Genomic DNA, 55366 nt, shown 5'->3' with positions numbered 1-55366 from the left:
AAGAGCGGAGCGTCTCGTTGTTGCCGAAGCGCCTAACGAGGAAGGCGTATTCTACCGAAAGCGCCGTGATTGTCAAGGCCGAAGCCGGCGAGACAATGCTTGGCAACGCTTTCAATCGCGGCGTTGCCCGAGGCCTTTCGAGATGCGGCGCATTCTACCGAAATCGGCGTTACTGTCAAGCGAGAAAGCCACCCGAAGGCTTGAATTTCTCAAGCATGTCAGCCACTTGCGCCACCCCTTCACCGCCGGCCACGAAGCCCGTCGCCGGCAGCGGATGCGTACTTTACGGATCCGCCGACGCGAACGCAAGGGGTTTTTACACCGATGAAACCTATCGCTCGTCTCTACCCTAACGTCACCCGCGCGTAACGCTTCTTACCCGCCTGGATAACATAGCTTTGTCCGGTGGCAAGCATATGATCACGTGCCACAACGTCGCCATCGACCTTGACGCGACCATTGCCCAGCATGTCCTTGGCCTGGGCACTGTTGTTGACCAAGCCCGAGCGGTTGAGTACTGCAGCAACCGGAGCCTGCTCGCCTTCGAAGACCACCTCAACCTCCGGCAAGTCCTCCGGAAGCTCACCTTCCGCCAGTTGGTTGCCCGCCGACTTGTGCGCATTGGCGGCCGCTTCATCACCGTGATAACGCCCGATCAATTCGCGCGCCAGCTCCATCTTGATATCACGCGGATTGGCCCCGGACTCGATCGACTGACGAATCACTTCGATGTCTTCATTGGACTTGAGCGACAGCAGTTCGAAGTAACGCCACATCAGGCTATCGGGCATCGACACCAGCTTGTTGAACATCACTCCCGGCGTATCGTCGACGCCCACATAGTTGCCCAGCGACTTGGACATCTTCTGGACACCGTCAAGCCCTTCCAGCAGTGGCATGGTCATGACCACCTGCGACGCTTGACCGAAATGCTTCTGGATCTCGCGCCCCATCAGCAGGTTGAACTTCTGATCGGTGCCGCCCAACTCGATATCGGCTTCAAGCGCCACCGAGTCGTAGCCCTGCACCAGGGGGTACAGGAACTCGTGAATCGAAATCGACTGGTTGGCCGTATAACGCTTCTCGAAATCGTCACGCTCCAGCATGCGTGCCACGGTAGACTGCGCTGCCAACTCAATCATGTCAGCCGCGGAAAGCTGGCTCATCCACTCGGCGTTGAAGCGCACTTCCGTGAGTGCCGGATCGAGGATCTGGAACACCTGCTCTTTATAGGTCTCCGCATTGGTCTTGACCTCTTCCTCGGTCAGCGGCTTGCGGGTCACGCTCTTCCCAGTGGGGTCACCGATACGCCCCGTAAAGTCGCCGATCAGGAAGACGACCTGGTGGCCGAGCTCCTGAAACTGACGCATCTTGGTCAACAACACGCTATGCCCCAGATGAAGGTCCGGTGCGGTAGGATCAAACCCCGCCTTGATACGCAGCTTACGCCCGGATTCGAGCTTTTTTACCAACTCGTCTTCCAGCAGGATTTCATGGGTGCCACGCTTGAGCAGCGCCAGCGCATCGGCAACGTCGGTCATCGTATCCTTTCTCCGCAAATGGGGTGGCTTGGGCAATAATGGGGGGATGTTAGCATGACTCATCGACGCGGTTGAGCGCCCCGACACATGGAGAGGAACATGCCCCTTTATATCGGCCTGATGTCCGGCACCAGCCTGGACAGCATCGACGCCGCCCTGGTGCATTGCGGCGACGACCGCCCCGAGTGGCTAGGTGCTACTGGAGTGACCTTTCCCGCCGCGCTGCGCGAGGATTTGCTGGCCTTATGTCTCGCCCGCGAGACCTCTTTCAGCGAACTGGCCCGACTCGAAACCGCGTTCTGCGAGTACCAAGCCGAGGCAGTCAACCGCCTGCTCACGGAGACCGGCACCTCGCCTGACGACATCGCTGCCATCGGCAGCCACGGGCAAACCATCGAACACGCCCCCGAGGGGGTTCCGCCGCACACCTACCAGCTCGACAACCCCAGCCTACTTGCTGAGCTGACCGGCTGCGCAGTGGTCGGCGATTTTAGGCGCCGCGACATGGCCGCCGGCGGACAAGCCGCGCCGCTCGCGCCGGCCTTTCATGCCGCGCTATTCACCTCTGCCGAGCATACGCGCTTGATCCTAAACCTCGGAGGCATCGCCAACCTCACGCATCTTCCTCCGAGCGGCGACTCTGCCCCTGTACTCGGTTTCGACACCGGCCCCGCCAACATGCTGATGGACGCCTGGTGTCAGCGCCATCTGGGCCACGCCTACGACGCCGATGGTGCTTGGGCCGCCAGCGGCCACGTCGACGCGGCCTTGCTCTCACGCCTTCTCGATGACCCTTACTTCCGGCGCCCCCCGCCCAAGAGCACTGGACGCGAGCATTTTCATCTCGACTGGCTGACAACTCATCTCACGGGTGACGAGGCGCCCCGAGACGTCCAGGCGACGCTCGCTGAGCTGACCGCCGCCAGCATTGCCATGGCCATCACCCAAGACAGCGAACGTTTGGATACGTGTTACGATGCGCTCATTCCCTGCGGGGGCGGCGCCCACAACGTAGACCTGCTGGCGCGCCTACGTCGGCACGTGCCGGATATTCCGCTGACGCCCTGTGAGCGTTTCGGCTGGTCAACGGACTGGCTGGAAGCCGGCGCCTTCGCCTGGCTTGCTCATCAGCGCCTCGCAGGGCGCTCCGGCAACCTTCCCGAGGTTACCGGGGCGCGTGCCCCCCGTGTGTTGGGCGGTCTCTATGCGCCATGAAGGCTCACTCATCGTCGCCTTGAAGGGTGAGGCGCTCGGCGGCATCGCTCGCCCGCGCAAGTTGCGAACTATCGGCATCGCCATAATCGATACACAACCGCAGGTCGTTGGCCGAGTCGGCATGCACCAATGCCATCTTTTCGCTGATGCGCCCTTGCCGATAGAGCGCATATAGCGCCTGATCGAAGGTCTGCATACCCTGATCGTGAGAGCGTTGCATGATCTCCTTGAGGTCGTGAATCGCCCCCTTGCGGATCAGATCGCTGACCAACGGCGAACGCAGCATCACCTCGACCGCCGCGCAGCGCCCCTCGCCATCTTCGCGCGGCAGCAGACGCTGGGCGACGATGGCCTGTAAATTGAGCGACAGATCCATCCATACCTGTTCGTGGCGCTCGCTCGGGAAGAAATGTTGTATCCGTTCCAGCGCCTGATTGGCGTTGTTGGCATGCAGCGTCGCCAGGCACAGATGACCGGTCTCGGCGAACGTCAACGCCTGCTCCATGATCTCGCGCGAGCGCACCTCGCCGATCATGATTACATCGGGCGCCTGACGCAGTGCATTCTTGAGCGCCACCTCGAAGGACTCGGTATCGATGCCCACCTCGCGCTGATTGATGATCGCCCGGCCATGGGGATGAATGTACTCGATGGGATCTTCAATACTGATGACATGTCCGCCGGTCGTCTGATTGCGGTGCTGAATCATCGACGCCAGCGTGGTCGACTTGCCGCTACCCGTGCCACCGACGATGAACACTAGACCGCGTTTGCGATTGACCAACTCGCTCAAGACATCCGGCAACGCCAGGCTCGCCAGATCGGGAATGTCGTAGGCGATTCGGCGCACGACCATCGCCATCTGGCTGCGCTGGTAGAAGGCACTGACGCGAAAACGCCCCTTGCCCGACAGACTGAGTGCAAAATTGGCCTCGCGTTCAGCCTCGAAACGTTCTCCCACGCCCTGCGGCAGCGCCGCCGAGACCAACTCACGCACCTGTGACACCGACATCGCCTGTGCGCCCAGCGTGACCAGCTCGCCATTGATCTTGAGACTCGGCGGCGCCCCGGTGGACACCAGCAGGTCGGAGGCTTGCTTGTCGAGCATGATGTCCAGCAGTTGCGTCAGCCACTCGTATGGCGTCATCTCGCGCTCTCCTTCGCGACTGTCGATCATGCCCAGCTTACACGCCCAGTACGCGTCCATCCTTCGCCTTGGCCTGTGCCTCGGCGCGCGAGACGACACCCTGCGCCACCAGGCGCGAAAGCGCCGCATCCAGCGTCTGCATACCCAGGCTGCCACCAGTCTGGATCGAGGAATACATCTGCGCCAGTTTGTTCTCGCGAATCAGGTTACGCACCGCCGCGCTGGCCACCAGGATCTCGTGCGCCGCCATACGCCCGCCGCCTTCACGCTTGAGCAATACCTGAGAAATGACCCCCTGCAGCGACTCGGACAACATCGAACGCACCATGCTTTTCTCGTCGCCCGGGAACACATCGATGATGCGGTCCACGGTCTTGGCTGCCGACGTGGTGTGCAGGGTGCCGAATACCAGATGGCCGGTTTCGGCAGCGGTCAGCGCCAGGCGGATGGTTTCCAGGTCGCGTAGCTCACCGACCAGAATCACGTCGGGGTCCTCGCGCAGTGCCGAGCGCAACGCCGTAGCGAAGCTGCGCGTATCGCGATGCAACTCGCGCTGATTGACGAGACTGCGCTTGCTGCGATGCACGAACTCCACCGGGTCTTCGATGGTCAGCACATGCTGATAATAGTTTTCGTTGACGTAGTCGATCATCGCCGCCAAGGTCGTGCTCTTGCCCGACCCGGTCGGCCCCGTCACCAGCACCAGCCCACGCGGCAGCGAGGCCAGGCGTCGAAATACATCTCCCAGGTCCAGGTCATCGAGGGTCAGCACCTCGCTGGGAATGGTGCGAAAGACGGCGCCCGCGCCGCGCCCTTGATGGAAGACGTTGACGCGAAAGCGCGCCACGCCCGGCACCTCGAACGAGAAATCATGCTCGAGCGTCTCTTCGTAGTCGCGGCGCTGCTGATCGTTCATGATCGCGTAGATCAACTTGTGAACGTCACGATCCTCGATCGGCGGCACGTTGAGCCGGCGGATGTCGCCGTCGACGCGAATCATTGGCGGCAAACCGGCAGACAGATGCAGATCGGACGCCTTCTGTTTTGCCGAGAACGCCAGCAATTCGATAATATCCATGCATTTCTCTCGCTCGCGGACAGGGTTTCTCAGTATGCCAGATGTCACCATCGCCGAATCCCTCGAACGCGCTCGCCAGCGTTTGACCCGCGCCCTGGCGAGCGCGGGGCGTGACGGCGAGGACGCCTGCCTGTTGGCCGTGAGCAAGACGCAACCCACAGCCAGCGTGCGCCAGGCCTTCGCTGCGGGGCAACGCGCATTCGGCGAGAACTATCTTCAGGAAGCGCTCGACAAGCAGGCCTCGCTGGACGATCTCGAGGGTATCGTCTGGCATTTCATCGGTCCTTTGCAATCCAACAAGACCCGCGCGGTGGCCGAGCACTTCCAATGGGTGCATACCATCGACCGCGCACGCATCGCCACACGCCTCGACGCACAACGCCCGACGGCGCTGGAACCGCTGAATGTTTGCCTGCAGGTCAACGTCAGCGGCGAAACCAGCAAATCCGGCGTGGTGCCCGAGGCCTTGCCAGCACTGGCCGACGCCGTGGTGGCACTGCCACGCCTGCGACTACGCGGCTTGATGACACTGCCCGCACCGAGCGACGACCCGGCAGCCCAACGGCGACCCTTCGCCGAGCTGCGCGCCTTGCTCGAAACACTCCGCCAGCGACATCCCCAGGCGCCCCTGGATACACTCTCGATGGGCATGAGCGGCGATCTCGAGTCCGCCACCCTCGAAGGCGCCACCCTGGTCCGTCTGGGCACGGCCATTTTCGGGCAGCGCGCGCCGCGCGCCTGATCGTCTTGTCTCAACGCCACTGTTTCGCCGCGACACTACAGGAGACCCCATGACAAGCCACGTCACATTCATCGGCGCCGGGAACATGGCCAGCGCCATTTTCGGCGGCATGATCGAAGGCGGCCATCCCGCCGAAGCCATCACCGCCACCGCGCGCAGCACCCAGACACTCGACGCGCTCGCGTCGCGCTATGGCGTCCACACCACCTCCGACAATAACGCGGCCGTCGAACAAGCGGATGTCGTGGTCCTGGCCGTCAAGCCGCAGGTCATGCGTGAGGTCTGCAACGAATTGCGCGATAGCGTGCAGCGCCAACGCCCGCTAATCGTCTCCGTGGCCGCCGGTTTGAGTGCCGAGACGCTGGAGAATTGGCTCGGCGGCGAGCTCGCCATGATCCGCTGCATGCCCAATACCCCCAGCCTGGTCGGCCAGGGTGCCTCGGGGCTTTACGCTAACGCCCGCGTCAGCGAGGAGCAGAGGCAACTGACCACCTCGCTGCTGGAAGCCGTAGGGCTCGTGGAGTGGGTCGCCGACGAGACGCTTCTCGAGGCCGTCACGGCCGTGTCGGGTAGCGGACCGGCGTATTTCTTCTTGATCATGGAAGCACTCGAGGACGCCGGCAAGAAGCTCGGTTTGCCCGCCGACAGTGCCCGCCGTCTGGCCCTGCAAACCGCTTACGGCGCCGCCAGCATGGCCCGCGGAAGCGAATTCGAGCCAGCTGAGTTGCGCCGCCGCGTGACCTCGCCCAACGGCACCACCGAACGCGCCATCAATAGCTTCGAGGACGACGGCCTGCGTATGCTGTTCGAAAACGCCACGCAAGCTTGCGCGACACGCGCCCGTGAGCTGGCCGACGAACTGAGCCGCGACTGAATCCCCCTTCACCCATTCGACACGGAGGAGCCCCATGGGCAGCCAAATAGGAAGCGCCGGCTTGATGCTGGTCAACACACTAATCAATGTGTATCTGTTCGTCTTGATGCTGCGCTTTCTGCTGCAGTTTTCGCGCGCCGACTACTACAACCCCGTCAGCCAGGCGGTGATCAAGGCCACGCGTCCAGTGGTCGCGCCGTTACAACGCATTTTCTGCCCGCGTGGACGTTTCGATCCCGCCTCGCTGGTCGCGGGCTTGCTGATCAAGGCCATCACCATCTTCGTACTGCTCAAGCTTGCCGGCATCGGCATGCCGCCGATTCAGGGCGTGCTGGTGGCATCACTGGCCGGGGTATTGAGCGCCATTCTCGACATCTACTTCTTTGCCCTGATCATAATGATCATTCTCAGTTGGGTCGCGCCACAGGCCAGCCATCCCGGCGCCATTCTCGTCCACCAAGTGGTCGAACCGATTATGGCCCCAGTGCGCAAGGTCATCCCCCCGCTGGGCATGATCGACTTGTCGCCCATCGTGGTGTTCATCGCCATCAATCTGGTCGATAGCCTCGTCGTCGGCGCCCTCGCCCGTGCGGCGGGATTGCCTGGCATGCTGGTAGGCTTCTGAACATTCACGACCCTGGCGCCGTCGCGCGCCCCACGCTGGACACGGAAACCGATACACACGATGCCCGATACGCTACCTCCCGACTCGGTCGGTCTGGTTACGCCGCAAACGGCGCACTTCGATACCCCGCTGGCACTGGCCGGCGGCAAGACGCTGTCCGACTATACTCTGATCTACGAGACGTATGGCACGCTCAACGCCGAACGCAATAACGCGGTGCTGATCTGCCATGCGCTTTCCGGCCATCACCACGCCGCCGGCTTCCATGATATGGAAGATCGCAAGCCCGGCTGGTGGGACGCGTATATCGGTCCCGGCAAGGCAATCGACACCGAGCGCTTCTTCGTCGTGTCGATCAACAACCTCGGCGGCTGCCACGGCAGTACTGGCCCTGCATCGACCAACCCCGAGACCCAGCGCGCCTGGGGACCCGAATTCCCGGTCCTGACGGTGGCCGACTGGGTGCATAGCCAGGCACGCCTGGCGGACCGGCTGGGCATCGAACGCTTCGCCGCCGTGGTCGGCGGCAGCCTCGGCGGCATGCAGGTGTTGCAATGGACGATGGCATACCCCGAGCGCATCGCCAACGCCGTGGTCATCGCCGCCACGCCACGCCTCTCGGCGCAGAACATCGCCTTCAACGAGGTCGCCCGCCAGGCAATTCGTTCGGATCCCGACTTCCATGACGGTTGGTATGAGGAGCACGGTACGGTGCCCAAACGCGGACTCAGGCTGGCCCGCATGATCGGCCATATTACCTATCTGTCCGAACACTCGATGGGGGCCAAGTTCGGCCGCGATCTGCGTACCGATCAGCTCAACTTCGGCTATGACGTGGAGTTCCAGGTCGAATCGTACCTGCGCCATCAGGGGGATACGTTTTCCACCAGCTTCGATGCCAATACGTATTTGCTGATGACCAAGGCGCTGGATTACTTCGACCCGGCCGCCCTGCACGGCGGCGATCTGGCGGCGGCGCTGGCACCGGCGCAATGCCCGTTCCTGGTGGTCAGCTTCACCACCGACTGGCGCTTCGCACCGCCGCGTTCACGGGAGCTGGTCGACGCCCTGATGCGCGCCGACAAGACCGTCAGCTACGCCAGCATCGACTCGCCGCATGGCCACGATGCATTTTTGCTGCCGCACCCGCGTTACGAGGCAGTGTTCGGCGGATTCATGCGTCGCGCTGCCCGCGACCTGCAGCTCGAGGAGACGACCTGATGCGCGCCGATCTCAAATTGATCCACGACTGGGTCCCGCAAGGCGCACGCGTGCTCGACCTGGGCTGCGGCGACGGCGCACTGCTGGCCGCCCTGGCGCGTGACAAGCAGGTCGTCGGCTATGGGCTGGAGATCGACCCCGACGGCATCACCGCCTGCATCGAACGTGGTGTCAGCGTCATCGAGCATGACATCGATGACGGCCTGAGCAACGTCGAGAATGACGCCTATGACCTGGTAATCATGACGCAAGCACTTCAGGCTCTGCAGCGCCCGGACCGCACCCTCGACGAAATGCTGCGCGTAGGCCGGGAATGCATCATCGCCTTCCCCAACTTCGCCTACTGGCGCCACCGCCTGTATCTCGGCTTTCAGGGCCGTATGCCGGTGTCCAAGTCGCTCCCCCATGCTTGGTACGACACACCCAACATCCACCTATCGACGTTTCGCGACTTCGGCCAGCTATGCCGTGACAAGGGCCTGACCATCGTCGATCAACGCGTCGGCAACGGCGACCACGAGCCGCATTGGAGCTCGCGGCTGTGGCCCAACCTGTGCGGGGAGACGGCAATCTTCCGCGTCACCCGCGCCTCACGCTGACTCAGACGCTCGGCGGCTGCCGCTCGAGATCCACCGGCAGCCGCCGGGTCAATATCGCCTGGCAAGGTACGCCGGCCGTGTCATGGATGACGCTGACGCCATACGCCAGCACCTCAACTCCCTGGGCGGCGACGCGACGCAGCGTTTCGGCATAGACAGGGTCGAGGTGCCCGGCCGGTGCCACAGTGTCGATCCCGGTATGTGCCACGCAAAACAGCAGTACCGCGCGCTCGCCCATCGCGACCCGCGCCGCCAGGCTCTCCAGATGCCGCCGACCACGTTCGCTGACCGAGTCGGGGAAATAGCCATGGCCGTCGTCTTCACGCAGCGTCACCTGCTTGACCTCGACATGGATCGTTTGCCGTGCCTCGGCGAGGCGAAAATCGAGCCGTGCGCCTTCGACCTTCGCCTCCCGCTTGAGCGTTGTATACCCCGCCAGCTCGGCGATACGCCCAGTGCTCAGGGCTTCCTCGACCCACGCGTTGGCGCGCCCGGTGTGCACCGAGACCAAGGCCGGTGCCGCGCCGGGCATGGGCAGCTCGATCCATTCCCAGGTCCAGGCCAGCTTACGCGCGGGGTTACGACTCGGCGAGAGCCAGACGCGACACCCGGGGACGTTGACGCCTCGCATGGAGCCAGTATTAGGGCAATGCGCGATCACCTCCTCGCCCGACGCCAATCGCACATCGGCCAGAAAGCGCTTGTAACGACGCACCAGAATACCGGGCGTCAGTTGCGTGTATTCCACATCTTCCCCTCTTGGGTCGCTAACGCATCACCGCGTGGGACAAAAAATCACATTTTCATAAGAGCGGCCGCGTGGCGGCGTAACGCGCGCGCTCCAGCGTCTTGACCGAGATCCGAATGCGTCATTTTATCGCCTAGGGTGGTTGCAAAGCCTGCACTTTTCCGCTAAATAAGCAGGGCTTCGGGCGGGCGCCCAAGCCCTACCCTGGCCAGGCATCGGCCCAAGTCACTTGCGTAATGAGGCAGTCCCATGCCAGTAGCGGAAATCAAATCGGAAGCGCCGAAAAAATTCACCCCGTACGAGCCGGCGCCGGGTGAAGAATACATGAACGAGCAGCAGCTCGCGCACTTCCGCCAAATCCTGCTCATCTGGAAACAGGAGCTCATGGAAGAGGTGGATCGCACGGTGCGCCACCTGCAGGAAGAGGCCAACAACTTCGCCGATCCGGCCGACCGGGCCACCCAGGAAGAAGGCTTCAACCTGGAGTTGCGCACCCGTGACCGTGAGCGCAAGCTGCTCAAGAAAATCAACGAGACCATCGAAAATATCGATGAGGACGACTATGGCTTCTGTGAAGCCTGCGGCGTCGAGATCGGCATTCGCCGCCTCGAGGCTCGCCCCACCGCCACGCTCTGCGTCGACTGCAAGACGCTGGCGGAGCTCAAGGAAAAGCAACTCGGCGGCTGATACCGTCCCTGAACACTCTATCGACGGGCACCTTCGGGTGCCCGTTTGTCATTGCGCAGGTCACGCCAGTCATGTCGTATATCGGTCGTTTCGCACCGACACCTTCGGGGCCCCTCCATCTGGGCTCCCTGATCACGGCCCTGGCGAGCTTTCTCGACGCACGCCACGCCCAGGGGCGTTGGCTCGTGCGTATCGAGGATATCGATCCGCCACGCTGCCCTGCAGGCACCGCCGATACCATTGTCCAACAGTTGGAGGCCTTCGGCCTGACCTGGGATGGCAGCGTGCACTACCAGAGCGAGCGTCACGCGCACTACCAGGCAGCGCTCGAGCGTCTCGTTGAGCGGGGGTTTGCCTACCCGTGCAGCTGTTCGCGCAAGGAATGGCGCGAGTATGCCACCTATCCCGGCTGGTGCCGGCACGGACCGCTGAGTCCCGAGCGCCCCCTGGCCTGGCGACTACGAAGCGATCTTGGCCTGCGCCCCGTCGAATGGGAAGACCGGCGCCTGGGTCATCAACGCTTCGACCCCGCCGAGTTGGGCGACGTGGTCCTCAAGCGCAAGGATGACCTCTGGGCCTATCAGCTCGCGGTGATCGTCGATGACGCCGATCAAGGCGTGTCCGACGTGGTGCGCGGCGCCGACCTGCTCGACAACACTCCCTGGCAGCGTCAATTGCAGGATGCATTGGCATTCCCGGTACCGCGCTATTTGCACCTTCCTCTGGTGCTCGGTGACAACGGCCAGAAGCTCTCCAAGCAGAATCTTGCCCCAGCGCTGCCGACCAATGAAGCCGGAATACGCCACACCCTGCACCACGCCTTGCAGCGACTCGGTCAGCAACCGCCACGCGAAATGGCACACGCCTGCGTAGCCGATCAGCTCGACGCAGCAATCACGGCCTGGCGTCCCGAACACCTGCGTCACATGACAGCGAATGAGCACTGAAAGCCCGCCCCCGCACGTGCATCCGATGCCTCGACAGTGCTCTTGTCATGCCATGGTCGCACACCCCTTGGCTTGATTCGCCCAGCCGGCAGGCGTCAGGATACAGGCCAACTGATCGTCGCATGAGCCGGCGCTCGACCACTCCCCATGCATTCACGCGACCATGAGGCCCATGAGCCGAATCCTGATCGTCGAAAACGAAGACACGCCGCGCCAGACCCTGAAGGATCTGCTCGAGCGTCAGGCGTACCGCGTCGCGACTGCCGCATCGCTCGACGCGGCCCAGGCGCTGGCGCCGCAGACCTTCGACCTGGTGATCTGCGATCTGCGCTTGGCAGGAGAAGATGGCACGCAGATGCTCGCGCTGAGCGCCCCGACACCGATATTGGTCATGACCGACCACGCCAGCCTGCGCAAGGCCGTGGTCGCGCTCAAGGAAGGCGCCGTCGATTGTGTCGCCAGACCCGTCGATGACGATGACGTCCTGGCGACCGTGTCACGCGTGCTGTCACACCCGGCGCCCAAGGAAACCGCCGCCCCTAGCGGCGTTCCCCGTGGCATGATCGGCGAGTGCGTCGCCATTCAGCGTGTCTACGAACGTATCCGCAAGACGGCACCCGCCGACGTCACCGTGCTCGTACAGGGGGAGACGGGCACCGGAAAGGAACTGGTCGCGCGCGCTCTGCATCGCCAGAGCCGCCGCGCCAAGGCACCGCTGATCTGCGTCAACTGCGCCGCGATTCCCGAAACCCTGATCGAATCCGAACTCTTCGGCCACGAAAAGGGCGCCTTCACAGGCGCCAACAGCGCACGCACCGGCCTGGTCGAGGCCGCCGATGGCGGCACGCTCTTCCTCGACGAGATCGGCGAGTTGCCTCTGGACGCTCAGGCCCGCCTGTTACGGGTGCTTCAGGAAGGCGAGATCCGGCGTATCGGCTCGGTGGAGACGCGTTACGTCGATGTGCGCCTGATCGCGGCGACGCACCGTGACTTGCACTCGCTGTCGCGCAGCGGCGAATTCAGGCTCGATCTCTACTATCGACTCAATGTTATGCAGATCGAGCTGCCACCGCTTCGCGAACGCGATGACGATATTCTCTCCATTGCCCAGGTTCTGCTCGAACGTGCTTGTACCCGTCATGCACGACCGGGATTGCGCTTATCGCGTGCCGCACGCCGCGACATCCTCGGTTACGCCTGGCCTGGCAATGTGCGCGAGCTGGAAAACGCTCTGGAGCGCGGCGTCATTCTCGCCGAGGGCCACCTTATCCACCCCGACGACCTCGGCCTCCCAATGGAACGAAGACAGGAGCCGGTCTCTGCATCTCCCGAACCCTCCGCCGCCCCCGAGGAGGAGGACGTGCTCGACGACGACCTTTCCCTGGAAGACTATTTCCAGCATTTCGTGCTCGAGCATCAGACGCAGATGAGTGAAACCGAGCTTGCCCAGAAGCTGGGCATCAGCCGCAAGTGCCTGTGGGAGCGTCGCCAGCGCCTGGGAATTCCACGCAAGAAGAACGCCCGCCGTCTAGGGTGAGATCGCTTAATGCCGACGCCGAGCGCCTTTTGCCCCTGTCGCGACTATGGTCTAAGCGCATTTCTCGGCCTTTTTAGAGACCCTATACGCCATTGAGACGAGGCCAATGCACCAGTTGTTACCATCCCACACAAGAGATGCCCCGTTATGCGGCAATTTCGGTAACACCAAGCTTCTTCAGAACGCAGGGAACTTTCATAAAAAACTATAAAACACTGATTAAAAAGAAGAAAACAAATGGTGGCACGACCACTGCAATATATAGATCAAGAAAAACAACAGCCGGACGCCCGTGGCGCACGAACAACGACAATAACGTACGTCCCAGGTGCTCAGCCCGACATCGGTAATAACAAACACAACAACGTCGAGCTTGAACATCGCAAGCGAATCGCCAACAACAACAAACGAGACGCAATGCGAGTCGACCGCCAACAACAACAAGAGGGTCGATATCCGGAACCGAACCAGGACGCGACGCTTCATGCGAGGCCCAACAAGAACAATGCCCTCGCCCGAAGCATCCCGACAACAACAACAAAACGTCGGGAGAAACGATGTCGTCGTGGTTGGATTATTGTTTTGAATACGAGGTGGTCACCACGCGGGAAGAGTCACAACAACAATAATACTGCTTGCCTGCCCGACCTCATTGGTGACTGTGGTGCGTATTCAAGGCGATGCGCCATCACGAAGAAGAAACAGCAGCAAGGACGCTGCACAGCATACTTAGGGGAGGCCCACCGGGTCTCCCCTTTCTAATGATGCATTCCCACCTACTTCTTGCCCTGGCTCGTTCTCGATTCCCATCACGCCACATCCTTTGCAAGCCAAGGAGTGTCGGCTTACACTAGCAACTTCGCTCTCCGCAAGTCGTTAACGACGCATGTTCAAAGGATTTACCCGCTTTCTCCAACGCCCCGGTGAACGTTTGAAGACCCTGTTTGGCGCCCAACAGCCTTCCGGCCACTCCACACCCACATTGCGCGTCATCCCGCGTGATCAGCACGACGTATCGCGGCGCCTGTTCAGCGAAAGTGCCCTCAAGGTGCTGTATCGTCTGCACAATGCCGACCATGAAGCCTACCTGGTAGGTGGCTGTGTGCGTGACTCACTACTCGGTAAAGTCCCCAAAGACTTCGACATCGCCACCGATGCCACGCCGGAAGAAATACGTACGCTGTTTCGCAACTCACGCATCATCGGGCGCCGATTCCGTATCGTCCATGTGCGCTTCGGCCGCGAGGTCATTGAAGTCACAACCTTCCGTGGTCGGCCCGGCGACGATCAAGACACCGCGCATTCCCAGCAATCCGACGACGGCTTGCTGCTGCGTGACAACGTCTGGGGCACCATCGAGGAAGACGCGCTACGCCGCGACTTCACGGTCAATGCGCTTTACTACAACATCGCCGACTTCTCGATTCACGATTGGGCCGACGGTGTGAACGATCTCGAAGCCCGCACCCTGCGCTTGATCGGCGACCCCGAGGTGCGCTATCGCGAGGATCCGGTGCGCATGCTGCGTGCCGTGCGCTTCGCTGCCAAACTGGACTTCGATATCGAGCCGAGCACCGAGACACCGATTCTCGAATTGGCCCCCTTGCTGTTGCAGATCCCTCCGGCACGCTTGTTCGAGGAGGTCCTCAAGCTCTTCCTGTCCGGACAAGCACTGCGTACCTTCGAATTGCTCCGCGAGTATGGCCTGTTCGCCATGCTGCTCCCGGAGGCCGAGGAGGCCATCGCGGAACGCACGTGGGCAAAGCCGCTGATCGAACAGGCCCTGATCAACACCGATCGGCGCATCCAGGAAGAACGCCCCGTCACGCCGGCGTTTCTGTACGGTGCCATGCTGTGGCCCGGCATGCGGCTACGCGCCGAGCGTCTCGAGAGTGACGGCATGCCGCCGATCCCCGCGCAACAGACCGCCTCGCAGCAAAGCATCTCGCGGCAACTGCAGCACACTTCGATCCCCAAGCGTTTCAGCATGCCGATGCGGGAAATCTGGGACCTTCAGCAACGCTTGCCCAAGCGTCATGGCAAACGCGCCTTTCAGACTCTGGAGCATACCCGTTTCCGCGCCGCCTATGATTTCCTCCTGCTGCGAGAGAGCGCCGGTGAGATCGACCCCGGGCTCGGTGCTTGGTGGACAGCCTTCCAGGAAGGCGACGACCACGAGCAAGCACGCCTGATCGCCAAGACCAGTGGTTCTCCGGCCGGCACGTCCGACCGCCCCAAGCGGCGTCGTCGTCGGCGCCGGCGCACCCCATCCTCCGAGCAAGGCAATGACGGACGCCAGGAGTGATCGCGTAGCGGCCTATATCGGCCTGGGCAGCAATCTGGACAGGCCGCGCGAGCATGTCTCGCGCGCGCTGAACGAATTCGATGCCCTGCCGCTGACCCACTTGGCGGGGCATTCTTCCCTATATGCCTCAGCGCCGGTGGGCCCCCAGGATCAACCCGACTTCATCAATGCCGTTGCCTGCGTATTCACACGACTCTCGCCGCTGGCCTTGCTCGATCAACTGCAGGCACTCGAGCAACGCCACCGCCGGGTGCGCCAACGCCATTGGGGACCGCGCACGCTGGATCTCGACCTCTTGCTTTACGCCAATCTCGAATGGCAAACGCCGCGCCTGACGCTCCCTCATCCGGCTATGTACGAGCGGGCCTTCGTACTCGTCCCGCTGGCGGAACTCGCGCCACAGGTAACGATTTCAGGCAAGACCAGCGCTACCCTGGCGAAGTACCACGATGATGCGGACTTGCACCGCCTTCTTCCCTAAAAGTCGAGTTGCAGCCGATGTGTTACCGATCCACACTCTCGGCACCCCGAGGTAACGTTTGCGGTAACACTTCTCCCAGGCCCGAGCGGGCCGCCACAGCATGGAATGTCTCATGAAAACCGTCACCTTGAGCCACCTCAATGCCTTCAAGCGTGCCAGCGAACCGTTCAGTTGCCTGACGGCCTACGATGCCTCGTTCGCGCAGCATGCGGGCGACGCCGGTATCGATGTGCTGCTGGTGGGCGATTCACTGGGCATGGTGCTGCAGGGTCATGCCAGCACGCTTCCCGTGACGCTCGACGACATCCTTTATCACACACGCTGCGTGGCACGCGGCAAGCAGCGCAGCCTGTTGATGGTCGACCTGCCCTTCATGAGCAACGCCGACACGCGCCAGCTGCTGCACGATGCCGGCGCCCTGATGCGAGCCGGCGCCGAGCTCGTCAAGATCGAAGGTGCGGGCTGGATGCATGACGATGTGCGCGCACTCACGCGGCGAGGCGTGCCGGTATGCGCGCATCTGGGCCTGACGCCCCAGAGCGTGCATCAGTTCGGCGGCTATAAGGTGCAAGGCCGAGAACAGGACGATGCCCAGCGCATCGTCGACGATGCCCGGTTGCTGGTCGACGCCGGTGCGTCGGTGATCCTGCTCGAATGCGTACCCGCCGCGCTGGGACGCGCCGTGCGCGATGCAGTGGAGGTCCCGGTGATCGGGATCGGTGCAGGCCCCGACGTAGATGGCCAGATTCTAGTGATGCATGACATCCTCGGCGTAACGCATGGGCAGCCGCCGCATTTCGCCAAGAACTTCCTGACCGGCCACGACAGCATTCAGGCCGCATTCGCGGCCTACCACGACGCCGTCAAGACACGCCAGTTTCCCGCCGAGGAGCATTGTTTTTGATGTTGACGCTGCACGACATCGCCGAATTGCGTGCCCATTTGAATCCCCAACGCCGCGACGGCCAGCGCATTGCCCTGGTGCCAACCATGGGCAATCTGCACGCCGGGCATTTGGCCCTGGTCGATGCCGCGCGCCGTGACGCCGACGTGGTAGTCGCCACCATCTTCGTCAACCCTCTACAGTTCGGCGCCGGCGAGGACTTCGAGCGCTATCCGCGAACCCTCGAGGCCGATACTCAGGCACTGGCGAGCCACGGCTGCGATATCGTCTTCGCCCCCAGTGCCGAGACGCTCTATCCCCAGGGCCGCGATCATCACACCCAGGTCAGTGTGCCCCAAGTGTCGGAAGGACTGTGCGGCGCCAACCGGCCCGGGCATTTCACCGGTGTGGCCACGGTCGTCAGCCTGCTCTTTCATCTCGTGCAGCCCGATCTTGCCTACTTCGGGCGCAAGGATTACCAGCAGTTGACGGTGATCCGCAAGATGGTCGCTGACCTGCATTTCCCGATCGATATCGTCGGCGTGCCCACCCAGCGCGGCGAAGACGACCTGGCGCTCTCCTCACGCAACGCGTATCTGAGTACTACGGAGCGTCAGCGCGCCCCGGCACTACATCGCATCCTGTGCCAGGTACGTGACGCCCTACAAGGCGGCAAACCTCCGGCGTCGGCACTGCGCGAAGGCTTGGCGAGCCTCGCCGCGGAGGGCTTCAAACCCGATTATCTGGAGCTGCGTCGCACTCAGGATCTGGGGCCTGTCGCGCTGGATACCCGCGAGGCGATCCTGCTCGTCGCCGCGCACCTCGGCACCACCCGCTTGATCGACAATCTAACGGTCGACTTACCGCGCTGAGTACCAGCACGAGACCACTACGAGGTTCCCACGATGTACACCATCATGCTCAAGGCCAAACTCCACATGGCTCGTGTTACGCACGCGGTGCTCGACTACGAGGGCTCCTGCGCGATCGATGGCGAATTGCTCGATCTCGCCGGTATTCGCGAAAACGAGCAGATTCAGATCTACGACGTGGAAAACGGCAACCGCTTCACGACCTACGCGATTCGCGGTGAAGCCGGCTCGCGCCTCATTTCCATCAATGGAGCCGCCGCGCATCAGGCCCAGGTCGGCGACCGCATCATCATCTGCAGCTACGCTCATTACGCGGAACACGAGCTCGACGCCCACCAGCCCGCGCTCGTCTACCTGCAGGAAGGCAATCGCATCAGCCATACCAGTCACGCCATCCCCGTGCAGTTCGCCTGATCTCCATCACATTACGCCGGTATACCCGCTCATATCGGCGATCTACGCCCATTACCCGATTGTCGCGCAACACCGTACTCACCTATTCTGAGTGTATCGTCCCTCTACGCTGATCAGGAGACTCTCATGGAAGATGTGGTGATCGTAGCCGCGAGGCGCACCGCCATCGGCAGCTTTGGCGGCGCCCTCGCCAGCCTCCCCGCGGCCCAGCTTGGCGCCACGGTCATCGCGGATTTGCTCGCGCATACCGGCGTGGCGCCCGAACAGGTCGACGAGGTTCTTTTGGGTCAGGTGCTGGCCGCCGGATGCGGCCAGAACCCCGCTCGCCAATCAGCCATAAACGCGGGGCTGCCTTCCGCCGTACCGGCGATGACCCTCAATAAGGTCTGCGGCTCGGGCCTCAAGGCACTGCATCTGGCCACGCAGGCCATCCGCTGTGGCGACGCCGAGGTGATCATTGCCGGTGGCCAGGAGAACATGTCGCTATCCCCGCACGTGCTGCCGAACTCGCGCACCGGCCAACGCATGGGCGACTGGACGGCGGTGGACACGATGCTCCGCGACGGCCTATGGGATGCCTTCAACGATATGCACATGGGCAATACCGCCGAGAATCTTGCCGCCAGATACGCCATCACCCGCGAAGACATGGACGCCTTTGCCGCCGCATCCCAACAAAAGGCGGCCGCGGCCATCGAGGAAGGTCGTTTCGCCGGACAGATCGTGCCGGTCGAGATCCCCCAGCGCAAAGGCGACCCACTCCACGTCACGACCGACGAAGGGCCTCGCGCGGGCGTGACCGCCGAACAACTCGCCGGCATGCGCCCAGCCTTCAAGCGCGATGGGTCCGTCACCGCCGGCAACGCCTCCTCACTCAACGACGGCGCCGCCGTGACCATGCTCTGCTCGGCACAGAAAGCGAAAGCCCTGGGGCTGGAACCCCTCGCGGTGATCAAGGCCTACGCCAATGCCGGGGTCGACCCCGCGATCATGGGCATCGGCCCGGCCCCCGCTACGCGGCGGTGTCTGGAACGAGCCGGCTGGTCACTCGACGAATTGGACGTGATCGAAGCCAACGAAGCCTTTGCCGCCCAGGCGCTCGCCGTCAACAAGGAGCTCGGCTGGGACTCGGCCAAGATCAATGTCAATGGCGGTGCCATCGCACTGGGGCACCCCATCGGCGCCTCCGGCTGCCGCATCCTGGTGACGCTGCTGCATGAGATGATCGCCGGCAACGCCAAGAAAGGGCTGGCGACGCTGTGCATCGGCGGAGGACAAGGCGTGGCGCTGGCCATCGAACGCCCGTGAAACGCTAACAAAAACGCTGTTTTGTAACTCTACGTCAAACCGGTGAACTTTTCGATTATCCTGCCTGCCCAATCGTTTACGACGCCCAAGCGGCGTCGTATTCGTCTTGGCTTCAACAGGAAATGTCATCGGTATGTTGATTTCGGTGCAGGCATTACGTGCGTTTGCGGCATGGGTGATCGTCTTCCACCACTTCGTGCAGGTCTTTTTCGATTTCGAGACCAATAATGCCTTCGAGCACCTCCTCGCCACCCGAGGTCAAATGGGTGTGGATATCTTTTTCATCATCAGTGGCTTCGTCATCTATGCCGCCACCGCGCGCCGCGCACCTTCCAGCGGGGAGTTTCTCCTACAGCGAGCAGCGCGCATCGTGCCCGCTTACTGGCTTTATACCGCCATCACGGCAGGCATCGTCTACCTTTCGCAGGATGTCATGCCAGACTACGGGCTGGACCTCAAAAGCCTGGCGATGTCGCTTTTATTCCTGCCTACCGAGAATCCTGCCGGCTATGGGTACTATCCAACATTACCCGTGGGGTGGACACTCAACTTCGAAATGCTGTTCTACCTGGTGTTTGCAGGCTCCCTGCTGGTCAATAAATACCTACGCCTGTGGCTACTAGCCCTGGTGCTTATCGCGATCAGTGCCTGGCTTGCAAAGCGCCCACTATTGAGCGACTTCTACCATGATCCGATCATCTACAATTTCCTGCTCGGACTAGGAGTCGGCATCGTCTACCGCCGCGGCTGGCTTCCCCAAGGGCGATGGGTTCCGGCCGCTATCGCCTTGGCGGCATTCACACTGCTCATGCAGTTCGACGACCCCCAAGGCATGACGCGCTTCCTGGCCTGGGGATTGCCCAGCACGGTGCTGCTTTGCGCGTTCATCGCCATGGAGCCACTGTTCGCTGGCAACCGAGTGATCAAGGCACTGGGGGATTGGTCCTATTCGACCTACCTGCTTCATGTGATCGTGCTGTGGACGGCGCAATACACCTTGCGCGAACACGTCGGCCTCCCTCCCTACGCGACCCTGGCCATCTGCTTGCCGCTCATCGCCGTGTTTTCGTGGGCCAGTTTCGAATTCATAGAAAAGCGACTTTCACGCCACTTGCGCCAGTGGATACCCAAGCGCCGCTCGCCTCCTGCCACAAACGCCTATTCAGTTTGAGACACCGCTAACGTAAAAAGCCCCGTACACCTTGGCGTACGGGGCTGCATTAGCCGCGAGAAGCGGGCCGTTTATTCAGTCTCAGCCGGCGCCGCCTCGAAGGCCGCTTTCTCTTCCGCAGTGATTTCCTTGATGGAAAGCTTCACGCGGTTGCGATTATCGATGTCGAGCACCTTGACGATGACCTCCTGGTCCTCGCTGAGGTAGTCGCGCACGTCGTTGACGCGCTCAGGGACGATCTGCGAGATATGCACTAGGCCGTCGGTGCCCGGCATGAAGGTGACGAAGGCGCCGAAGTCGGTGATACGCGCGACCTTGCCCTGATAGAGCTTGCCGATCTCGGGCTCGGCGGTGATCGCCAGCACGGTATCGATCGCCGCCTTGGCGGCCTTCTTGTCCTCGGCATAGATGCGCGCGGTGCCGTCATCGTCGAGGTCGATGGAGGCGCCGGTATCATCGCAAATCTTGCGAATAGTCGCGCCGCCCTTGCCGATCACGTCACGAATCTTATCCGGAGAAATCTTGACCGTGGCCATCGACGGCGCATTATCGGACACTTCGCTACGACTCTGGCCGATGACGGTGCTCATCTGCTCCAGAATATGCAGACGCGCCTCATGCGCTTGCTGCAAGGCGGTTTCCATGATCTCTTCGTTGATGCCCTCGATCTTGATGTCCATCTGCAGGGCCGTCACGCCGGCGGTGGAGCCCGCCACCTTAAAGTCCATATCGCCAAGGTGGTCCTCGTCACCGAGGATATCAGTCAACACCGCAAAGCCATCGTCATCCTTGACCAAGCCCATGGCTATACCCGCCACCGGGGCCTTGAGCGGGACGCCGGCGTCCATCAATGCCAGGGAAGAACCGCATACCGAGGCCATGGAGCTGGAGCCATTGGATTCAGTGATTTCAGACACCACGCGAATGGTGTAGGGGAAGTCTTCCTCGTTGGGCAGCACCGCCTGAACACCACGCCGTGCGAGACGACCGTGACCGATTTCGCGGCGCTTGGGCCCGCCCATGAAGCCGGCTTCGCCCACGCTGTAGGGTGGGAAGTTGTAATGCAGCAGGAAACGGTCCTTGCGCTCACCTTCCAGCGACTCGATCAATTGCGCATCTCGCAGCGTCCCAAGGGTCGCGACCACCATCGCCTGGGTCTCGCCTCGCGTGAATACTGCCGAGCCATGTGTCTTGGGTAGATTGCCGACCTCGATCGCCAGCGGACGCACGGTCTTGTGATCGCGACCATCGATACGCGGCTCACCCTTGATCACCCGTGAACGGACCACGCGTTTCTCAAGACCGGCAAAGCCATCCTTGACCTCGTCGGCATCGAACTGGCCTTGCTCTTCACCGGCCAGTTGCGCGATCGCCTCATCCTTCAGGACGGATAAGGCATCCTGACGCTCCATCTTGTCGGTAATACGATAGGCTTCACCGATCTTGGCCTCGAAACCGGCCGCGAGGGCCTCTTTGAGCGTCGTGTTCTCGGTGGCAGGTTGCCATTCCCAACGCGGCTTGCCGGCCTCGGCGGTCAGTTCGTCGATGGCGGCGATCGCGGTCTGCATTTCCTGATGGCCAAAAAGCACCGCACCGAGCATTTCATCCTCGAGAAGTTCGTTGGCCTCGGACTCGACCATGAGCACGGCCTTACCGGTACCGGCCACGACCATGTTCAACTCGGAGCTGCCCAGCTCTTCCACCGTCGGATTGAGGAAATAGCCATTGTCCTCGGTGAAGCCAACGCGCGCGGCCGCAATCGGACCATTGAAGGGAACGCCGGAGATGGCCAACGCCGCGGACGTGCCTAGCATCGCCGCGATGTCCGGATCATGGTTGCGGTCGGTGGAGAGCACCGTGCACACGACCTGCACCTCGTTCATGAACCCGTTGGGAAACAGCGGGCGGATCGGTCGATCGATCAAGCGCGAGGTGAGCGTTTCCTTCTCGGTAGGGCGGCCCTCACGCTTGAAGAAACCACCGGGAATCTTGCCCACGGCGTAGGTCTTTTCCTGGTAATGGACAGAAAGCGGGAAGAAAGGTTGCGCGGGGTTGGCGTCTTTCTTGGCCACCACGGTGCACAGCACCACGGTGTCGTCCATGGTCACCATCACGGCACCGGTAGCCTGGCGGGCAATGCGGCCCGTTTCCAGGGTCACGGTACTGCGACCGTACTGAAACGTTTTCTTGACCGGGTTCACGGCAATGTCCTTAACTTTTCATCTCATGTATGGGTCGTCTCGACTCGGCGACCATTTTAGGAGTTCACGCGCCACAGAGCCACTCATTACGACATGCGAGGCCTACGAAACGAAAACGGGCAGCCCCGGAGGACTGCCCATTTCAAACGACCACGCGTCGGCGCTAGAGTGAAAGACCTTCGCAACCCTGGCATGCAGATGCATTACCTTCATGGCATCCACACTACCCTGTCGCGAACGGAACTCCCCTTAGCGGCGCAGGCCGAGACGCTGGATCAACGACTGATAGCGCGCGATATCCTTGCGCTTCAGATAATCCAGCAACTTGCGACGCTGGTTGACCATGCGAATCAGGCCACGACGAGAGTGGTGATCCTGCTTGTTGCTCTTGAAGTGATCCTGCAAGCCATCAATGTTGGCGGATAGCAGGGCCACCTGTACTTCAGGGGAGCCGGTATCGCTTTCGCCACGACCGTATGCATCAACGATGGCGGCTTTCTGTTCAGCGGTCAGTGCCATTTCTCTCTCCAGTAAACAATATGCCTGAGCAATGAATGTCGGAGACCACGCATATTTGCAGTCTCCAGGTACTGCCCGCGAAATACGGGCACCATGTAAAAGGCCTGGCCTTCATGCACACAGAGGGTATTGGTGTGCCCCGGCGCACATGGCACGCGCCGGGCATCACGCCTCACTCGCAAACGGGCGAGGCGGTATTCCGTAAGCGTTGCGGCGTGACTTCCCCAGGTGTCGTAACGCTCACGAGCCCCAGGAAAGTGCCGTCGTGATATAGACGCGCCGTCTCGTCCGGAGTCAACGCCCCGGTTTCGACCCGCGCCCGCTGCCCATGCAGCAGCCGCCGCGACTCGATCGCTGCCACCTCAAGCGATGGCACATGGGGCAACATCGCATCGACAGGCAACAACCTCGCCTGACGCGAGGCCTCGTCCATTTGCTCGAGCGCTGCGAAGTCCTGCATGGCCTCGGCATCGAACGGTCCGCTATGCAGCCTACGCAGGGACATAATGTGCGCGCCGCATCCCAGCGTCCGGCCGATATCCTCGGCCAGGGTACGGATATAGGTACCTTTGCTGCAGCGGACCTCGAGTTCGAAGCCTTCGGCCTCGCACGACAGCAGGCGCATATCATAAACCCTCACGCGGCGCGCCGCACGCTCGACCTGCTTGCCTTCGCGAGCCAGCTCGTACAGAGGGCGCCCCTGGTGCTTGAGTGCCGAGTACATCGGCGGAACCTGCTCGATATCGCCGCGAAATTGTGCCAGTACAGCCTCGATATCGTGCTCGGCGAGGGCCGGCACCGTATGACATTCGATCACAGTACCTTCAGCATCACCGGTATCAGTGGTTTCACCTAGTCTGACACGCGTGCGGTACGTCTTGTCGGCATCGAGCAAGTAGGCGGAAAACTTGGTTGCCTCACCAAAGCAGATCGGCAGCAAGCCAGTCGCCATGGGGTCCAGTGTACCGGTATGGCCAGCCTTTTTCGCCTCGTACAGACGGCGTACCTGCTGCAAGGCATGGTTCGACGAGACATCCTGTGCCTTATCGAGCAACAGCACGCCATCCACCGGTATGCCACGACGTCGCGCCATCAACGTACCTCGTCTTCGTCTTCATCGTGACGGCGACGATCATCGGCCACCGCCTCGTCGATCAAGGATGACAGACGCTGGCCGCGCACAATGCTTTCATCGTAATGAAAGCGCAATTCCGGCACATGCCGGAGCTTGACGCGATTGGCGATCTGACTGCGCAGGAAACCCCGCGCATGACGCAGCACCTTGAGGTTTTCATCGATGCGCGTGGCATCGTTCTCACCCAACAGCGTGATGTAGATGTCAGCATAGCCCAGGTCACGACTGACCTTCACCGCACTCACAGTGACCATCCCCAGGCGAGGATCCTTGATCTCACGCTGGATGAGGACGGCCAACTCCTGCTGGAGCTGATCGGCCACACGATCGGTACGTTGGAATTCGCGCATCGTTATCTCCCGCGATTCGCCATTCGGATGGCGGACGACGCATCGTCCGCCTCACCTTACAGGCTACGCTCGACCTTGACCTGATCGAAGACCTCGATCTTGTCGCCGACCTGAACGTCGTTGTAGTTCTTGACGCCGATACCGCATTCCATACCACTGCGGACCTCGCCAAGGTCATCCTTGTAGCGACGCAAGGATTCCAGCTCACCTTCGTAGATGACAACGTTTTCGCGCAGCACGCGAATCCGCTTGTGACGATGCACGGTGCCTTCGACGACCATGCAGCCTGCGACAGCGCCGATCTTGGGCGCACGGAACACCTCGCGGACTTCGGCTACGCCGACGATCTCTTCTTTCCAATCCGGTGCCAGCATGCCACTCATGGCCTGCTTGACCTCGTCGATGAGGTTATAGATGACGCTGTAATAGCGCAGATCCAGGCCTTCCCGTTCGACGATTTCCCGCGCGGAGACATCGGCACGCACGTTGAAGCCGACCAGAATGGCATCACTGGCCACCGCCAGATTGGCATCTGTACCGGTGATACCGCCGACACCAGAGGACACGACTGCGACCTTGACCTCGTCGGTGGAGAGTTCTTCCAGAGCACCGCGAATCGCTTCCAGGGAACCTTGCACATCGACCTTGAGGACGATGTTGACCTTGGCCACCTCGTCCTGACCCATCTGGCTGAACATGTTCTCCAGCTTGGCCTTCTGCTGGCGAGCCAAGCGCACTTCGCGATACTTGCCTTGACGGAAGTTGGCGACTTCACGCGCCTTCTTCTCGTCGGCCACGACGATGAACTCATCACCGGCTTCGGGCGTCCCATCGAGGCCCTGGATCTCGACCGGCATGGCCGGGCGGACCTCTTCCACACGTGTGCCGGTTTCATTGACCAGCGCGCGAACGCGACCATAGTGCAAGCCAGCCAGGACGATATCGCCCCGCTTGAGTGTGCCGTTCTGTACCAGCACGGTCGCCACCGGACCACGGCCCTTGTCCAGTTGGGACTCGACGACGACGCCCTTGGCCGGTGCTTCCGGCACTGCCTTGAGCTCGAGCACTTCAGAGACCAGCAGTACCGCCTCGAGCAGTGCATCGATACCGTCACCGGTCTTGGCCGAGACGTGTACGAACTGCGTGTCGCCGCCCCATTCCTCGGAGATAACACCGTGCTGGGAAAGCTCATTGCGGATACGGTCGAAATCCGCACCTTCCTTATCGACCTTGTTGACCGCAACCACCATCGGTACGCCGGCCGCTTTGGAATGCTCGATCGCCTCGACGGTCTGCGGCATGACCCCATCGTCGGCCGCGACGACCAGGATGACCACGTCGGTCGCCTGGGCACCGCGTGCACGCATGGCGGTGAACGCCGCGTGGCCTGGAGTATCGAGGAAAGTCACCCCACCGTGATGCTCCTCGACGTGATAGGCACCAATATGCTGGGTGATGCCACCGGCCTCGCCGGTCGCGACTTTCGTGCGGCGAATGAAGTCGAGCAGCGAGGTCTTGCCATGATCGACGTGACCCATCACCGTGACAACTGGCGCACGCATAATTTCGTCGCCTTCATAGGAGATGGCCTCGAGCACTTCCGTCTCCAGCGCATCGTCCTTGACCAGCTTGGGCTTGTGGCCCATCTCTTCGACGACGATGGCCGCCGTGTCCTGGTCGATGGTCTGGTTGATGGTCACCGCCGCGCCCATGGTGAACATCGCCTTGATGACCTCATTGGCCTTGATCGACATCTTGTCGGCCAAATCGGCAACGCTGATCGACTCAGGAATGCCAACTTCGCGGACGATGGGCTGCGTCGGCTTCTGAAAGCCATGCTGATTATCGCGACCGCTACCGCTACCACCACGACGACCGCCACGACGTTCGGAGCGCTTGGCTTTCTTCGCATTGCCACGACGCCGCTCACGACGCTCGTCATCATCGTCACGACCGCCTTTACGGCCACGTTCGGACTCTTTCTTGTGAGGAGTCTGACCGCGCCGGTTCGGTGTCCGAGGCTCTTTCGGCGGCGCCTCGACGTAGGGCTCGCTTGCGGGCTCCGGCGTGGCGATGTCCTCGGGCACGGGGGCTTCCGGTGTGCTCGGCGCTTCGCTTTCAGCCGGTTTGGCCGCCTCGGCCGCCTGCGCTTCCTGCGCCGCTTTTTCTTCCGCCTCCACGCGCGCAGCCTCTTCGGCGGCGGCCTGTTCTGCCTTGGCGGTTTCGGCAGCCTGGGCAGCCTGAGCCTGCTTGGCATCGGCCATGTCACCCACCAGCTGACGCGGACCGGCTTCCTCGGCCGGTGCTTCTTCGGTCTGCTCCGGCTCGCGTTTTACGTAGGTACGCTTTTTTCGCACTTGTACGTCGATCGCCTTGCCACGACCATCGCCACTACGGATCCGACTCTTGGTATTACGCGTCAACGTCACACGGTTCTTCGTCGCGCCGCTATCCCCACCATGGCTACGCGTCAGGTGATCGAGAAGGCGCTGCTTGTCCTCCTCGGATACCGCATCGCTTTCGGCCTGATGGGGAAGCCCCGCTTCTTTCATCTGCTCCAGCAGACGGGACACGTCGCGTCCCACCTTGCTGGCAAAATCCTTAACGGTCATGTCTGACATTACGACCCTCCTGAGCCCGTGACCAGATTACTGTTCGCTCTCGAACCAAGGCGCACGAGCGGTCATTATCAGCGCCGCAGCGCGCTCTTCGTCCACATCGTCGATGTCCTTGAGATCATCGATGGACTGCTCGGCCAAATCCTCACGAGTGACGATCCCTCGGCTGGCGAGCGTGAATGCCAAGTGACGCTCCATGCCCTCCATTTCAAGGAGGTCGTCGTCAGGCTGCGCACCATCCAGCGCCTCTTCTGAGGCAATGGCCAGCGTCAGCAGTTCGTCCTTGGCTCGAGCGCGCAGCGTTTCGATCAGTGCTTCATCCAATCCCTCGATTGCGTGCAATTCCTCGAGCGGCACGTAGGCCAGCTCTTCGAGCGAGGTAAAGCCCTCCTCGACCAGCAGACGAGCCAGTTCCTCGTCGACTTCGAGGTGATTGATGAAGTACTCGATCAGGCTGTCGATTTCTTGCTCGCGCTTGCCTTCGGCCTCTTCTTCGGTCATCACGTTGAGCGTCCAGCCCGTCAGCTCGGAAGCCAGGCGAACGTTCTGGCCGCTGCGGCCGATGGCCTGCGCCAGGTTATCCTCGGCGACGGCGACATCCATGGAGTGGGCGTCTTCGTCGACAAGAATGGAACCGACTTCCGCAGGCGCCATGGCGTTGATCACCAATTGCGCCGGGTTGTCGTCCCAGGTGATGATGTCCACGCGCTCGTTACCCAGCTCATTGGACACCGCTTGCACACGCGAACCGCGCATGCCGACACACGCACCGACGGGGTCGATACGCTTGTCGTTGGTCTTCACCGCGATCTTGGCGCGTGCACCCGGATCACGCGACGCGCTCTTGATCTCGATCAATTGCTCCGCAATTTCAGGCACTTCGATCTTGAAGAGTTCGACAATCATCTCGGGGCGCGTACGCGTCAGAATCAACTGCGAGTTACGCGCCTCGGCATCGACCTTCCACAACAGGGAACGTACCCGCTCGTTCATGCGGTAACGCTCACCGGGGATCATTTCACTACGCGGGAGGAAAGCCTCAGCGCTCTCCCCCAAGTCAACCACCAGCCCTTCACGCGTGGTCTTCTTGACGATACCCGCCACCAGCTCACCTTCACGCTCGGCGTATTGGCGCACGACCTCAGACCGTTCGGCTTCGCGCACCTTCTGCACGATGACCTGCTTGGCAGTCTGGGCAGCGATACGCCCGAAAGCCACCGACTCGACCTGCTCTTCGACCACATCGCCGAGGGCCAGCGGCGGATCGCGACGCTCAGCCTCGGAGAACGGAATCTCGCTGTCCCGATTCTCGAATGCGTCATCGTCGACAACGGTCCAGCGGCGGAAGGTTTCATAATCGCCAGTCACACGGTCGATCTGGACGCGGGCGCTCACTTCCTGGCCGTCGAAACGCTTGCGCGATGCACTCGCCAGCGCCGACTCCACGGCCTCGAAGATCACTTCTCGCGGCACCCCCTTTTCGTTCGAGATCGCATCCACGACTAGCAGAATCTCTTTACTCATGCCTATGCCTCGTAGAAAAGCTGTCCTTAATTATCGAACTGAGGCACCACCCGCGCCTGCTCGATGCTTTCAATCGGAAAGCAATATTCTTGTCCGTCGAGTTGCAGCAGAATCTCGTCGCCCTCGACACCCGCCAATTGTCCCTGAAACTTGCGACGCCCTTCGAAAAGAGCACTCAACTTCACCTTGACATGGCTGCCCTTGAAACGCGCGAACTGATCGAGCGTAAACAGAGGACGATCCATTCCCGGCGATGAGACCTCCAAGCGATACTCTCCCGCAATGGGGTCTTCTACATCCAACACGCCACTGACTTGACGGCTGACTGACGCACAGTCATCAACGGTCACGCCCTCAGCGCTTTCGATATAGATCACCAAACGGGAATGCTTACCCTGGGAAAGGTAGTCGACCCCCCAGAGATCGAAGCCCATGGCCGTCACGACCGGCTCGATGAGCGTATTCAGTGCAGCATGCTTATTTGCCACAGACGGAGGCTCCCACTAGCAGTTGCATCAGGCACCTGACCAGGAGTGAAGAGGAAAGCTAGGTGGCTGATTGGCGTTATCGTCGCAAGTGATAACAAAAAGCCCCTTCATAGGAAGGGGCTTTTCATAAAAAACTTGGTAGCGGGGGCCGGATTTGAACCGACGACCTTCGGGTTATGAGCCCGACGAGCTACCAGGCTGCTCCACCCCGCATCAATGGCTAACGATTGTACTGACTACTTCTTGGAAAGTCAAGGTGTCAAACCATCGTTATATCGCGCCAATCTTTAATTGGGTCAACAACTTACATTGACTCAATGTGGTGCCGAAGGCGGGACTTGAACCCGCACGACCATGAGGCCACTACCCCCTCAAGATAGCGTGTCTACCAATTCCACCACTTCGGCAACAGGGGCCAGACTACCCCGATGCAAAACGTTTGACATTCTTTGTTTGCATCGTCTCGCCTGCTAAGCTACTCACCATGCTGTCAGCCAACTTGGCCTCACACATTGCTTGATGAGCTAACTCAATGACGGCATTGCATTTATTCGCCGCCGTCCTCGAGTACTGGCGCTGTATTCTCCTCGCTATCCGCCCCCTCGTCAATAGACGACGACGAATTTTGTTGCTCGACAACTTGCGCGTCGGGCACTCCTTCCTGTGGTGCGTCTCCTGCCTGTGACACGAAGTATGCCAATCCAAGCGAGGTCACGAAGAAAATCGCCGCCAGCACCCCCGTCAATTTGGCCAGAAAATTACCGCTGCCTTGCGACCCGAAGACCGTTTGCGAAGCGCCGCCCCCGAAGGACGCACCAGCATCGGCCCCCTTGCCCTGCTGTAGCAGCACCAACACCACCAAGGCAATGGCGATCGCCACATGAACCAATAACACCCCAATATACATCGCGCTACCTTGCTGAATGACAAATGGCTAGAAAATCGTCGACCTTGAGCGAAGCACCACCCACCAGGCCGCCGTCAATATCCGGCTGAGCCAGCAGCTCGGCCGCATTGGCCGCGCTCATGCTACCGCCGTAAAGCAACCGCATTACCTGTGCCAGGTCGGGATCGAAACCAGCCTGGTACTCACGAATAGCGGCCATGACGTCCTGCGCCTGCCCAGGTGTCGCCGTACGTCCCGTACCGATGGCCCACACCGGCTCATAAGCGATCGTCACCCGAGCACGTTGTTCGGGCTCAAGAGGGGCCAACGCATGACCGACCTGGCGCAGCACTACATCAAAAGTATGCCCTGCATCGCGCTCTTCGAGCGTCTCGCCGACACATAAGATCGGCTGAATGCCGACATTCAATGCTGCCAGCAAGCGATCATAGACGTCATCATCGGTTTCACGATAAAGCGCACGTCGCTCCGAATGACCGACGAGCGCATAGTCGACACCACACTCTTTGAGCATACGCCCACTGACCTCGCCAGTATGTGCACCGGAATGCGAGGGATTGAGCGTCTGCGCACCGAGCTTCACGGATACATCGGCCAACGCGCGATGCGCTGCATCGAGATAAGGGAATGGCGGCAGTACGACGACGTCCAGCGAATCGGGAAGCGTATCGTCGGTGAAGGCACGACCGAACGTGTCCACGAGTGCGTGCGAGCCGTTCATCTTCCAATTGCCCGCGATCAGCGGCGTGCGCATAGAATAGTCCTCCGAATGGAGCGCCATGGTATAGGAGGCGTATTGACAACACAATATGCGCGCCTCAGCGTGCCATTTGCCCCTCGATATCGTCCGCAATACACTTAGCTAACGCGTCAACGTCGAAATGGGGGCGCCCTTCAACCATGACCCGGATCAAGGGTTCGGTGCCCGAGGGCCGTAACAACACACGTCCTTCGTTGCCCAGCTCCGCCTCGACCGAGGCAACGGCATGACGCACCTGTTCATTGACCAATAGCGCATCGTTGTCGACATCGGGAGGCAAGCGTACGTTGATCAACGCTTGCGGCGCTTTCTCGAAACCCTTGAGCAGGCCCGACAGCGACGATGACTCACGCACCATGATCGCCAGCACCTGAAGCGCCGATACGATGCCATCACCGGTCGACTGCACATGGCCGCAGACTATGTGCCCGGAGGACTCGCCACCCAGCTGCCAGCCGTTGGCCGCCAAACGCTCCATCACGTAGCGGTCCCCAACTTTGGCCCGCTCGAAGGGAATACCCAAGGCTTCCAGCGCAGCCGCAAGCCCGAAGTTGGACATCAGCGTTCCGACCACGCCGCCGCCCAGCATATCGCGCATCTTCCGGTCACGAGCGATCAGATAAAGAATATCGTCGCCGTCAACCTCATGCCCCTCGGCATCCACGAGAATCACGCGGTCGCCATCGCCGTCCAACGCCATGCCGAGATCGGCGCCACGCTCAATCACCGCCGCGCGCAAAGCGTCGGGATGCGTGGACCCCACACCCTGGTTGATGTTGAGCCCATCCGGGTCGGCACCAAGCAAGCTGACATCGGCGCCCAGTTCACGCAATACGCTAGGTGCGATGTGATAAGTCGCCCCATGCGCGCAATCCAGCACCACTTTCAGGCCTTCCAGCGTCAGGCGGTCGGGCACCGTGGACTTGCAGAATTCAATGTAACGCCCCGCAGCATCCGCGATACGCAGCGCCTTACCCAAATCCGCCGGTGCAACCGTTGATAGCGGCTGCTCGAGTTCCGCTTCGATCTCTTCCTCGACGGCATCGGCAAGCTTGACGCCCTCGGCGGAGAAGAACTTAATGCCGTTATCCTGAAACGGATTGTGCGACGCGGAAATGACGATTCCTGCATCGGCACGAAAGGTCCGTGTCAGGTACGCGATACCCGGCGTGGGCATCGGTCCCAGCAAGGATACATCGACCCCTGCCGCCGATAGTCCCGCTTCCAGAGCAGACTCGAACATATAACCCGAAATCCGCGTATCCTTACCGATCAACACCTTGGCACGCGACTTGCGTCCCGTGTGGCGTGACAGCACGCGGCCCATCGCCCAGCCCAGTTTCAAAACGAAATCAGCGGTAATGGGAGGCTCCCCCACCGTGCCGCGAATACCATCAGTTCCAAAATAGCGTCGTGTCATGCGTCGGAGCCTTCCTGTAGCACTGCCCAAGTCATATTGACCGCATCCACCGTCGGTCCCACATCGTGAACACGCACGATACGCGCCCCACGCTCCACCGCCATCGTGGCGAGCGCCAGGCCGCCCGGCAGGCGTTCCTCGACGGGACGCGCCAGCACTTTGCCAATCATACTCTTGCGTGACATGCCAGCCAGTATGGGGAGCCCAAAATCAGTCAATGGTTGCATACGATTCAGCAACCGCAGATTATGTTCGACACGCTTGCCGAAACCAAAGCCTGGATCGAGTACCAACTGGTCGCGTCGAATCCCCACCGCTTCGCATTCAGCGATACGCGTCTCGAGGAACGCGGCCACTGCCTCTTCGATCGGCACCTCGTAATGCGGTGCTCGCTGCATGTCGGTGGGCTCACCCAGCATATGCATCACGCACACCGGAAGGCCGCTCATCGCCGCAGCCTCCAGCGCGCCGGGCCAGCGCAAACTGCGCACATCATTGATCATGCCCGCACCCCGCGACGCCGCCTCACGCATCACTTCGCCGCGACTGGTATCCAGCGACACCAGTGCATCTAGCTCGTTGACCAAACGCTCCACCACCGGCAGCACGCGATCCAGCTCTTCCTGAAGCGGCACCGGCGAAGCGCCCGGGCGTGTCGACTCACCACCGATGTCGATGATCGCCGCACCCTCGGCCAGCATGTTTTCGGCACGACGCACAGCCTCATCCAGTGCGTTATGGCGGCCACCGTCGGAAAACGAATCGGGCGTGACATTGAGGACCCCCATGACGCGGGGGTAAGAGAGGTCGAGCTGATGGCGCCCACAGCGCAGCTGCGTGGGCGTATCGTATCGGTCTTGCATGATCAGGGCCGTTGCAATGTCAAACTGCTACCTTACCATGCGGCGGTCGGAGTGTAAGCACACCCCAAACGCCAACGGGCGCCGCATAGCGGCGCCCGTTGGAAGATGACACAAGATTGATATTAGTGGCCGGCCGGCCCGCCCAATGGATCAGACGGACGACGACGCGCATCGTCATCTTCGTCACTGCCGGTGTCGGATTCTTCATCCGACGACGTGCCCGCCGCGTGACCCGACCCGGTAGTCGGCCCCTTGTCGTCCCAGTCTTCGGGAGGACGCGGCTTACGACCTTCCATGATGTCGCGAAGCTGGTTGGCGTCGATGGTTTCGTACTGCATCAACGATTCGGCCATCAGGTCGAGCTTGTCGCGATTGTCTTCCAAAAGCTGGCGCGCCTTGGAGTAGCACTCGTCGATGATCCGACGGACTTCCTTGTCGAGTCGTGTCGTGGTCTCGCCAGATTTGAGCTTGCCACCTTGGCCAGAACCACCCAAGAACTGGTGAGACTCGTCCTCATCGTACATCAGCGGTCCCATTTCCTCGGAGAGCCCCCACTTGGCTACCATGTTATGGGCCAGCTCGGTAGCGCGCTTGATGTCGTTGGATGCCCCCGTTGTGACGCCATTCGGCCCCAGCGTCATCTCTTCGGCAAGCCGGCCGCCGAACAACGAGCAGATCTGACTGATGATTTGCTGCCGCGAGAGGCTATATCGGTCTTCTTCCGGAAGGAACATCGTCACGCCCAGCGCATGACCGCGCGGGATGATCGTCACCTTGTAGACCGGATCGTGCTCAGGCATCAAGAGCCCGATGATGGCATGGCCCGACTCGTGATACGCGGTGTTGCTCTTTTCCTTCTCGGACATGGCCATCGAGCGTTTTTCAGCGCCCATCAGGATCTTGTCCTTGGCCATCTCGAGCTCGTCCATGCCCACCAGACGCCTGTTGCGACGCGCCGCGAACAATGCCGCCTCGTTGACCAGGTTGGCCAGATCGGCACCAGAGAAACCCGGCGTCCCGCGTGCAATGAGGGTCGAGTGAACATCATCTGCCAGTGGCACCTTACGTAGATGCACACCGAGAATGTGCTCGCGACCGCGGATATCGGGAAGCCCCACCACGACCTGACGGTCGAAACGGCCTGGACGTGTCAGTGCGGGATCGAGCACATCGGGACGGTTGGTCGCGGCGATGACGATGATGCCTTCGTTGGCTTCGAAACCATCCATCTCGACCAATAGCTGGTTGAGCGTCTGCTCGCGTTCGTCGTTGCCGCCTCCCATACCGGCGCCACGCGAACGCCCGACGGCGTCGATTTCGTCGATGAAGATGATGCACGGGGCCTGCTTCTTGGCTTGCTCGAACATATCGCGGACACGCGATGCCCCTACGCCGACGAACATCTCCACGAAGTCGGAACCCGAGATCGAGAAGAACGGCACATTGGCCTCGCCAGAAATCGACTTGGCCAACAACGTCTTACCCGTACCCGGCGGCCCCACCATCAAGACACCGCGAGGAATCTGCCCACCCAAGCGCTGGAACTTGCTGGGGTCCTTGAGGAAGTCGACGAGCTCTTCGACTTCTTCCTTGGCTTCGTCACAACCGGCCACGTCGGCGAAAGTGGTCTTGATCTGATCTTGGGTCAGCAGCTTGGCTTTGGACTTACCGAAGCTCATGGGGCCGCTCTTACCGCCAGCGCCCCCCTGCATTTGACGCATGAAGAAGATGAAGATCGCCAGAATGATCAGAATCGGGAAACTGGCAACGAGCAGGCGCGTCCACAGGCTCTGCTCCTCTGGCTGCTTACCCACTACACTGACGTCGTGCGCCAGTAGATCATCCATCAGCTTAGGATCTTGCGCCGCCGGACGGATCGTCTGGAATTGCGTGCCATCATCACGCTCCCCCGTGACCGTGTAACCTTCGATGGTTACATTGCTCACTCGGTCATTCTGCACCTGCTCGACGAATTGAGAGTAGCTCATCGCCTGAGGCGAGCTGTCGGAACTGAAGTTGTTGAACACCGTCAGCAACACTGCCGCGATGACCAACCAGAGGATCAGGTTCTTCGCCATGTCGTTCAAGGGAATACCCTCATTGCATGCAACTGTCTGCCAAGCAGGACCATAATTTGGACACTACACCACAAGAAGCGTTCCGACTACCAAGTCATTATGACTATCGAGCCAATACGCCTGAGGGCCAGTCCCATGGACACAAGCTCAGCCGTGGAATCCTTCTGCAAGCAGATAGACTTCGCGCGAACGGGCCCGCGAGGCCTCCGGCTTGCGAGTCGTCACCTTGCGAAAGCTGCTGCGCAGCTCTTTCAAATATGCATCGAACCCTTCTCCCTGGAAAACCTTGGCCACAAAGCGCCCACCAGGCGATAAAGTTTGGCGCGCCAGATCCAGCGCCAGCTCGACGAGATACATCGCCTGGGGCTGATCGATGGCCGCCATACCACTCATATTGGGGGCCATATCGGACAACACAAGGTCGACACGACGCCCTTCCAAGGCGGCAAGAATTCGCTCCAGCACATCCATTTCAGTGAAGTCACCCTGTACGAACGTCACTCCGGCCAGCGCATCCACCTCCAGAATATCCGACGCCACCACACAACCCTTGGCTCCGACCTTATCGGCGGCAACCTGGCTCCATCCGCCTGGTGCGGCGCCAAGATCAATGACAGTCATGCCCGGCTTGAGCAGCGCATCCTTGGCATCGAGTTCGAGTAGCTTGTAACTCGCCCGCGAACGATAACCATCTTGCCACGAGCGCTGCACGTAGCGATCGTCAAAGTGCTCCTTGAGCCAAGAGGCCGAGCGCTTGCTAGTATGCGAGGAACGTGCCACGGATCACCTAAATCGATAGCGGTCAAAACTCGTCCGGAAGGCAGGGCGGGCTAGCTGAGCGGGCGGCACGGCCTTTCCAAGACGCCGCTTTCCCCGTAACATGACATGTTCCATCTTTTTTCGGCGCCACACTTCAAGGTCTAGCCACAAGGCCAGAACGATCGACAGCAGTTGCGCCAGTCTGCGGCTTGGCCGCATTCAGATAACGCCCTCGGCAAAACGCCGAGTGTCCGCCAACCCGGAACAGTCACGATACCATGAGCTTGTCACAGGCACAAAAGAAAGCATTTCGCAGCATCGGCCACCACTTGAACCCCGTGGTAACGGTCTCGGAAAACGGGCTGAGCGAAGGCGTCTTGGCCGAGCTCGCTCGCGCCCTGGAAGATCACGAACTGATCAAGGTCAAGCTCGCCATCGGCGATCGCGGCGCCCGCCAAACCGTGATCGACGAATTGACCGAGGCCAGCCACAGCGAACTCGTCCAGACGATCGGCAAGGTTGCGCTGATTTATCGCCGCAATCCACGGGTCAACCCCAAGCTCTCCAACATCCAGCGCTTCGAGAACCACCACGGACGGCGCTGAGCGGCCGGGCGGTGCCCGGAGCTTGAAGTTATAAGAACGGCGCTTCGCGCCTGGAAGTCGGAAGAAACAGCAAAACCCGCTTTGAGCTTCGAGAATCCGGATGCACCCCCTGGACGAAAAGATGCCAGCGACGAAATATCGTCGCTGGCATCTTTCGTTAGGAGCTAGAAGCCAAGATCAAACCACTACAGTTCTGTTTTGGGTTTGGCTTTTGATCTTTCTTCCAGGCGCGTAGCGCCGCTCTTCCAGCTAATAACTTCCAACTTCCGGCGCAGCCGGGTTACAGGTGCTCGACCCCGGCAACCTCGTACTCGACATCGCCGCCCGGCGTACGTACCAACACCGTATCACCTTCGTCCTTGCCGATCAGCGCACGCGCGATCGGCGAGGTCACGGAAATCCGCCCTTCCTTGATGTCGGCCTCATCCTCGCCGACGATCCGGTAGCGCACTTCCTCGTCGTTTTGAAGGTTGATCAACTCGACCGTCACGCCAAAAATCACCTTGCCGGTCTTGGGCAATTTGGTGACGTCGATCACCTGGGACGCAGACAGCTTGCCTTCGATTTCCTGTATACGCCCCTCGATAAATCCTTGCTGCTCGCGCGCCGCGTGGTATTCGGCGTTTTCCTTGAGATCACCGTGCTCGCGCGCCTCGGCGATGGCTTGGATCACCTGCGGGCGGTCCACGCTCTTGAGGTGCTCGAGCTCCTCTCGCAGGCTTTTCTCACCTGCGACGGTCATCGGGACCTTGTTCATGTGCTTGCTCCTGCGTGCAGTTCCTGCAGCCGCCGTACGGTAATTGCATTTCCATACTCAAGCGCCATACACACCGCACGCGCCCCAGCCAGCGTCGTGGCATAAGGGACCTTGCGAGCGAGTGCGGTACGGCGGATCACGGAAGAATCACTGATCGCCTGGCGGCCTTCGGTCGTATTTACGATATAGGCCACCTCGTCGTTTTTGAGCATATCGACGATATGGGGGCGACCTTCATAGACCTTATTGACGACCTTGACCGGGAGGCCAGCCGCTTCGAGAGCGCTGGCAGTACCACGGGTCGCGATCAGGCTGAAGTCCAATGCTAGCAGAGATTGCGCCACCTCGGTAATCTCGCTCTTGTCCGGATCACGCACTGAAAGGAATGCCTGGCGCTCACCACCCAAGCGTGGAATCGCCTCACCGGCGCCAAGTTGCGCCTTGTAGAACGCTTCGGCAAAGGTCGCACCGCTGCCCATCACCTCGCCGGTGGATTTCATTTCCGGCGACAGGATCGGGTCGACGCCTGGGAACTTGTTGAACGGGAAGACGGCTTCCTTGACGCTGTAATAGCCTGGCAAGCGTTCGCGGGTGAAGTCCTGCTCGGCAAGGGTCTTTCCGGCCATGCAGCGCGCCGCGACCTGGGCCAGCGAGGTACCGATGCACTTGGAGACGAAAGGCACCGTACGCGACGCGCGCGGATTGACCTCGATGACGTAGATCTCGCCATCTTGCCAGGCGAGCTGCACGTTCATCAGCCCGACCACGTTGAGCTCCAGCGCCATGCGCTTGACCTGGTCGCGCATCTCGTCCTGCACCTTGGGCGGCAGCGAATACGGCGGCAACGAGCACGCCGAGTCGCCAGAGTGCACACCAGCCTGCTCGATATGCTGCATGATGCCGCCGATCACCACCTGCTCGCCGTCGCTGACCGCATCGATATCGATCTCCACAGCCGCATTGAGGAAGTGATCCAGCAGCACTGGCGAGTCGTTGGACACCTTGACGGCATGCGTCATGTAGCTTTCCAGCTCGGAGGCATCATAGACGATCTCCATGGCACGACCGCCCAGTACGTAGCTGGGGCGCACCACCAGCGGATAGCCTATCTTCTCGGCCTTGGAGAAGGCATCCTCGAAGCTTCGCGCGGTAGCGTTGGGCGGCTGCTTGAACCCCAGCTTGTCGATCATCTTCTGGAAGCGCTCACGATCCTCGGAACGATCGATCGCATCCGGTGTGGTGCCGATGATCGGGACACCGGCCGCCTCCAGCGCGCGTGCCAGCTTGAGTGGCGTCTGCCCGCCAAACTGCACGATCACACCGGCGGGCTTTTCCTTGTCGGCGATCTCCAGCACATCCTCGAGCGTCACCGGCTCGAAGTAGAGGCGGTCACTGGTGTCATAGTCGGTGGACACGGTCTCGGGGTTGCAGTTGACCATGATGGTTTCATAGCCATCCTCGTGCATGGCGAGCGCCGCGTGCACGCAGCAATAATCGAACTCGATACCCTGGCCGATGCGGTTGGGGCCACCCCCCAGCACCATGATCTTCTGCCGGTCGCTGACCTCAGCCTCGCACTCCTCTTCATAGGTGGAGTACATATAGGCCGTATTGGAGGCGAACTCGGCGGCACAAGTGTCGACGCGCTTGTAGACAGGGCGAATGCCATGCTTCTGGCGCGTCTTGCGAAATTCTTCCTCGGAGACTCCCAACAGCATGGCCAGACGCGCATCGGCAAACCCCTTGCGCTTGAGCCGGAACATTGTCGCCGCCGATAGCTCGTTCAGCGAGCGGCTAGCGAGTTGCTGCTCGAGAAGCACCAATTCCTCTAGCTGGACCAGGAACCAGCGATCGATGTTGGTCAGTGCAAAAACTTCGTCGATGCTCATCCCTGCGCGCATCGCATCGGCTACGTAGAAAATACGATCGGCACCAGCAGCCTGCAGCTCGCCCTTGATCAGCGCCATACCCGCGCCGTTGAACTCGGTGACCTTAGGATCCAGCCCATCGACACCGGTTTCCATGCCGCGCAGCGCCTTTTGCAGCGACTCCTGGAAGGTCCGCCCGATGGCCATGGTTTCGCCCACCGACTTCATCTGCGTAGTCAAGCGGTCGTTGGCCTGGGGGAATTTCTCGAAGGTGAAACGCGGGATCTTGGTGACCACGTAATCGATCGACGGCTCGAACGAGGCCGGTGTCTTGCCACCGGTGATGTCGTTCTGCAGTTCATCAAGTGTGTAGCCCACCGCCAGCTTGGCAGCAATCTTGGCGATCGGAAAGCCAGTGGCCTTGGACGCCAGTGCCGAGGAGCGGCTGACGCGCGGGTTCATCTCGATGACCACTATACGACCGGTTTGCGGATCGACGCCGAACTGCACATTGGAGCCACCGGTCTCGACACCGATCTCACGCAACACCGCCAGGGAGGCATCGCGCATAATCTGATATTCCTTGTCGGTCAGCGTCTGCGCCGGCGCGACAGTGATGGAATCCCCGGTATGCACGCCCATGGGATCGAAGTTCTCGATGGCACACACGATGATGCAGTTGTCGTGCTTATCGCGCACGACCTCCATCTCGTACTCTTTCCACCCCAGCAGCGACTCGTCGATGAGCAGCTCGTGATTGTTGGAGAGTTCGAAGCCGCGTGTGCAGATTTCCTCGAACTCCTCCTTGTTGTAGGCCACTCCGCCGCCGGAACCCCCCATGGTATAGGACGGCCGGATGATCACCGGGAAGCCCAGCTCACGCTGGATTTCCCAGGCTTCGGACATGGTGTGGGCCACCTTGGCCTTGGGGCACTCCAGGCCGATGTTCTTCATCGCCTTGTCGAACAGGTCGCGGTCCTCGGCCTTGTTGATGGCATCCGCATTGGCACCGATCATCTCCACGCCGTATTGCGTCAACACGCCGCGCTTGTCGAGTTCCAACGCACAGTTGAGCGCCGTTTGCCCGCCCATGGTCGGCAGGACAGCATCGGGGCGCTCCTTCTCGATGATCTGGGCTACCGCCTGCCAGGTGATCGGCTCGATGTAGGTCGCATCCGCCATCACCGGGTCGGTCATGATAGTGGCCGGATTGGAGTTGACCAGGATGACCCGGTAGCCCTCCTCGCGCAGTGCCTTGCAGGCCTGGGCGCCGGAATAATCGAATTCGCACGCCTGGCCAATGACGATGGGCCCGGCGCCGATGATCAGAATACTGTGGATGTCGGTACGTTTCGGCATGACGATTCCCGCTAACTTGGTGACTGACGACGGCTCAACGTGAAAGCGCCTCCGATGTGCGGAGGCGCGGCCTTAGCGACGCGCTTGCATCAACGCGATGAAACGGTCGAATAGCGGCGCGACATCGCGCGGGCCGGGGCTGGCCTCGGGGTGCCCCTGAAAGCTGAACGCCGAGCAATCGGTACGTTCGATGCCCTGCAACGTGCCATCGAACAACGAACGGTGCGTGGCCCGTACATTGGCCGGCAGACTCGCCTCGTCGACCGCGAAGCCGTGATTCTGGCTGGTGATCATCACCCGGCCGGTGTCGAGATCCTCGACCGGATGGTTGGCACCATGATGGCCATTGTTCATCTTCATCGTGCGCGCCCCGGAGGCCAACCCCAGCAACTGATGTCCCAGACAGATGCCGAACAGCGGCACACCGGCGTCGATGACTTCGCGGATCGCCGCGATGGCGTAATCACAAGGCTCAGGATCGCCAGGCCCATTGGCCAGGAAGACACCATCGGGACTCATCGCCAGCACTTCGGCGGCCGAGGTCTGCGCCGGCACAACCGTCAGGCGGCAACCGCGCGAGGCCAGCATGCGCAGGATGTTGAACTTCGCCCCATAGTCGTACGCCACCACGTGGAAAGGGCGCTCAGCTTTGCCATCAGGGCCGGCCGCATCAGCGTAGCCGCTGCCCAGCGCCCATTCACCTTCGTTCCACTCGTAAGTGTCGCGACAGCTCACTTCCTTGGCGAGATCCATGCCTTTGAGGCCGGGAAAGGCACGCGCCGCGGCCAAGGCCCGCTCGACGGCATCCTCGCCCTCGGCCTCGCTACCCGCCAGGATCGCGCCGTTCTGCGCGCCCTTGTCGCGCAAAAGCCGCGTCAGGCGCCGTGTATCGATATCGGCGATGCCCAGCACGTTGGCACGCTTGAGGTACTCGTCGAGGCCCTCCTCACTGCGGAAGTTGCTGGCCATGAGCGGCAAATCGCGGATCACCAGACCGGCCGCCGCAATGGCGGCGGACTCGATGTCCTCGGCATTGACGCCGGTATTGCCGATGTGAGGGTAAGTGAGGGTAACGATCTGTCGCGTGTAGGAGGGGTCGGTAAGGATTTCCTGATAGCCAGTCATGGCTGTATTGAAAACCACCTCACCACTGGTTTGTCCATCGGCTCCGATGGCACTGCCATGAAATACGCTGCCGTCTTCCAAGGCCAATATCGCGGGTCTGATCAACGCAACGTCCTCCCCTTGTCATGCGCGCGTCTGGGCCGGGGCCGGCGTATCGCCGAGCCCCTCGTATTCAAGGAGCACTGAGAGTATTGACGACCGCTGCTCGCGGGTCGTAAAAAAGCGGGACGAAACCTGAAAGTAGTCCGGTTTCATCCCGCCTTTTTGTCATTCGCTCGAATCCCTGTGGCCATCAATGCATTTACTTGGCCAAATTGGCTCGATTATACGCGATTTTCTGATCGCAGACTAGCCTTTAAGGCCTAGCACGTCCTGCATGTCGTAACGACCACTGTCGCGAGAGGCGACCCAGCGCGCTGCGCGCGCCGCCCCCTTGGCGAAGGTCATGCGGCTAGAGGCCTTGTGCGTGATCTCGATACGCTCGCCCTCGGTGGCAAACATCACGGTATGCTCACCGACGATGTCGCCGGCACGCACAGTAGCGAAACCGATTTCCTTGTCGCTGCGCGGGCCACACTGTCCCACACGCTCGAAGACGCCATCTTCCTTTAGGTCGCGATCCAGGGCCTTGGCCACGACCTCGCCCATCTTCAGCGCCGTGCCGGAGGGCGCATCGACCTTGTGGCGATGGTGCGCCTCGCTCACTTCGATATCGTAACCCTCGTCACCCAGCGCCTGAGCAGCAGTTTCCAACAGCTTGAGGGTGAGGTTGACGCCAACGCTCATGTTGGGCGCGAACACCATGGGAACACGGTCACGATAACTGTCGAGCTCGGCGAGCTCGGCGTCGGAGAGCCCCGTGGTGCCGATCACGATGGCCTTGCCGTGCTCGGCGCAAAACGCCAAATTCGCCAGCGTGACTCGAGGCGTGGTGAAGTCGATCAACACATCGAAGGCGTCGACGATGGCAGCGGGATCGTCCATGGCATTCACGCCCAGACGTCCGGCACCGGCGAGCTCGCCAAGGTCGGCACCGACTAGTGAGCTACCCGGCTCGACGATACCGCCCGCCAAGCTGGCCTCGGGATCCTTCTGTACGGCGTTGACCAGAGTGCGGCCCATGCGCCCGGCGACGCCGACGATGGCGATACGCGTCATGTGGACTCCTTGCGATTGCGTGTTGATGAATGCCGGGAGTATACCAAACCGCCCTGCGTTCCCGTCACACATAGAACATTGTGCCCAAAGTAGCGTGGATGCAGCCTATATCAGCTCAGGCGGGCTGCCACACGATATCGAGCGTCTCACGGCTAGCCATCCGTTTGAGATGCACCGCCACGACCTCTTCGAGGCTCTCGCGGGTTGTCGTATCTGCGGCTTCCAAGCGCAGGTGCAAAGCATCCGCCTCGGCGCGCATATGGCACACCCCGCCGTCGAACGTGACATGCCCCTGATGCTCGTCACGGGAAACGTCCAGCTTGTGCTGCCAGTGCTTGCACAGGCGATTGATATAGCGCGAACCGGATGTCGTCGTAACGACGGCGTGGGAAACAGGCATGAATACCTCCTAGCAGGATAACCACCCAATGGGCATGCCATTATGGCATGCGCCTTCGCCACTCACCGGCAACGCCCCGTTCGTCAACACGGGACTCGAAGCCCTCAGGCGATCGGTCTCGACATGGAGCGCTCCATCGCCCGCGACTCGACGCGCCCTCGCGATGCAGGCATACTGGCATCCAAATGCGAAAATAAATGAGTCGCAAAAAGAGGCGCTATCGATTAGTATCTCCATCGTCTCCAAACCAGACACCCAATCCGACACCGCCCATGCCCACCCCACTATTGAAAGCCGCCGCCGGCGCAGTCCTCGCCCTCGCTGCCACGACCGCCCTGGCCGAAGAGATCACCGTCACTGACATCGCCGGCCGCCAGGTCACCGTCGACGCCCCCGTGAATCGCGTGATCCTCGGCGAGGGGCGCCAGATCTACCTGTTGGGCGCGCTGCAGCCGGAGAATCCGTTCGAGCACGTGGTGGGCTGGCGCGAGGACTTCTCCCAGGCCGACCCGGACAACTACGCCAGCTACGCGGCGAAGTTCCCCGAACTGGAAGACATCCCGACCTTCGGTGGCTTCAAGGACGGCACCTTCGACGTCGAGCAGGCCGCCGCGCTGCAGCCCGATGTGGTGCTGATGAACCTCGAGGCGAAGACCGCCACCGAGGATGCCGCCTACGACGACAAGCTGGCCCGGCTGGGCATCCCGATCGTCTACGTGGACTTCCGCGAGGCTCCGCTCGAGCACACCACGCCCTCCATGCGGCTGATGGGCGAGCTGCTCGGCGAACAGGAGGCGGCCGAGGCCTTCATCGACTTCTCCGAGACACAGATGGCGCGGGTCACCGAGACCATCGAGACCGCCGACCCCGAGCGCCCCAAGGTCTTCATCGACCGTGCCGGCGGCTACTCCGAGGAATGCTGCATGAGCTTCGGCCCGGGCAACTTCGGCGAGTACGTCGAGATCGCCGGCGGCAGCAACATCGCCGACGGTATCATTCCCAACACCTTCGGTACCCTGAACCCGGAGCAGATCATCGCCGCCAATCCCGACCAGGTCGTCGTTACCGGCGGCAACTGGAACGCCTATGTACCCGGCGGCGACTGGGTCGGCGTAGGACCGGGGGCCGACATGGACGCGGCCCGGACCAAGCTCCAGGCGCTGACCGAGCGCACCGCCATGACCGGCATAGAGGCCGTGGAGAACGACGACGTCCACGCCATCTGGCACCAGTTCTACAACAGCCCCTACTACTTCGTCGCCGTGCAGCGACTGGCCAAGTGGTTCCACCCGGAGCTGTTCGCCGATCTCGACCCCGAGGCCACCCTGCGCGAGCTGCACCAGCGCTTCCTGCCGGTGGACTACACGCCGGGCTACTGGGTCTCGCTGAAGGATGACTGACATGCACACCGGTACCGATACCCTGCCTTCCGAGCAGTCTGCAGCCGAAGAAGGCCGCACCTTCTATCGCACCCTGGTGGTCCGCCGCCAGCTGATCCTCGCCGCTCTGACCCTGGCGCTGTTCCTGAGCCTGTGCATCGACCTGGCGCTGGGGCCGGCCCGCTTCAGCCTGGGCGAAGTGATCACCGCGCTCTTCTCCCCGGATGACGTGAGCCAGCAGGCCCGCGTCATCCTGTGGGAGATCCGCATGCCGGTGGCGCTGATGGCCCTGGTGGTCGGCGCCAGCCTGTCGGTGGCCGGCGCCCAGATGCAGACCATCCTCAGCAATCCGCTGGCCAGCCCCTTCACCCTGGGGATCTCCGCCGGCGCCAGCTTCGGCGCCGCCCTGGCGCTGGCCTTCGGCGTGGTGATCGTGCCCGCGGCGATCGAGTACATGGTCCCGATCAACGCCTTCGTCATGGCCATGCTGACCGCCTTCGCGATCCATGCGCTGAGCATGCGGCGCGGGGTGACCATCGAGACCATCGTGCTGCTGGGTATCGCCATGGTCTTCATCTTCAACGCCCTGATGGCGCTGATCCAGTTCTTCGCCAGCCAGCAGGCCGTCTCCGCAGTGGTGTTCTGGACCATGGGCAGCCTGACCAAGGCCACCTGGCCCAAGCTATGGATCGCGCTCGGCGTGCTGGTCACGGTCATGCCACTGCTGGCTCGCCACGGCTGGGCCCTGACGGCCATGCGCCTCGGCGATGCCAAGGCCGAGAGCCTAGGCGTGAAGCTCCGCGCACTGCGCCTGGAGGTGCTGGTACTCGTCTCGCTGCTGGCCGCCATCGCCGTGGCCTTCGTCGGCACCATCGGCTTTATCGGCCTGGTCGGGCCACATATCGCCCGCCTGCTGCTGGGCGAGGATCAGCGCTTCTTCCTGCCCGGCTCGGCACTGTGCGGCGCGTTGATCCTATCCATCGGCTCGGTGCTGTCGAAGGTGCTGATTCCGGGCACCGTCATCCCCATCGGCATCATCACCTCGCTGGTCGGCATTCCTTTCTTCCTGTTCCTCGTTCTCAACAACAAGAAGGCCTCATGGTAACGCTCACGCTCGATCGCTTGTCAGCCCACTACGGCCGTCACCAGATCCTCTCCGAGGTCACCACGCCGACTTTCGCCGGCGGCCAGATGGTCGCTCTTCTCGGCCCCAACGCAGCGGGCAAATCGACGCTCTTCCGGCGCATTCTCGGGCTGCTCGACGGCGATGGCGAGGTGCATATCGAAGGCGCCACCTGCGAGCGCCCCGTGGCCTACATGCCCCAGGAAACCGGCGTCAACGCAGTACTGACGGTCTACGAATCGGTGTTGCTGGCACGCATGCAGGGCCGGCGCCTGAATGTGAAGCCCGAGGATCTGGCCGAGGTGGATCGCGCCCTGGACGAGCTGGGCATTGTCGCGCTCGGCGAGCGCGACATCGGCGATCTGAGCGGCGGCCAGCGGCAGATGGTGGGCGCGGCCCAGGCGCTGGTGCAGAACCCTGAGGTGCTGCTGCTCGACGAGCCGACCTCGGCGCTGGACCTGCATCGGCAGATCCAGTTGCTGTCGATCCTGCGCCGACTGGCGAAGGACAGGGGCATGCTGGTGATTGCCGCGCTGCACGACCTGGGCCACGCGCTGCGCTTCACCGACCAGGCACTGGTACTGCAGGGCGGGACGCTGGTGGACTGCGGTCCGACCGAGGAGGTAGTCACCCCCGAGTTGCTGTATCGCGTCTATCACGTTACCGCACGCATCGAGCGCTGCTCGAAGGGACGGCCGCAGCTCATTGTCGAAGAGGCCGTCTGAGCCGCCGCCCCTCCAGCGCCGCCAGGGTCGCCCCGCCCAGTACCAGCGGCAGGGCCACCACAAAGCCGCTGGAGAGCGGCAGTCCGAAAATCAGCAGATCGGCCAGCACCGGCCAGATCAGCGCCACGTACTCGAAGGGTGCCAGGCGCGAGACCTCAGCGTAGCGTAGCGCCAGGGTCATGCAGATATGCGCGGCACCGCCGAACAATCCCGCCATCACCAGCAACGCCAACGTCTGCCCCGAGACCGCCATCCAGCCAAGCGGCAACGTGGCGAGCCCCGCCAGCGCCGTGACCAGCACGAAGTAGAAGGCAATGGACGCCGCCGTCTCGGTACGCGAGATACGCCGCACCGTCACCAGCGCGCCCGCCGTCAGCAGCGCGGCGAGAATACCCAGCGCGTAGCCCATCACCTGCCCCCGGGACTCGCCCAGATCGGGCATCACCAGCGCTGCCACGCCCATCAGCACCAGCGCGAAGGCCGCCGCACGGTGCAGGGTGAAGCGCTCACCAAGCAGCAACACGCCGCCCACCGCCATGGCCACCGGCGACAGCTGGGCCAGCAGCGTCGCCTCGGCCACCGGCAGCCGCGCCACCGCAGCGAAGGAAGCGAACATCGCCGCCGCTCCCAACCCCGAGCGCACCAGATGCCCCAACGGCTTGCGCGTCGCCAGCGCCCGGGGAAATTCCCGCCGCCAGGTCATGAAGATCACGATCGGCAGCAGCGCGAAGGCCGAGCGGAAGAACACGGTCTGCCCCAGCGGCACCTGCGTGCTCACCGCCTTGACGCACACCATCATCCCCGTGAAGAGAATGCCCGACAGCAGCCGAAGCACGATGCCGGCCAGCGGCCGATCCGCGACGTTATTCATGAGCGTCCTCGAGCGTCTTTCAAGCGAGCCGGGCGCGACGATTCACGGGCCCTGGAGATACGATCATGATATCACTGCGGATGGGAACAGTTCTCGTATCGGATCGAAATTCTGCGGGAAGTGACACGACGAGGCCCCGCCTCCTTGCGGAGCGCGGGGCCTCGAGCATGCCATCGAGAACGCGGCTTTACGGCTTCATGTCCTCGAAGAACTTCTTCACGCCATCGAAGAAGTTGCTTTTCTTTGGCGAGTGATGGCTGTTGCTGCCATCCAGGCTTTCCTGGAAGCGGCGCAGCAAGTCCTTCTGTTCTTCGCTCAAGTCGACCGGCGTTTCCACCACGACCTTGCAAAGCAGATCGCCAGGCGGGCCGCCACGGACCGGTTTGACGCCCTTGCCCTTGAGCCGGAACATTTTACCGGTCTGGGTCTCCGGCGGAATCTTCAGCTTGATCCGGCCGTCCAGGGTCGGCACTTCCAGTTCACCGCCAAGCGTCGCATCGATGAAGTTGATCGGCACGTCACACAGCAGGTGGCGACCGTCACGCTCGAAGATCGGGTGCGGCTTGATTGCCGCCTGCACGTAAAGATCACCCGGCGGCCCACCGTTGAGCCCCGACTCACCTTCGTGGTTGAGACGAATCCGATCACCGGTATCGACCCCGGCGGGGATCTTCACCGACAAGGTCCGCGTTTCGCGCACGCGCCCTTCGCCATGACACTTGCGGCACGGCACCTTGATGCTCTGACCGGCGCCATGACAGGTCGGGCAGGTCTGCTGCACGGCGAAGAAGCCTTGCTGCATGCGCACCTGACCCTGACCGTGACAGGTTGGGCAGGTCTCTTTGCTGGAGCCCGGCTCGGCGCCATCGCCATCGCAATGCTCACACGCGACGTGACGCGGCACGCGAATGTCGACCGTGGTACCGGCAACGGCGTCCTCGAGATCGACCTCAAGGTTGTAGCGCAGATCGGCACCACGCTGCGGCGCATTGGGGTTGCGACGGCCGCCGCCCCCAAAGATATCGCCGAACACATCGCCGAAGATATCGCTGAAGCCGCCTGCACCGGCGCCACCGCCGCCGAAGCCGCCGCCACCTTGGCCATCAACGCCGTCGTGGCCGAACTGGTCATAGGCAGCACGCTTTTCTTCATCGGCGAGGACTTCATAAGCATCGGAGACTTCGCGGAACTTCTCCGCCGAGGTGTCGTCATCCGGGTTGCGATCCGGATGGTACTTCTGGGCGAGTCGACGGTAAGCTTTTTTGATCTCTTTCTGATCAGCTCCCCGCTCGATGCCCAATACTTCGTAATAGTCACGTTTGGACATGGATGGTCCGCCTCCGTGTCGGCGCTGCGCAAACAGCAACGCGGGAGAGCATCCCCCGCGCTGCCATCATGCGAGCATCAGACGTCGTGGTTACTGCTTTTTCTGGTCGTCGTTGACTTCCTCGTACTCGGCGTCAACCACATCGTCTTCTTTCTTCTGGGCGCCGTCGTCGGCTTGTTGCTCGCCGCCCTCAGCGCTCGCATCGCCTTGTTCGGCGTACATCTTCTGCGCCAGATTGCCGGAGGCTTCGGTCAGCGCGTCGAGCTTGGCCTGGATATGCTCCTGGTCATCGCCCTTAGTCGCTTCTTCGAGCTCGCTGATCGCGGTCTCGATCTGCTCTTTCTCGCTGGCCTCGACCTTGTCGCCGGCTTCTTCGAGGGTCTTGCGCGCGGCGTGGACCATGCCATCGGCCTGGTTACGCAGCTGTACCAGTTCCTCGAACTTCTTGTCCTCGGCCTCATGCGCCTCGGCGTCCTCGACCATCTGATCGATCTCTTCGTCGGAAAGACCGCCGGAGGCCTGGATGACGATGGACTGTTCCTTGCCAGTCGCCTTGTCCTTGGCGGAGACGTTGAGGATGCCGTTGGCGTCCAGATCGAATGCAACTTCGATCTGCGGCACGCCACGCGGTGCCGGCGGGATATCGGCCAGATCGAAGCGACCCAGTGACTTGTTGCCGTTGGACTGCTTGCGCTCACCCTGCTGCACGTGAATGGTCACGGCCGTCTGGTTATCATCCGCCGTCGAGAAGGTTTGAGTCTTCTTGGTCGGGATGGTGGTGTTCTTCTCGATCAGCGGCGTCATCACGCCACCCAGAGTTTCGATGCCCAGGGTCAACGGCGTGACGTCGAGCAGCAGCACATCCTTGACGTCGCCGCCCAGTACGCCGCCCTGGATTGCCGCGCCCACGGCCACGGCTTCATCCGGGTTGACGTCCTTGCGAGCGTCCTGGCCGAAGAATTCAGCCACCTTGGACTGCACCAGCGGCGTGCGCGTCTGGCCGCCGACCAGAATCACATCGTCGATCTCGGACGCAGACAGGCCAGCGTCGCTCAGCGCGGTCTTGCATGGCCCCAGCGACCGCTTGACCAGGTCTTCGACCAGCGACTCGAGCTTGGCCCGTGTAATCTTGACATTGAGGTGCTTGGGCCCAGTGTTATCGGCGGTGATGTACGGCAGATTGACCTCGGTCTGCTGCGCGCTGGACAGCTCGATCTTGGCCTTCTCGGCAGCTTCCTTGAGGCGCTGCATGGCCAGATTGTCGCCGGACAGGTCGATGCCACTGTCGGACTTGAACTGGTCGACCAGATAGTTGATCAACGCCAGATCGAAGTCTTCGCCACCCAGGAAGGTGTCACCGTTGGTGGCCAACACTTCGAACTGGGTCTCGCCATCGACATCGGCCACTTCGATAATGGAGATATCGAAGGTACCGCCGCCCAAGTCATAGACGGCGATGGTCTTGTCGCCACGCGACTTGTCCATGCCATAGGCCAGCGCCGCCGCCGTCGGCTCGTTGATGATGCGCTTGACTTCGAGACCAGCGATGCGACCGGCATCCTTGGTGGCCTGACGCTGGCTGTCGTTGAAGTACGCCGGAACGGTGACCACCGCGTCAGTGACTTCTTCCCCGAGATAGTCCTCGGCGGTCTTCTTCATCTTTTTCAGGACTTCCGCACTGACCTGCGGTGGAGCCAGCTTGCTGCCCTTGACCTCGACCCAAGCGTCGCCATTATCGGCCTCGGTGATAGCATAAGGCACCATCTTGATGTCTTTCTGGACGACATCGTCCTTGAACTTGCGGCCGATCAGGCGCTTGATCGCATACAGCGTGTTGCTGGGGTTGGTCACGGCCTGGCGCTTGGCAGCCTGGCCGACCAGCGTCTCACCATCGTCGGTGTAGGCGATGATGGAGGGCGTGGTACGTGTACCTTCCGCGTTTTCGATCACCTTCGCGTCGCCGCCGTCCAGGATGGCAACACAGGAGTTGGTGGTCCCCAAATCAATACCGATGATGCGTCCCATTGGAATACCTCAAAATCGTTGCTTGACTGTTTCGTGTTCGTCGGCGGCATTGCCGCCTCGTTGTTCGTCTATTTGGGGGGTGGGGTCACGCCTTTCAAGGGTATCGACGTCACATCCCTCCCCTGCCACATCAATTGGCGGCTTGGCTGACGACTACCATCGCCGGACGTACCAGACGTCCATTTAACAAATACCCCTTTTGCATGACTTCGATCACGGTGTTGGGCTCAACTTCAGGGTTGGGCGCCATGGTCATGGCTTCATGCACCTGCGGGTCGAACGGCTCACCTTGCGGATCGACAGCTTCCACGCCGAACTTGTTAAGCACGTCGAGCTGCAGCTTCAGGGTCATCGAGACCCCTTCGCGATGCACCTCGCTAGCGCCTTCCTGCATCGACTCCAAAGCCTTTTCCAGGCTGTCGATCACCGGCAGCAGTTCCTTGACGAATTTCTCCAGGGCGAACTTGCGTGCCTTCTCGACATCCTGCTCGGCGCGGCGACGCACGTTCTGCGCTTCGGCAGCGGCACGCGCTGCCTGATCCTTGGACTCCGTCAAGGCTTGCTCCAATTCTTCGACACGCACAGCCAGCGCGTCGGCTTCCGGGTTTTCGAGCGCCTCGGCACCGGCCTCACTGGCCTCGACATCCTCGACGACACCTTCGAGTTCGGTATCGTCTCCAGTGGTGTCGTCCGGCTGGGGTTCGGCATCACGCTCAGCGCGAGCCAGCTCTTCCTCGGTCGGGGTCTGCGGGTCTTTGGCCATGAGTTTCTCCTGACAGCTGGCGCGGCCCGAAGCCGCATCTAATAAGCGATTGCCTCCTATATGGGGATGAGATGAACGATCTCAAGCCACCCATACCGCTTGCGATGACTGGTAATTGAAGCCCTCACCCAACTACTGTATAAACACACAGAGATCAGCTTCGTTTCCGACACCCGGAGGTTTTCATGCTGATACAGCTTGCCATTCGCGACTACGCCATCGTCGAGCGCCTCGATCTAGACCTGCACGACGGTATGACGGCCATCACCGGTGAGACCGGCGCCGGCAAATCGATCATGCTCGGCGCCCTCGGACTATGCCTGGGAGAGCGCGCCGACGTGGGCAGCGTGCGCCACGGCTGTGAACGCGCGGATATCAGTGCGCGCTTCGAAATCGCCCAGCTCGCCGACGCCCGTGCCTGGCTCGCCGAACGAGAACTACCGCAAGACGAGTGCTTGCTGCGGCGCGTCGTCACCGCCTCGGGGCGCTCCAAGGCCTGGATCAACGGCCAACCGGTCACGGTGAGCGACCTGAGAACGCTCGGCGAGCACCTCATCGAGGTCCACAGCCAACACGCCCATCAAGCGCTCTTGCGCGAAGAAACTCACCTGCGCTTGCTCGACACCTATGCCGGCCAGACCGAGGCTGTGGCGACCCTTGGCGAGCACTTTCATCATTGGCGGGCACGCCACCGGCGACTGCGCGAGCTGCAAGAAAGTGGCAATGAAGTGCAGGCACGGCGTCAGCTACTGCGTTACCAGGTCGAGGAGTTGGATCAACTGGCGCTCGCCGAAGGCGAGCTCGAGACGCTGGAGGACGAACAAACCCAACTGGCCAACCTTGAGGAAGTCCTGGGGGACGCCCAGTTCGCCGCCGACTGTTGCGATCAGGACGAGCACGGAGCGCTTTCATTACTGCATCACGCCAACGCCCGCCTGGGAAACGCCCCCGAAAAGACCCAACGCCAGCTTGCAGACGCCCTGGCCATGCTGGGCGAAGCGCAAATACAAATCGAGGAAGCGGCACGCGAACTACATCGCTTCGTCGACACCACCGAGCTCGATCCTCAACGACTGACGGAGGTCGATGCCCGCCTCGGCGAAGTGCATCGCATCGCACGCAAGCATCATGTCATGCCCGAGGAATTGCGCGACCTGCATCAGCGCCTGAGCGACGAACTGGCGAGTCTCGAAGGTGGTGAACATGACCTGGAAGCACTCACCGAAGAAGTGGAGCAGATCCGCGACACCTACAGACAGCAGGCACGTGCAGTCAGCGAAGCCCGCCTCGAGGCGGCACGCACCTTCGGCGAGGCCGTGCAGGCCCAACTGGCCTTCCTGGGACTGGGCAAAGCGACTTTCGAGGTTGCCATTTCGCCGCGCGAGACACCTCAGACCGAAGGGATCGACCAAGTCCGCTTCATGATCAGTGCCAACCCCGGTCAGCCAGCACGCCCCTTGAACAAGGTCGCCTCTGGCGGTGAGTTGTCGCGCATCAGTCTGGCGATCCAGGTCGTCGCCGCGCAGCACAGCACCGTGCCCAGCATGGTCTTCGACGAAGTCGATGTCGGCATTTCCGGCGCCACCGCCGAGATCGTCGGCCAATTGCTGCGCCGCCTCGGCGCACAAGGGCAGATCCTCACCGTAACGCACCTGCCGCAAGTCGCAGCCCAGGCGCACCACCACCTGCATATCGAGAAGCGCGCCGAGCGCGACACCACACTGACGCACATGGCGTTGCTCGACGACGCCGGCCGCGTACGCGAACTGGCCCGCATGCTCGGCGGCGTCAAACTATCCGACCGTACACTGGCGCACGCTCGCGAAATGCTCGACGCCAGCCAGCACGCCCAGCATTGAGCTAACCTGGCTCCAGCCCTATAGTCGTCCTCAATGATGAGGGATACGAAACGACGAAACCGGCCATGAAGGCCGGTTTCGTCATTGGTGTACGCTAACTGCTCGGACTACTTCTTGCCAGGCCCCGAGCCTTCTTGACGCGTCACGCTAGAACCCTTGGGGCGTACGTACAGCACCAGCGCATGGTCGACGAGTTCGAAGCCGTGCTCCTCGGCGATCTCGCGTTGACGCCGCTCGATGGTGTCGTCAAAGAATTCGATAATCTCGCCGCTTTCCAGGCACACCATATGATCGTGATGCTCTTCCTGCGACAATTCGAACACGGCATGCCCGCCATCGAAATTGTGACGAATCACCAGCCCCGCCGTCTCGAACTGGGTCAAGACACGATACACAGTTGCCAGACCGACATCGTCACCTGCGTCGAGCAGAGCCTTATAGACATCTTCGGCGCTCAGATGGTGTTGGTCCTGCGTACTTTCGAGAATTTGCAGGATCTTGACACGCGGCAAGGTGACTTTTAGCCCCGCCTTGCGCAGTTCCTGGTTCTGATCGGCCATGGTTGCGGTTGCTCTTCGCAGTATCGTGGTAGGTCAGGTATGATCAATCCACGCAACGATAGTGAATGATAGGCGCAAATGCAAAACTTGATTAAAACAGTCACCTTTTCCGTCGCCCTGGTGCTCGTCAGCGGGTGCAGCTACGTAGGCGTTTACAAACGCGACCTGGCGCAGGGCAATCTCATCACCAAGGACATGGTCTCGCAACTCGAGACTGGCATGACCAAGGAGCAGGTGCGCTATGTAATGGGCAGCCCCTTGCTGCAAGGCCCGTTCGACAAGAATCGCTGGGACTACGTCTTCTACCTCGACGAAGCCTATGGCGATGTGGAAGAAAAACATGTGACGTTGACCTTCCAGAACGACAAGCTGGCCGACATCGAGCGTGAAGGCGACATTGAGGATAATGTCGACATCTCGACTCAGAGTGGCCCCGGCCCGGCAGTGGAAGGTTCCGGGCCAGGCGACGTCGCTCCCGCAGCGGGCCCCAGTTACGCTCCGGAAGAGTAAGCGCGTCACGCTATGCTCAGTCGCCTCCCCGAGCCCGCGCCAAACGCGCTTGCTTGGGGTCGACCGCCAATGGACGATAGACCTCGACGCGATCCCCTTCCACTAGCGTATGTCGTTCCGGTTCGCGCAATGCCTGCCCGTAGATTCCTAGTGGCGCATGACGGAAGAAGTCTGTCCCGCGTTCGGGGAACAGGGTCGGCAAGTCAGCCATCGCGACCACGTCGCGCGCTGAAGTCCCTGAGGGCACCGTGAGCGCGACGATATGCTGGCGATGAGGTTCCGCGAAGGCGACCTCAACGTCGATGTGCGTTTGCGCGATGTCACTGGTGACCATAAAGCGCATCCGCGCGACGCGTGAACGCGTCGACCAACTGGCCGGCAACTTGTTGAAAAAGCTTGCCAAACGCCATTCCCAAAAGGCGATTGGAAAATTCAAACTCCATTTCCAGGCTCACCCGACAGGCCGACTCGCCCATCGGCGTGAAAAGCCAGCGGCCATTGAGACGTTTGAAAGGCCCCTCGGCCAAGGACAGCTCAATGCGCTCATAGGGATAGAGGTCGTTACGCGTGGCCAGGGTCTGTTCCACGCTCCCTTTACCCAAAGTCATTTCACCTATTAGATAGCGCCCCTCTTCGTGCTCGATGACCCGTGCACGACGGCATCCCGGCAAGAATTCAGGATAGCTCTCGAAATCGTTGACCAGATCGAACATCGCCTTGCATGAATGTCTTACCAAGGCGGACCGGTTGACCGTAGGCATTCATCACTCCGCTGACTTTGTTGCGCCGTGCGCGTATGATGGAAGGTTAACATCAAGTCCTTGAATGATATCACGCCTTCCCCCATGTCATGGGGCTAGCAGATTCGGCGCATAGTGCATAGTAATGTAGAGGTTCCATGGCCAAGAAAAAGGGCAATATCGGCTCGAGCACCA

At 61.4% G+C, this 55366-nt stretch carries 52 protein-coding genes and 2 tRNA genes (1 of these 54 only partly in view); 23 read left to right on the top strand and 31 right to left on the bottom strand.

All coding sequences use genetic code 11. The features are described 5' to 3' along the window. Positions 1-344: 344 nt before the first annotated feature. Positions 345-1541 carry a tyrosine--tRNA ligase gene (tyrS, locus tag OP496_RS06265; RefSeq protein ID WP_280562647.1) on the bottom strand — a complete coding sequence of 399 codons (1197 nt, stop codon included), beginning with the start codon at positions 1539-1541 and terminating at the stop codon, positions 345-347. Positions 1542-1640: 99 nt separating this feature from the next. Here tyrS and OP496_RS06260 point away from each other — a divergent pair, with 99 nt between their 5' ends. After that, on the top strand, positions 1641-2756 hold the full coding sequence (locus OP496_RS06260) for an anhydro-N-acetylmuramic acid kinase (RefSeq protein ID WP_280562646.1): 1116 nt from the start codon (positions 1641-1643) through the stop codon (positions 2754-2756). A 4-nt stretch (positions 2757-2760) separates the two neighbouring features. On the opposite strand, the gene OP496_RS06255 is transcribed toward OP496_RS06260, so the two are convergent. Both OP496_RS06255 and OP496_RS06250 read right to left on the bottom strand, forming a co-directional pair. Further along, entirely contained in the window at positions 2761-3903 is a 1143-nt protein-coding gene (locus tag OP496_RS06255) for a PilT/PilU family type 4a pilus ATPase (RefSeq protein ID WP_280562645.1), read from the bottom strand. Positions 3904-3940: 37 nt separating this feature from the next. Continuing rightward, a complete protein-coding gene (locus OP496_RS06250; protein ID WP_280562644.1) occupies positions 3941-4981 on the bottom strand; it encodes a type IV pilus twitching motility protein PilT in 1041 nt (346 codons plus the stop codon). A gap of 34 nt (positions 4982-5015) precedes the next feature. On the opposite strand from OP496_RS06250, the gene OP496_RS06245 reads away from it, so the two are divergent. From OP496_RS06245 to metW, 5 genes are read left to right on the top strand one after another with little or no spacing between them, the layout of a single operon-like run. Next, the gene (locus OP496_RS06245) at positions 5016-5723 is read left to right on the top strand and encodes a YggS family pyridoxal phosphate-dependent enzyme (RefSeq protein WP_280562643.1); all 708 of its coding nucleotides are present in this window, start codon (positions 5016-5018) and stop codon (positions 5721-5723) included. Between the two features lie 49 nt (positions 5724-5772). Continuing rightward, positions 5773-6597: a pyrroline-5-carboxylate reductase gene (proC, locus tag OP496_RS06240; RefSeq protein ID WP_280562642.1), complete on the top strand. Its 825-nt coding sequence runs from the start codon at positions 5773-5775 to the stop codon at positions 6595-6597. Positions 6598-6631: 34 nt separating this feature from the next. Then, complete coding sequence (locus tag OP496_RS06235) at positions 6632-7222, top strand: YggT family protein (protein ID WP_280562641.1); 591 nt, start codon at positions 6632-6634, stop codon at positions 7220-7222. Positions 7223-7282: 60 nt separating this feature from the next. Beyond that, a complete protein-coding gene (locus OP496_RS06230) occupies positions 7283-8443 on the top strand; it encodes a homoserine O-acetyltransferase (protein ID WP_280562640.1) in 1161 nt (386 codons plus the stop codon). Then, positions 8443-9042: a methionine biosynthesis protein MetW gene (gene metW / locus OP496_RS06225; protein ID WP_280562639.1), complete on the top strand. Its 600-nt coding sequence runs from the start codon at positions 8443-8445 to the stop codon at positions 9040-9042. The genes OP496_RS06230 and metW overlap by 1 nt, the downstream gene beginning before the upstream one ends. A gap of 1 nt (position 9043) precedes the next feature. Here the strand turns inward: metW and sfsA are convergent, their stop codons facing one another. Beyond that, the gene (gene sfsA, locus OP496_RS06220) at positions 9044-9790 is read right to left on the bottom strand and encodes a DNA/RNA nuclease SfsA (RefSeq protein WP_280562638.1); all 747 of its coding nucleotides are present in this window, start codon (positions 9788-9790) and stop codon (positions 9044-9046) included. 249 nt (positions 9791-10039) lie between these two features. On the opposite strand from sfsA, the gene dksA reads away from it, so the two are divergent. From dksA to OP496_RS06170, 10 genes are all read left to right on the top strand, one after another. Continuing rightward, positions 10040-10477, top strand: a complete 438-nt coding sequence (dksA, locus tag OP496_RS06215) for an RNA polymerase-binding protein DksA (protein WP_040239883.1) — start codon at positions 10040-10042, stop codon at positions 10475-10477. 71 nt (positions 10478-10548) lie between these two features. Then, positions 10549-11424, top strand: a complete 876-nt coding sequence (gluQRS, locus tag OP496_RS06210; RefSeq protein WP_280562637.1) for a tRNA glutamyl-Q(34) synthetase GluQRS — start codon at positions 10549-10551, stop codon at positions 11422-11424. 172 nt (positions 11425-11596) lie between these two features. Beyond that, positions 11597-12961, top strand: coding sequence for a sigma-54 dependent transcriptional regulator (locus OP496_RS06205; RefSeq protein WP_280562636.1), 1365 nt, complete (start codon positions 11597-11599; stop codon positions 12959-12961). An 886-nt stretch (positions 12962-13847) separates the two neighbouring features. Then, positions 13848-15266 (top strand): polynucleotide adenylyltransferase PcnB, encoded by a 1419-nt coding sequence (gene pcnB / locus OP496_RS06200; RefSeq protein WP_280562635.1) that lies wholly within the window; start codon positions 13848-13850, stop codon positions 15264-15266. Continuing rightward, the gene (gene folK, locus OP496_RS06195; protein WP_280562634.1) at positions 15247-15747 is read left to right on the top strand and encodes a 2-amino-4-hydroxy-6-hydroxymethyldihydropteridine diphosphokinase; all 501 of its coding nucleotides are present in this window, start codon (positions 15247-15249) and stop codon (positions 15745-15747) included. The genes pcnB and folK overlap by 20 nt, the downstream gene beginning before the upstream one ends. Before the next feature lie 112 nt (positions 15748-15859). Further along, positions 15860-16651 carry a 3-methyl-2-oxobutanoate hydroxymethyltransferase gene (panB, locus tag OP496_RS06190; protein ID WP_280562633.1) on the top strand — a complete coding sequence of 264 codons (792 nt, stop codon included), beginning with the start codon at positions 15860-15862 and terminating at the stop codon, positions 16649-16651. Then, complete coding sequence (gene panC / locus OP496_RS06185; RefSeq protein ID WP_280562632.1) at positions 16651-17502, top strand: pantoate--beta-alanine ligase; 852 nt, start codon at positions 16651-16653, stop codon at positions 17500-17502. The genes panB and panC overlap by 1 nt, the downstream gene beginning before the upstream one ends. 33 nt (positions 17503-17535) lie before the next feature. After that, positions 17536-17916, top strand: a complete 381-nt coding sequence (gene panD, locus OP496_RS06180; RefSeq protein ID WP_280562631.1) for an aspartate 1-decarboxylase — start codon at positions 17536-17538, stop codon at positions 17914-17916. Between the two features lie 126 nt (positions 17917-18042). Then, on the top strand, positions 18043-19224 hold the full coding sequence (locus OP496_RS06175) for an acetyl-CoA C-acetyltransferase (RefSeq protein WP_280562630.1): 1182 nt from the start codon (positions 18043-18045) through the stop codon (positions 19222-19224). Between the two features lie 133 nt (positions 19225-19357). Next, a complete protein-coding gene (locus tag OP496_RS06170) occupies positions 19358-20395 on the top strand; it encodes an acyltransferase (RefSeq protein WP_280562629.1) in 1038 nt (345 codons plus the stop codon). Between the two features lie 71 nt (positions 20396-20466). Here OP496_RS06170 and pnp read toward each other — a convergent pair whose 3' ends face one another. The 15 genes from pnp to rlmE all read right to left on the bottom strand — a co-directional run bounded on the left by pnp (position 20467) and on the right by rlmE (position 36038). Continuing rightward, positions 20467-22596 (bottom strand): polyribonucleotide nucleotidyltransferase, encoded by a 2130-nt coding sequence (gene pnp, locus OP496_RS06165; protein WP_280562628.1) that lies wholly within the window; start codon positions 22594-22596, stop codon positions 20467-20469. A gap of 249 nt (positions 22597-22845) precedes the next feature. Then, complete coding sequence (rpsO, locus tag OP496_RS06160; RefSeq protein ID WP_280562627.1) at positions 22846-23115, bottom strand: 30S ribosomal protein S15; 270 nt, start codon at positions 23113-23115, stop codon at positions 22846-22848. A 172-nt stretch (positions 23116-23287) separates the two neighbouring features. Further along, positions 23288-24208, bottom strand: coding sequence for a tRNA pseudouridine(55) synthase TruB (truB, locus tag OP496_RS06155; RefSeq protein ID WP_280562626.1), 921 nt, complete (start codon positions 24206-24208; stop codon positions 23288-23290). Then, positions 24208-24600, bottom strand: a complete 393-nt coding sequence (gene rbfA, locus OP496_RS06150; protein WP_280562625.1) for a 30S ribosome-binding factor RbfA — start codon at positions 24598-24600, stop codon at positions 24208-24210. Before rbfA ends, truB begins: the two co-directional genes overlap by 1 nt. A 56-nt stretch (positions 24601-24656) precedes the next feature. Further along, positions 24657-27221, bottom strand: coding sequence for a translation initiation factor IF-2 (gene infB / locus OP496_RS06145; protein ID WP_280562624.1), 2565 nt, complete (start codon positions 27219-27221; stop codon positions 24657-24659). Positions 27222-27248: 27 nt separating this feature from the next. Continuing rightward, on the bottom strand, positions 27249-28742 hold the full coding sequence (nusA, locus tag OP496_RS06140; protein WP_280562623.1) for a transcription termination factor NusA: 1494 nt from the start codon (positions 28740-28742) through the stop codon (positions 27249-27251). Positions 28743-28768: 26 nt separating this feature from the next. Further along, the gene (gene rimP / locus OP496_RS06135; protein ID WP_280562622.1) at positions 28769-29230 is read right to left on the bottom strand and encodes a ribosome maturation factor RimP; all 462 of its coding nucleotides are present in this window, start codon (positions 29228-29230) and stop codon (positions 28769-28771) included. A 136-nt stretch (positions 29231-29366) separates the two neighbouring features. Beyond that, positions 29367-29443: transfer RNA gene (locus tag OP496_RS06130), tRNA-Met, on the bottom strand. Positions 29444-29550: 107 nt separating this feature from the next. Continuing rightward, positions 29551-29637: transfer RNA gene (locus OP496_RS06125), tRNA-Leu, on the bottom strand. 140 nt (positions 29638-29777) lie between these two features. After that, a complete protein-coding gene (gene secG / locus OP496_RS06120) occupies positions 29778-30137 on the bottom strand; it encodes a preprotein translocase subunit SecG (RefSeq protein ID WP_280562620.1) in 360 nt (119 codons plus the stop codon). Between the two features lie 4 nt (positions 30138-30141). Further along, positions 30142-30891: a triose-phosphate isomerase gene (gene tpiA, locus OP496_RS06115; RefSeq protein WP_280562619.1), complete on the bottom strand. Its 750-nt coding sequence runs from the start codon at positions 30889-30891 to the stop codon at positions 30142-30144. A 64-nt stretch (positions 30892-30955) separates the two neighbouring features. Then, a complete protein-coding gene (gene glmM / locus OP496_RS06110; RefSeq protein ID WP_280562618.1) occupies positions 30956-32317 on the bottom strand; it encodes a phosphoglucosamine mutase in 1362 nt (453 codons plus the stop codon). Beyond that, on the bottom strand, positions 32314-33105 hold the full coding sequence (folP, locus tag OP496_RS06105) for a dihydropteroate synthase (protein WP_280562654.1): 792 nt from the start codon (positions 33103-33105) through the stop codon (positions 32314-32316). Before folP ends, glmM begins: the two co-directional genes overlap by 4 nt. Before the next feature lie 197 nt (positions 33106-33302). Next, positions 33303-35267 (bottom strand): ATP-dependent zinc metalloprotease FtsH, encoded by a 1965-nt coding sequence (gene ftsH, locus OP496_RS06100; protein ID WP_280562617.1) that lies wholly within the window; start codon positions 35265-35267, stop codon positions 33303-33305. A 138-nt stretch (positions 35268-35405) separates the two neighbouring features. After that, entirely contained in the window at positions 35406-36038 is a 633-nt protein-coding gene (gene rlmE / locus OP496_RS06095; protein WP_280562616.1) for a 23S rRNA (uridine(2552)-2'-O)-methyltransferase RlmE, read from the bottom strand. A 257-nt stretch (positions 36039-36295) separates the two neighbouring features. Here rlmE and yhbY point away from each other — a divergent pair, with 257 nt between their 5' ends. Further along, positions 36296-36622 (top strand): ribosome assembly RNA-binding protein YhbY, encoded by a 327-nt coding sequence (yhbY, locus tag OP496_RS06090; protein ID WP_280562615.1) that lies wholly within the window; start codon positions 36296-36298, stop codon positions 36620-36622. 280 nt (positions 36623-36902) lie between these two features. On the opposite strand, the gene greA is transcribed toward yhbY, so the two are convergent. The 5 genes from greA to OP496_RS06065 form a co-directional block, all read right to left on the bottom strand. Further along, on the bottom strand, positions 36903-37379 hold the full coding sequence (gene greA, locus OP496_RS06085) for a transcription elongation factor GreA (protein ID WP_280562614.1): 477 nt from the start codon (positions 37377-37379) through the stop codon (positions 36903-36905). After that, positions 37376-40606: a carbamoyl-phosphate synthase large subunit gene (gene carB, locus OP496_RS06080; RefSeq protein WP_280562613.1), complete on the bottom strand. Its 3231-nt coding sequence runs from the start codon at positions 40604-40606 to the stop codon at positions 37376-37378. Before carB ends, greA begins: the two co-directional genes overlap by 4 nt. 72 nt (positions 40607-40678) lie before the next feature. Continuing rightward, positions 40679-41836 (bottom strand): glutamine-hydrolyzing carbamoyl-phosphate synthase small subunit, encoded by a 1158-nt coding sequence (carA, locus tag OP496_RS06075; protein WP_280562612.1) that lies wholly within the window; start codon positions 41834-41836, stop codon positions 40679-40681. A gap of 243 nt (positions 41837-42079) precedes the next feature. Next, positions 42080-42889 carry a 4-hydroxy-tetrahydrodipicolinate reductase gene (gene dapB / locus OP496_RS06070; protein WP_280562611.1) on the bottom strand — a complete coding sequence of 270 codons (810 nt, stop codon included), beginning with the start codon at positions 42887-42889 and terminating at the stop codon, positions 42080-42082. Between the two features lie 115 nt (positions 42890-43004). After that, the gene (locus OP496_RS06065; protein WP_280562610.1) at positions 43005-43289 is read right to left on the bottom strand and encodes a DUF2218 domain-containing protein; all 285 of its coding nucleotides are present in this window, start codon (positions 43287-43289) and stop codon (positions 43005-43007) included. Positions 43290-43561: 272 nt separating this feature from the next. On the opposite strand from OP496_RS06065, the gene OP496_RS06060 reads away from it, so the two are divergent. Genes OP496_RS06060 through OP496_RS06050 form a run of 3 tightly spaced genes read left to right on the top strand, consistent with a single transcriptional unit; the run spans position 43562 to position 46516 of the window. Then, positions 43562-44689 (top strand): ABC transporter substrate-binding protein, encoded by a 1128-nt coding sequence (locus OP496_RS06060; RefSeq protein WP_280562609.1) that lies wholly within the window; start codon positions 43562-43564, stop codon positions 44687-44689. 1 nt (position 44690) lies between these two features. After that, on the top strand, positions 44691-45773 hold the full coding sequence (locus OP496_RS06055) for an iron ABC transporter permease (protein ID WP_280562608.1): 1083 nt from the start codon (positions 44691-44693) through the stop codon (positions 45771-45773). Continuing rightward, positions 45767-46516 (top strand): ABC transporter ATP-binding protein, encoded by a 750-nt coding sequence (locus OP496_RS06050; protein WP_280562607.1) that lies wholly within the window; start codon positions 45767-45769, stop codon positions 46514-46516. The genes OP496_RS06055 and OP496_RS06050 overlap by 7 nt, the downstream gene beginning before the upstream one ends. Here OP496_RS06050 and OP496_RS06045 read toward each other — a convergent pair. The 4 genes from OP496_RS06045 to grpE form a co-directional block, all read right to left on the bottom strand. Continuing rightward, on the bottom strand, positions 46494-47387 hold the full coding sequence (locus OP496_RS06045; RefSeq protein ID WP_280562606.1) for a DMT family transporter: 894 nt from the start codon (positions 47385-47387) through the stop codon (positions 46494-46496). The two genes, OP496_RS06050 and OP496_RS06045, sit on opposite strands and share 23 nt — an antisense overlap. Positions 47388-47574: 187 nt before the next feature. Then, positions 47575-48714 carry a molecular chaperone DnaJ gene (gene dnaJ / locus OP496_RS06040; RefSeq protein ID WP_280562605.1) on the bottom strand — a complete coding sequence of 380 codons (1140 nt, stop codon included), beginning with the start codon at positions 48712-48714 and terminating at the stop codon, positions 47575-47577. 90 nt (positions 48715-48804) lie between these two features. After that, a complete protein-coding gene (gene dnaK, locus OP496_RS06035; RefSeq protein WP_280562604.1) occupies positions 48805-50739 on the bottom strand; it encodes a molecular chaperone DnaK in 1935 nt (644 codons plus the stop codon). A 130-nt stretch (positions 50740-50869) separates the two neighbouring features. Then, positions 50870-51502 (bottom strand): nucleotide exchange factor GrpE, encoded by a 633-nt coding sequence (grpE, locus tag OP496_RS06030; protein WP_280562603.1) that lies wholly within the window; start codon positions 51500-51502, stop codon positions 50870-50872. Between the two features lie 185 nt (positions 51503-51687). Here grpE and recN point away from each other — a divergent pair, with 185 nt between their 5' ends. Next, positions 51688-53361: a DNA repair protein RecN gene (gene recN / locus OP496_RS06025; RefSeq protein WP_280562602.1), complete on the top strand. Its 1674-nt coding sequence runs from the start codon at positions 51688-51690 to the stop codon at positions 53359-53361. 107 nt (positions 53362-53468) lie between these two features. Here the strand turns inward: recN and fur are convergent, their stop codons facing one another. Next, positions 53469-53921 carry a ferric iron uptake transcriptional regulator gene (gene fur, locus OP496_RS06020; protein ID WP_280562601.1) on the bottom strand — a complete coding sequence of 151 codons (453 nt, stop codon included), beginning with the start codon at positions 53919-53921 and terminating at the stop codon, positions 53469-53471. A 78-nt stretch (positions 53922-53999) separates the two neighbouring features. Here fur and OP496_RS06015 point away from each other — a divergent pair, with 78 nt between their 5' ends. Further along, the gene (locus OP496_RS06015) at positions 54000-54431 is read left to right on the top strand and encodes an outer membrane protein assembly factor BamE (protein WP_280562600.1); all 432 of its coding nucleotides are present in this window, start codon (positions 54000-54002) and stop codon (positions 54429-54431) included. Positions 54432-54447: 16 nt separating this feature from the next. Here OP496_RS06015 and OP496_RS06010 read toward each other — a convergent pair whose 3' ends face one another. Both OP496_RS06010 and OP496_RS06005 read right to left on the bottom strand, forming a co-directional pair. Further along, entirely contained in the window at positions 54448-54765 is a 318-nt protein-coding gene (locus tag OP496_RS06010; RefSeq protein WP_280562599.1) for an RnfH family protein, read from the bottom strand. Further along, a complete protein-coding gene (locus tag OP496_RS06005; RefSeq protein ID WP_075369705.1) occupies positions 54752-55192 on the bottom strand; it encodes a type II toxin-antitoxin system RatA family toxin in 441 nt (146 codons plus the stop codon). The genes OP496_RS06010 and OP496_RS06005 overlap by 14 nt, the downstream gene beginning before the upstream one ends. A gap of 137 nt (positions 55193-55329) precedes the next feature. On the opposite strand from OP496_RS06005, the gene smpB reads away from it, so the two are divergent. Beyond that, positions 55330-55366, top strand: the 5' portion of a protein-coding gene (smpB, locus tag OP496_RS06000) for an SsrA-binding protein SmpB (RefSeq protein ID WP_280562598.1). It continues 437 nt past the right edge of the window; 37 of the gene's 474 nt are visible here — the first part of the coding sequence; its start codon is at positions 55330-55332; its stop codon lies beyond the right edge, outside the window.

The organism is Chromohalobacter sp. 48-RD10 (assembly GCF_029889785.1).
Taxonomy (GTDB): Bacteria; Pseudomonadota; Gammaproteobacteria; order Pseudomonadales; family Halomonadaceae; genus Chromohalobacter.
The sequence above is the reverse complement of the archived record's forward strand: the minus strand, read 5'-3'. Positions and strand labels throughout refer to the sequence as shown.

What these genes read in the sequence shown, in the direction of transcription:
- tyrS (WP_280562647.1), bottom strand. Translation starts at nt 1,541, where the DNA reads ATGACCGACGTTGCCGATGCGCTGGCGCTGCTCAAGCGTGGCACCCAT.
- OP496_RS06260 (WP_280562646.1), top strand. Translation starts at nt 1,641, where the DNA reads ATGCCCCTTTATATCGGCCTGATGTCCGGCACCAGCCTGGACAGCATC.
- OP496_RS06255 (WP_280562645.1), bottom strand. Translation starts at nt 3,903, where the DNA reads ATGACGCCATACGAGTGGCTGACGCAACTGCTGGACATCATGCTCGAC.
- OP496_RS06250 (WP_280562644.1), bottom strand. Translation starts at nt 4,981, where the DNA reads ATGGATATTATCGAATTGCTGGCGTTCTCGGCAAAACAGAAGGCGTCC.
- OP496_RS06245 (WP_280562643.1), top strand. Translation starts at nt 5,016, where the DNA reads ATGCCAGATGTCACCATCGCCGAATCCCTCGAACGCGCTCGCCAGCGT.
- proC (WP_280562642.1), top strand. Translation starts at nt 5,773, where the DNA reads ATGACAAGCCACGTCACATTCATCGGCGCCGGGAACATGGCCAGCGCC.
- OP496_RS06235 (WP_280562641.1), top strand. Translation starts at nt 6,632, where the DNA reads ATGGGCAGCCAAATAGGAAGCGCCGGCTTGATGCTGGTCAACACACTA.
- OP496_RS06230 (WP_280562640.1), top strand. Translation starts at nt 7,283, where the DNA reads ATGCCCGATACGCTACCTCCCGACTCGGTCGGTCTGGTTACGCCGCAA.
- metW (WP_280562639.1), top strand. Translation starts at nt 8,443, where the DNA reads ATGCGCGCCGATCTCAAATTGATCCACGACTGGGTCCCGCAAGGCGCA.
- dksA (WP_040239883.1), top strand. Translation starts at nt 10,040, where the DNA reads ATGCCAGTAGCGGAAATCAAATCGGAAGCGCCGAAAAAATTCACCCCG.
- gluQRS (WP_280562637.1), top strand. Translation starts at nt 10,549, where the DNA reads ATGTCGTATATCGGTCGTTTCGCACCGACACCTTCGGGGCCCCTCCAT.
- OP496_RS06205 (WP_280562636.1), top strand. Translation starts at nt 11,597, where the DNA reads ATGAGCCGAATCCTGATCGTCGAAAACGAAGACACGCCGCGCCAGACC.
- pcnB (WP_280562635.1), top strand. Translation starts at nt 13,848, where the DNA reads ATGTTCAAAGGATTTACCCGCTTTCTCCAACGCCCCGGTGAACGTTTG.
- folK (WP_280562634.1), top strand. Translation starts at nt 15,247, where the DNA reads ATGACGGACGCCAGGAGTGATCGCGTAGCGGCCTATATCGGCCTGGGC.
- panB (WP_280562633.1), top strand. Translation starts at nt 15,860, where the DNA reads ATGAAAACCGTCACCTTGAGCCACCTCAATGCCTTCAAGCGTGCCAGC.
- panC (WP_280562632.1), top strand. Translation starts at nt 16,651, where the DNA reads ATGTTGACGCTGCACGACATCGCCGAATTGCGTGCCCATTTGAATCCC.
- panD (WP_280562631.1), top strand. Translation starts at nt 17,536, where the DNA reads ATGTACACCATCATGCTCAAGGCCAAACTCCACATGGCTCGTGTTACG.
- OP496_RS06175 (WP_280562630.1), top strand. Translation starts at nt 18,043, where the DNA reads ATGGAAGATGTGGTGATCGTAGCCGCGAGGCGCACCGCCATCGGCAGC.
- OP496_RS06170 (WP_280562629.1), top strand. Translation starts at nt 19,358, where the DNA reads ATGTTGATTTCGGTGCAGGCATTACGTGCGTTTGCGGCATGGGTGATC.
- rpsO (WP_280562627.1), bottom strand. Translation starts at nt 23,115, where the DNA reads ATGGCACTGACCGCTGAACAGAAAGCCGCCATCGTTGATGCATACGGT.
- truB (WP_280562626.1), bottom strand. Translation starts at nt 24,208, where the DNA reads ATGGCGCGACGTCGTGGCATACCGGTGGATGGCGTGCTGTTGCTCGAT.
- rbfA (WP_280562625.1), bottom strand. Translation starts at nt 24,600, where the DNA reads ATGCGCGAATTCCAACGTACCGATCGTGTGGCCGATCAGCTCCAGCAG.
- infB (WP_280562624.1), bottom strand. Translation starts at nt 27,221, where the DNA reads ATGTCAGACATGACCGTTAAGGATTTTGCCAGCAAGGTGGGACGCGAC.
- nusA (WP_280562623.1), bottom strand. Translation starts at nt 28,742, where the DNA reads ATGAGTAAAGAGATTCTGCTAGTCGTGGATGCGATCTCGAACGAAAAG.
- secG (WP_280562620.1), bottom strand. Translation starts at nt 30,137, where the DNA reads ATGTATATTGGGGTGTTATTGGTTCATGTGGCGATCGCCATTGCCTTG.
- tpiA (WP_280562619.1), bottom strand. Translation starts at nt 30,891, where the DNA reads ATGCGCACGCCGCTGATCGCGGGCAATTGGAAGATGAACGGCTCGCAC.
- glmM (WP_280562618.1), bottom strand. Translation starts at nt 32,317, where the DNA reads ATGACACGACGCTATTTTGGAACTGATGGTATTCGCGGCACGGTGGGG.
- folP (WP_280562654.1), bottom strand. Translation starts at nt 33,105, where the DNA reads ATGGGGGTCCTCAATGTCACGCCCGATTCGTTTTCCGACGGTGGCCGC.
- yhbY (WP_280562615.1), top strand. Translation starts at nt 36,296, where the DNA reads ATGAGCTTGTCACAGGCACAAAAGAAAGCATTTCGCAGCATCGGCCAC.
- greA (WP_280562614.1), bottom strand. Translation starts at nt 37,379, where the DNA reads ATGAACAAGGTCCCGATGACCGTCGCAGGTGAGAAAAGCCTGCGAGAG.
- carB (WP_280562613.1), bottom strand. Translation starts at nt 40,606, where the DNA reads ATGCCGAAACGTACCGACATCCACAGTATTCTGATCATCGGCGCCGGG.
- dapB (WP_280562611.1), bottom strand. Translation starts at nt 42,889, where the DNA reads ATGACGCGTATCGCCATCGTCGGCGTCGCCGGGCGCATGGGCCGCACT.
- OP496_RS06065 (WP_280562610.1), bottom strand. Translation starts at nt 43,289, where the DNA reads ATGCCTGTTTCCCACGCCGTCGTTACGACGACATCCGGTTCGCGCTAT.
- OP496_RS06060 (WP_280562609.1), top strand. Translation starts at nt 43,562, where the DNA reads ATGCCCACCCCACTATTGAAAGCCGCCGCCGGCGCAGTCCTCGCCCTC.
- OP496_RS06055 (WP_280562608.1), top strand. Translation starts at nt 44,691, where the DNA reads ATGCACACCGGTACCGATACCCTGCCTTCCGAGCAGTCTGCAGCCGAA.
- OP496_RS06050 (WP_280562607.1), top strand. Translation starts at nt 45,767, where the DNA reads ATGGTAACGCTCACGCTCGATCGCTTGTCAGCCCACTACGGCCGTCAC.
- OP496_RS06045 (WP_280562606.1), bottom strand. Translation starts at nt 47,387, where the DNA reads ATGAATAACGTCGCGGATCGGCCGCTGGCCGGCATCGTGCTTCGGCTG.
- dnaJ (WP_280562605.1), bottom strand. Translation starts at nt 48,714, where the DNA reads ATGTCCAAACGTGACTATTACGAAGTATTGGGCATCGAGCGGGGAGCT.
- dnaK (WP_280562604.1), bottom strand. Translation starts at nt 50,739, where the DNA reads ATGGGACGCATCATCGGTATTGATTTGGGGACCACCAACTCCTGTGTT.
- grpE (WP_280562603.1), bottom strand. Translation starts at nt 51,502, where the DNA reads ATGGCCAAAGACCCGCAGACCCCGACCGAGGAAGAGCTGGCTCGCGCT.
- recN (WP_280562602.1), top strand. Translation starts at nt 51,688, where the DNA reads ATGCTGATACAGCTTGCCATTCGCGACTACGCCATCGTCGAGCGCCTC.
- fur (WP_280562601.1), bottom strand. Translation starts at nt 53,921, where the DNA reads ATGGCCGATCAGAACCAGGAACTGCGCAAGGCGGGGCTAAAAGTCACC.
- OP496_RS06015 (WP_280562600.1), top strand. Translation starts at nt 54,000, where the DNA reads ATGCAAAACTTGATTAAAACAGTCACCTTTTCCGTCGCCCTGGTGCTC.
- OP496_RS06010 (WP_280562599.1), bottom strand. Translation starts at nt 54,765, where the DNA reads ATGGTCACCAGTGACATCGCGCAAACGCACATCGACGTTGAGGTCGCC.
- OP496_RS06005 (WP_075369705.1), bottom strand. Translation starts at nt 55,192, where the DNA reads ATGCCTACGGTCAACCGGTCCGCCTTGGTAAGACATTCATGCAAGGCG.